Genomic DNA, 57,671 nt, shown 5'->3' with positions numbered 1-57,671 from the left:
GTATCGGCACTGTTTTGTGGATCACTATTTTTGTTGTCTTCGGTCGTTATGTAGAGATTGGATGGGAGAAATACCATCTCCTTCTCCATCAATATTTGGTGCCTATTGTTATTGTCTTAGCCGTAATCATTTTGTACTTTATATCCAAAAGGAAGCGGAATCCGCTTTAATATAATTTTTTCTCTCATATTTTTTTATTTTCCCTATTGAAATTTTGTTTGGATGTTGTTACTCTAGTAGAGTATTAATTTTGGAAAGCGGATATTCAATATATAAGAGTCTTTCCAAGCAGATAATTTTGACCACTCCCCTAAGGAGTTAAGGCCATACGGACAGCCGGGTCAAATGCCGTCTGGCAACTTTAGTTGCCTTATTGATTGAGTTAAAAGCTCAAATTTTATAAGTTGGTTACTTTACAACCAGTGCATAAATGCACACAACTTGTGAAACGGTCAATAAGAGTGCTAAAAGTAATTATTTGCTATATAGACTCTGAGTCCTATCTTGATATATGTTGAATATTAAAGAGCTTTCTACCTGTGATTTGGAATTTTTATGGTAGGACATCTATGACTTTAGTCATAGATAAAATTTATGCTTTTTAATGTTGATAATTATATCTAAAGCAAGTGTCGTGCGCGTTATGCGTTATTACACTTGCTTTTTTGTTTTTTAAAACGCCTCTTGCTTTGAAAATCAATTTAGTTGGGAGTTGGGAAAATTGGCAAAAGCATTGATTATAGGTTGTGGCGGTGTAGCCTCTGTTGCTATTCATAAGTGTGTTCAAAACAGTGAAGTTTTCGAAGAAATTTGCATTGCAAGTCGTACAAAATCAAAGTGTGATGAGTTAAAAGCGAAGCTTGACGGTGGAAAAACTAAAATTTCTACGGCTCAAGTGGACGCCAACAATGTCGATGAGCTGGTTGAGTTAATCCATGAATTTAAACCAGACATCGTAATGAACTTGGCCTTGCCTTATCAAGATCTAACGATTATGGATGCTTGCTTGGCAACAAAAACCCACTACATGGACACAGCGAACTATGAGCCAGAAGATACAGCAAAATTCGAATACAAGTGGCAGTGGGAATACCGCGAGCGCTTTGAAAAAGCTGGGATCACTGCACTTCTTGGCAGCGGATTTGACCCAGGAGTAACGGGCGTATTCTCTGCATATGCGTTGAAGCATCACTTTGATGAAATTGAATATATCGATATTCTTGACTGTAATGGTGGGGATCATGGCTATCCTTTTGCGACCAACTTCAACCCTGAAATCAATATCCGTGAGGTTTCTGCGAACGGAAGATACTGGGAAAAAGGCGAATGGATTGAAACCAAACCAATGGAAATCAAGCGTGTGTACGACTTCCCTGAAGTAGGCGAGAAAGACATGTACTTGTTATACCACGAAGAATTGGAGTCCCTTGCACAAAATATCCCAGGATTGAAGCGGATTCGTTTCTTCATGACTTTCGGACAAAGCTACCTTACTCATTTGAAATGCCTGGAAAATGTTGGTTTGACTTCGATTGAGCCGATTGAATATGAAGGACAGCAAATCGTTCCTCTTCAATTCTTGAAAGCTTTATTGCCTGACCCAGCTTCCCTTGGCCCAAGAACCAAAGGGAAAACCAACATTGGTTGTATTTTTAAAGGGAAAAAGGACGGAAAAGAAAAGACTTACTATGTTTACAATGTTTGTGACCATCAAGAATGCTTTAAAGAAGTGGGATCCCAGGCTATTTCCTATACAACTGGCGTTCCTGCCATGATCGGTGCCATGATGGTTGTAACTGGCAAGTGGAATAAACCAGGTGTATACAATATCGAAGAGTTCGATCCAGATCCATTCATGGAAGCTCTGAACAAATGGGGACTTCCTTGGAAAGAAGACTTTAATCCGGAAATCGTCGATGCCTACCCTGAAGAAAAAGAATCCAAGGACCTAGAAGCGGAGCTAGTTGGCTAAGATGCGGTTTGAAGAATTGCCTACACCGTGTTATGTCATCGATGAAGAACTGGTAGAAAAAAACTTACAGATATTAAATGGGGTTATCAAACGGACCGGATGTAAGATTGTTTTAGCACAAAAGGCATTTTCCATGTATAAAATGTATCCGCTCATTGCGGAATATATCAGCGGTACGACAGCCAGCGGCCTGTTCGAGGCTCGCCTAGGTTATGAGGAGATGGGGAAAGAAAATCATGTCTTTTCCCCAGCCTACCGCGAGGAAGAAATGGATGAGATCACCCGGATATGTGATCACATTATCTTTAATTCCTTCTCCCAATTGGAAAAATACAAAGATAAAGTTCTTGCAGCAGGAAGAAAAGTGGGACTTCGGATCAATCCAGAATGCTCTACACAAGAAGGACATGCTATTTACGATCCTTGTTCTCCAGGATCTCGGTTTGGGGTTACTTTAGAACATTTTCGTCCTGAATTGCTTGAGGGAGTTTCCGGGTTACATTTTCACACTCTTTGTCAGCAGGATTCGGATGATTTGGCAAAAACCCTTGATGTGGTCGAAGAAAAATTCGGACCGTGGTTATCGCAAATGGAATGGATCAACTTTGGCGGTGGACACCATATTACAAGGGAAGATTACAACATCCCCTTGTTAGAAGAATGTATTACTAGGATGCAGGACAAGTACAGTTTGGAGGTTTATCTGGAGCCAGGCGAGGCCGTCGCCTTGAATGCGGGATATCTCATTACGTCCGTTCTTGATACCCACCAAAATGGAATTGAGATCGCCATTCTTGACACCTCCGCCACCTGCCATATGCCAGATGTACTTGAGATGCCTTATCGTCCCCCTCTCTTCGGATCAGGAGAAGCAGGAGAGAAACCATTTACCTATCGGTTGGGTGGAAACACTTGCCTTACCGGTGATCTTATTGGAGATTATTCGTTTGACCAGCCATTGAAAAGTGGCGATCGATTAGTTTTCGGAGATATGGCCATTTATTCCATGGTGAAAAACACTACGTTTAACGGAATGCCTTTGCCAGCCATCGCGGTGAAAGGGAAAGATGGAGATTGCTATATCGCGCGTGAATTTGGTTATGAAGATTTTAAAATGAGATTGGCATAATGATAAAAGGACACACCTCCATTTGGAACTGGGGGTGTGTCCTTTTTATTTCACAAGTCCGGCCCTTAATTGTGTAACCCCAAACTCAAGATAACCCTTCAGACAGGTTAACACGTAAACCCAACCCTCTTTATTATCAATCAATTGATGGATGAACCCCTCATCGCTTTCATCAAACCCTTCTTCGTTCACCTCTACAATCGTGGTCGTCGGATTGGTTTCGGATAAAGAAATGGTAACTGTATTCTCTTTTCCCGGTTCACCCCACAGGAAGACAATTTTTTTGTTTGGGTCGATCTTGGTGATTTTGATATCCCCTTCTGCTTGGTATTCATCGTATTTTAAAGTAATCGTCTTGCCGGATTCCCATCTCTGGGAGCTTGAGGAAAACCAGAAGTTCCCAATTTTTGCAGGATCCATAAAGGCTTCAAATACTTCACTTGCTGACTTGTTTATCTTCATTTTTGTCAGGTTATTCATATTGGATGATCACTCACTTTCTACTAGGTTATATTTTGGTGTAGCCTGTGACAACTTTCCTTTACCTCAGGAAGAGAAGGGACCTTCCGAAAGCCTGTGGATATTATACCCTTCTCTCAGATTTATTTTAAGAATTGGGCTTCAGTCGATAAATCTTGTCGTCACCATCTGCCGGTCGGCCTCGACCGTCTCGGTTATTTGTCATCATAAAGAGAGAGCCATCTGGACCTTCGTATACATTGCGGATGCGGCCCCACTCTTGAAACAGGGGTTCAACATCATCCACTACCCTGCCTTGCTCTCGAAATAAAAGTTTTAATACTTGGTTTCCTCGCAAATTGGCCACCAACAATTGACCTTTCCACGGTCCTTGGGAAACAAAGGTCATGCCAGACGGTGCCCAAGTTTCTTCTCCGCTGTGGATGAGGGGGCTTTTTAAACCAGCTTGTTTCTCGTCTCCTTCGATTAACGGCCAACCATAATTAGCCCCAGGCTCAATTAGGTTAATCTCATCATGGGCTGACTGACCATGTTCGGAAGCGTACAACTGCCCGGTATCCGGATGCCAGGCTAATCCTTGAGGATTGCGATGCCCGTAACTGTATACCGGTGAATCAGGAATCGGATTATCCGCTGGAATGGACCCGTCTAGACCTATCCGCAGAATTTTCCCACCCAAACTCTGTTCCTTCTGAGCCAATTCTGGTTCATAGCGATCCCCCGCTGTGATATAAAGATAGCCATCAGGATCGATTTTCATCCGCCCCCCGTTATGATTTTGCGCCCCAGCCAGACCATCCAGAATCACGTGATCGATAGATGCCTTGTTGTTTCTTTCCTTCAGGCGAAGGACGCGATTTTGAATCTCACCGTTGGTCTCATATGTATGGTAAACATAGATATAATGATTTTCCGCAAATTGAGGGTCCAGAACTAAGCCTAGTAAACCACCTTCCCCACCGCTGCGGAAAGGTTCTTCCATCTCAATTACCGGATCCGGCAACAGCGCCCCATCCACCATCACGCGAACAGTCCCTGGACGTTCCGTAAAGAAGATTCGTCCATCTTCTGCCACATCCATTTCCCAGGGTACATTAAGTCCCTCCGCCAACGTCTCCACGGTGTATGGTATATCTGTTTTTCCTGTTTCCTTACTAGTACAGGCTGTGGTGATGAAGAGCATTCCCAAAACAACCAATAACTTTTGATATGGCAAATTTTCAACCCCTTTGATTGAGAATCGCTTTATACGTACTTATTCGATATTGGCCATTTATTCCCTTTCCCAATTTAATTATGCACCACTGTTACTAATACCTTTTTCATGGTATAATTCTTTTTTATGTTCAAAAATTTAAACGTAAATGTTTCAAAGAAAGTTGCTTGAGATAGGATACTTTCAAATGCTACCATAAGAGTACTAACAAATATAACTTGATGTATTGGGAAAAATTGATTTTAAAGACAAACTACAGTGGTGATTAACATGATTGAGATAAAGACTTCTGAACTTAGCAACGGGGAGTTTAATAGAGGGGTATTTGCAACACGCAATATATCAAAAGGTGAACTGATCCATGAAGCACCGGTTATTGCTTATCCTAATGAAGAGCATGTTTTTATAGAGAAAACATTGCTTGCTGATTACGCTTTTGAATATGGTTCAGACCACACCGCAATCCTTTTAGGATATGGCATGCTGTTTAACCATTCATATCAACCGAATGCCACTTATCAAATTAACTTTAAAAACGATACATTTGATTTCTACGCATACAGGGACATAAAAGAAGGCGAAGAGATACTTATTAACTATAACGGTGATGTTGATAATAAGGATCCTTTATGGTTTGATTAAACATTTCTCGTGAAATTGAAAGGGCGACCATTTTGGACGCCCCCCTTACTTATTTAAGGTTACCCGGTACAGATTTAGTTAGTTTGCTAGTGTTTACCGCATGCGGAGAAGTTGCTGGGCGCAAAATACGCATTGTTTTCACCTCCTTCCCTGGTTATATTGCTTCCAAATTAAATGAAGCACTTTCTTAATTTTTCTTTTTTCATAGGGACATGGTCGTTTTCCTGTTCTCATGCGATATAGAGGGCAATGATTGCCCTGACATGCTGGGCGGTAGAAGCATGATCTGCAGACCTCATCCTGTTCTTCCCCAGACATTACCCAAAGGGCTAATTTGTCGTAATCAATATCCAGCGTGCCATCCGCTAAGAGAGAACCCACATGATTGAACTCTTCTTCGAAAGCGCAGGTACACTTATAGACACTCCCATCCGATCCAATGACGAAGGAATGGGGTTTGGCGGCATAACAAACAGATCCAGTAGGCATTAGCAATGACTCAACCATGGAGCTCATCTCAAGCCCCTTCGACAGCCCTTGCTCTGTAAATTCCCAAATTTTTGATTCGGCAATACGGCTATCGCATATGGGTAGATCCCCATCGTTAGCGCCACCCCATCGCCCTACCGGGCGACAAAAAGTCTGGAATCTAGAATCCCCTTTAAACAATTCGCCAAGGTAATCAAGAAACTTGGGAACCTCACCCAAATTGTCTTCATCAAAATTCACTCGAATAAAGATTTCAAAATCCCCGTCTATAGATTGAATTTCCTTCAGGTTTTGAATAATCGTCTGAAAAGTCCCTCCTCCACCAGCTAGAAAACGCCGGGAATCATGCATATCTTCCAACCCATCTAGTGTGATCATGTAACGGCGAACATTCCAACTAAGTAAAGAACGGAAGCGATCAAGGGTTAATCCAAATCCATTCGTAGACATTTCTGCTGAATAATCAAACCCAAAACGAGTGGCAGATTGAAGAATCGAATGGCTTAATTCCTCAATAACATCAAAGGCAAGTAATGGTTCACCTCCAAACCAACTAATCGTTAGATGCTGTATGTAGCGTGCCTTCTGCTCGATCAATTGTTTTAAACTATCTCGAACTTCCTGCTTCATCGTCCCGCGTGGAAAGGTTTGATAACAGTATGAACAGCGAAAATTACACGCTTCTGTCGGCATCACGACAAGATGCATGAGATCAGTGCGGTGTAGGGATTGGTGTAAAAATTGTGCCCGAGTATCCTCATTCACTGCTGAAGAGACAAGAAAACCTGATTCAACCAATGCTTGATGGGTTGTGGACAACTCCCCTTTTACTCCCCCCCTTCTTAGAGCAGAGAGCACATCCTCTTCTTGAGTAAATGTCGCAATGGCTCCAGTGTAGCTATTATAAAGAATTACTCCTCCATCATCCGTATGAGAAACAGCATTGAATCTAGAGGGAACCCATCCATTCTCTTGCATTTATAAAAACATCCTTTTCATTTAATTACATAAGACTTTGCTGTCAGCAGTAATTGCTATAAAGCATGTAGTCAAAAAACATTATAAAGGAAGAGTTTGGAAGGAACGGTGACTATGGTCACATTTCTCGTTCACTTCGGTTACAAGAGATGAAATCTGCTTACCCCTAAAAGAGTTCTCCGCTTTTCTTGTTGTCATTCCTGAAGAGTTATTTTCTATAGCTGAAGAAGCCGTCTTTTTGACGGCTTCTCCCCCATGTATCATCCAACAGGTGCAGCAATACTCTTTTTCTTCTGTTTCTCCTGTTTCACTTGCTTTCTACTGTTTACCCACAAAGAGAAACTTGCAAACAGGGAATAGAGCACCGGTACCAAAATGAGTGTTATCAGCGTATGGAACGCAAGGCCGAAGATGACCACGGTAGCCAATGGGGCTTCCATACTGCTTCCTTCGGATAAAGCCAAGGCTAGCGGCAACATGCCTAAGATCGCTGTTAACTTCGTCATAATGACTGGCCGGATTCGATTTTTTGTTCCCTCAATGATGGCTTGATTAAGTTCCATTCCTTCCCGTTCTCGGAGAATATTAATCCGGTCAATTAATAAAATAGCATTGGATACTACGATGCCGATTAGCATGATCACGCCAACCAGGGCTAGCTCGTTTAACTCTCTCCCGGTAACCACCATCCCTACTACTACGCCGACCACCGCCATGGGTAAAGTGAGCAAAATTAAAAATGGATGGGACAAGCGGTTAAACTGTCCAACCATGATTACATAGATGAGAGCAAGAACGCCAAGGAAAACCATCACGCCATTGATTAGGTTATCGCTCTGTGTTTTGAGAACTCCAACCATTTCAATCTGATATCCATTCGGAATGGACTGGCCCACGAGGATGTTCTGTATGGCTTTCCCTACTGTTCCCAGGTCGCTACCCACCAGCTCAGCTTGGATTGTTGCCACGCGCTCTCCTTTTTTATGGTGGATCTGTTCCAATGACTTGCTCATTTTCCAATCCACTACGCTCAACAGGGGAACTTGCATCCCACTCGGAGCCGAGATCATCACCTGTTTTAATTCTTCCGGATGGCTCATGAGTTCTTCTGGATAACGTGCAGTTACGTCAAGTTCTAAATCATCAATCGTGATCTTAGTCAAATGCTGTGGGTTCACCCAAGCGGATAATTGGCTCATCACGGATGACTCATCCATCCCTAATTGCTGAAGGGCATCATGCTTTGGAATTAGGATTACCTTTTCCACCGAATCACTAAAGTCACTTCGAGGGTTTTGTACCCCTTCGATCGTCTTCAAAGCCCCGATCATCTGATCAGATAACTTCCGCATCGTATCAAAATCTTTTCCTCTAATCTCCAATTCAATGGGGGTTTGACTGCCATTTCCGAAACCAACGGATACTCTTTCCGTTCCCTTCACCGAACTTAAAGCCTGATTCATCTCATGCAGCATAGGCTCTTTTGACCTGCGGTCTTTTAATTCTGACTTTCCCCATAGCAACATATGAAACGTAAGGTCCGTTTTCTGAGCAATCACAAAAACTTCTTTGACTTCGGGGATCTTTCTCAGTTTTGCTTCTGCTTCCAAGGCCACTTTCGTAGAGACATCAAAGGATGTTCCTTTGAACATTTTAATTTGCCCCCGGACATAATTTTCGTTAATATCGTTGATCGACCCCATCTTTACTTGACTAGCTAAAACAGTCGCTCCAACGAGTAAAAGGAGGGACAATCCAATTGTCTTTAGGCGGTGCCGAATGGCCAAAGATAGAACAGATAAAAAGAAATCTATTAGCTTGGAGTTCTTCGCTTGACGCTGCCTGTTAGCCTCCATCTGTTTATCATGCTTCAAAAACCGCTCGCAAAAGACGGGAACGAAAAACAACGCAGCAATGGTGGAAGAAACAATGGCAACCGACACCGTAAAGGTAATCGTCATCATCACGGGTACAAATGACTTCCCGCCAATATTGGCTAGTGCCAACGGCAAAAACACGACGATAATGGTAAATTGAGAGGTGAGGACGGGTGTCAGCACCTCTTTAACCCCTTTAATAATCGATGCTTTTAACTCTTCTCCCCGCTCCCGAAAATGGTAAATGGACTCCAGCACAACAATTCCAGCATCCACGATTAACCCCATGGATAAACTAAGCGAAATCAGGCTGACCAAATCAATGTTATAGCCGCCAATTTTCATTGCCAGGAAGGTCATCATCACGGACAAGGGCAATGTTGTAGCAATGACCAACGTCACCCGCCAGTTTTTGAGGAATATCATCAGGATTAGAATGGCGAGTACTCCACCGATACACACATCCCGGCCCAAATTATTAATTGCGTTCTTAACAAAGGAGGCGGCCTCAATATAAGTGGTTAACTGATAATGCCCATTGGCTTCTTGATTCATTTGGTTTAAGGCGCTTTGCACTCGATCAACGGTTTGAATGACATCACTGCCATCTGCTTTAAAAATGATCAGATCAATAAAATCCTCACCATTGTAAAAGAAAGCCGCTTCCTGGTTCTTTCCTCGCAAATCCTTGATATCCGCTAATTCCGATAAGGGAATACTCCCCAGCGGTGTCTGGATCAATTGTCGACGAATGTCCTGCACTGTTTTCAACGTGTTATCGACTTCGATGACGGTATCAAAACTATCATTGCTTAAGGTACCTATCGCTTGTTTCCAATTGACCCCCTGAAGCTCCGCCATTACCTGTTGTGGTGTGACTTGGTATCCATCAAGTTTACTTGGATTAAACGTGATCTCTATTTTGCGGGATAGGTTGTCAGCCACGATTTGGACCTCTCTTACCCCTTCAACCTGTTCTACCCGGTCTTTAATGGTAGTCTGGGCAATATTGTACAGGGTGGGTAAATCCTTTCCCGTTAACGCGACTTCCATGAGAAAATCGTCCCCAAAACTGGCTTGTGTGATATTGACTTCTTTTATTTCCTGTGGGAATGAATTTCGCAGCCGATTCACGATACTCTGAACATCGGTTTTCACTTCCGTTCCTTTTCCTTCCGCAGCTTTGATAGAAATGGTGGTTCCTCCCGAAAAAATGGTGGAACTGTAATCCTCCACATTGGAAAGCGTCTTAATCTCCTTTTCGATTGGCTTCGTCACCTTATCCTCGATTTCTTCAGGAGGGATAGCATCTCCGGTAATGGAAACGACGATTTGTGGGAAGTCCGCCTTCGGAAGTAGCTCTCTTTTAAAGGTAAAGACTGATCCTATTTCGGCTAAGAGGATAAATACAGTCAGCAGATAGACAATGACTTTTCTTCGAATCAAAAATTCAATGATGGCGCCCATTACTTTCCACCCCTTATCTCCACTTTTTCCCCTTCAAGAAGGTAAGAGATGCCGCTTGTAATCAGCTTTTTCCCTTCTTTTAATCCGGATGTGATTTCCACTAGATCATCCAACGTTTGACCTAACTCAACTTGTTGTTTCTTCACTGCACCGTCATCCACGACCAACACGTAATTCCCCGATTCGTTGATCCCTACACTTGCCAGCGGTACCACGATCCCCGTAGATAGACTTCGAGGGGTTTGCACCGTCACAACTGTCCCTCCATCCCATGCCATGTTTTTCAAAGGGACTGTAATCTCTACCAGATATTTACCCGAGGTGGGGTCTGCAACAGGAGAAACATAGGATACCGTTCCGGTCCATTTCATTTGATCTTCATTTCGTACAATCACCTGTTTATATAGTTTGAAGTGTTCCAAGTGATCTAATTTCACCTGCAAGTTCACTTTGATCTGCGATAAATCAACTAATGTAAGCACCGGGGTTCCCCCGCTGGCCAAATCCCCTTCCTGCTGATTGACCTCCACCACGATACCGTTGAATGGGGCTTTGAGTACCTTATCTTGCAGTTCCTGATTCACCCGTGCCATTTCTTTTTGCGCTTGGGCAATGGATAGATTGGCGCTCGTGAGTTCTTCTTGATTAGGACCCTTCATTAAGGATGCCAAACTAATTTCTTCTGTTTTCAGGTTGTTTGCCAATAAAGCCACTTCATTTTTCAACACATCGACTTCATTTTTACTGATCGCACCATTGGAAAACAGGCTTTCCATTGTTTGCAAATCCTTCTCTGCCTTCTCCAGCTTTTGCCTTGCACTTTCGATTTTCACCTGTTGCTGGTCGATCGCTTCCTTCGTCGCACCTTGGAGTAATTGATTCCTAGAAGCGTTGGCCTGTTCAGCCATTCTTTGTGCAGTAAGAGCATCCGTGGCGGAAAGATTGGTGTCGAGTTCTCCCAAAACTTGCCCCCGTTTTACATGGGTTCCTTTTTTCACAGGTAGAGATACAATCTTGCCCGTTGAATTAAACGCTAAGGATGCACTTTGATTCGGTTCAACGGTCCCCATGATGGATATTAGCAGCGGTTCTTTTTGCTTCTCAATGGATACCACGTCTACAAATTTTAGCTTTACTTCCTCCGACACCTGGGCTGCTGCCTGTTGAGGATCCTCGCCTCCACAGCCGCTCATGAACAAAAGAAGTGAAGCAGATACAGCCATGATGATTGATTTCTTCATCTAAATATACCTCCTGCTTGGGTGGACTTTTGAACTGTCTGATCTACCCTTGATGGGATAAGAATACAATGTAAAAGTCACATACATTAGTAACTGAGGTCATATCTAGGGTCATATGTTTTAGAACCTCTTGACAGCATAAAATATAGATAGACCCAAAAATAACATCCCTAGGCTCCACCCCAACATTGGCGAGTAAATAAACACCGGTTCTAACGCCATTCCGGTGATGATCGATCCGATTGCTAAAATTAAAAACACAATCAATAGCCGTTGAGGTTCTATCTGTTCACACGACCTCACTTGCTTCTCAGGACACTCTCGATCGTTAAGTACCTCAATAATTTCATCCTCTTCCTTGCCATTGGCTTTGGCAATTTGAAAGAGTTCTTCATATTGTTCCAGCACTTTTTCCCTTGATTCCTTTGGTAAGCCCTTCAGTTGTTCCTTTACTTGCTGTAACCACTCTTCTTTTTTCACAGCGGCCCTCCTCACCATTCAATGTGTTACAAAATACGATAAGGAACCAAAGTCACAAGGCCTAGTCACTTCAGTCATCATTTTGGTCATATAAGTTTTTTGATGGTTTTGGTTACTAGAATCACTATCATTTTGCATGTCTTCCTAGTAAGATGTTTGTAGAGAGGGGAGGAAATATATTCCATGGCAGTTAAAAAGGATTGGATCTGGATTGACTCATTTCTGTTTTTATTACGCTTTATGATCTATTTCTCGGGAATTGTCTATTTCTATGTTCATCCCGAGGTGCTGACATCATCTCTTCCCTTTTGGCTTCTCAGCATATCTTTAATAGCGGCCTGTTTTTTACCAATGGTTTTTTACCGTCCAGGATACTATCATTATTTACTATACACTTTGACAGAGTTTGTCCTAACAGCGTTTTTAAGCATTTATTTAAATATCGTTCTTAAGCTGCATCCCGGGGCAACTTTATTTATCATGCCTGCGATGATGGCTGGTTATTTGGCTACGAAACAGAGCCTCCGCTGGATGTTTCCTGTCTTTGCAATCATTCTCCCTTTGACACAATATTGGTCCATGGAAAATGTCATAGATCTTCTTTTTGTTCTCATAGATCCTCCCTTGTTCTTTGGAATCGGATATAGCTTCAACTATATTCTGCAATCCAATCAGCGAAACCGAAAATTATTGGAGGAAAATCGCAAGCAATATGAATTAATCCACGAACAGAACAAAGCCCTTGAGCAATATGCAAAACAAATTGAACGCCTCACGTTAATTGAGGAAAGAAATCGCCTTGCCCGTGAGTTACACGATACAATTGGACACCGATTCACCTCTGTGATTATGGGAATGGATGCTGTCACCTATTTAATAGATACCGCTCCAGACCTAGCAAAGGAAAAATTAACGATTTTACGCGAAGTCACGAGGAAAGGGCTGGATGAAATACGCGAGAGTATTCACCAAATAGCCCCCTTTGAGCTCGATACACCTCTTCCCAGCGAAATGGGTCGAATTTCCAGTGAGTTTGCGGGGCACACCGGTACCACCATCCATTTCCGCACGGAAGGTGAAGAATATCCAGTGACTCCCCCTATTCGCTTGACTTTTATTCGCTGTTTGCAGGAATCTCTAACAAATGCGAAGCGGCACGGGCAGGCAACAGAGATCAACGTCACCCTTTTATTTAAAGGGGAAGAGTTAATTCTCCAAGTAGAAAACAATGGATCGCGATTGGACGATCACCCCACTGGCTTCGGCCTTCGGGGTATGAATGAAAGAATCGAACAACTAAATGGTTCATTGATTCTGACGAACGGGGAAAAAGATGGGATGACTTTAACTTGCAGAGTGCCGATTAGGAGGGTGACACATGAAGGATATCAAGCTTCTGCTAGTGGATGATCAGGATTTAATTCGCGAAAGCCTGCAAATTATACTGAACATGGATCCAGAAATTGAAGTCGTAGGCATGGCTGACAATGGCCAGATTGCTGTTGAACTGGTGGATCAAGCGAAGCCTAATGTGGTTCTTATGGACATTCATATGCCTAAGATGAATGGGATTGATGCGACTCGATTAATTAAACAGCATTGGCCTGGGGTGCGCGTGATTATTCTTACGACCTTCCAAGAAATAGAGCATGTGGTGGAAGCACTATCACTTGGAGCCGAGGGTTATTTACTAAAAGCGATCCACCCCCACGATCTGATTTCCGGAATCAAGCTGATTCATCGTGGCGGTACACTACTCCCCCAAGAATTAGCTAAACTTTTAATGGAACAGCTGAAAAACCCCACCCCATTTTCAAAGGAAAAAAGCCCAGTTTTTAAATATGGGCTTAGCGAAAGGGAGATTCAAATATTGCAGCTCCTTGCCAAAGGTTTGAGCAATCGAATGATTGCAGAAAGGCTTTTTCTATCGGAAGGGACTGTAAAAAATTATGTATCTACGATATACAGTAAGATGGAGGTCAAAGACCGGCTGCAAGCCGTGCGGAAGGCACAAGAGGATGATTTGGTGTGATATCTTCCGAGTTGAAGACTCAATAACTAGCATAACAGGCTGCCTTTTTCGATGGCAGCCACATGAATTAACTATCGATTTATTTATATCACTTCGCCCTTATTTAACCGAGTTATTTCGTTTTTCCGTTTTAATTGTATATTTGAGGATATTACAACGCCACTTATGACCAAAATTGTGCCCATTACTTGTATCCAAGTAACTTTATCTCCTAATGCAAATGAAATCACCATTGTCACCACAGGAACAAGATTAAAAAAGATAGAAGTTTTACTTGTGCCAATTTCCGAGATTCCCTGATTCCAAAATAGATAGCCTAATACTGTGGTGAATATAGACATAAATCCAATAGCCCACCAAGCCATATGTGGTATTTGATCTAATGGGATAGGGTTTGGATTAAAAGTAGATACAATAATCAGAAATACAGTACCAATAACCATTGTAAATGTGGTAGTTGATAATGTTGAACTATTTTTAATATAACGCCGTCCAAGTACACCATAAAGAGACCAACATATATTACCGCCTAAAATTAATAAGTCACCTATGGAAAAAGACAATTGGCTTATAACCTGCGAAGAACCCTGAGTTATAACTAAGACCACACCTATAAGTGAAAAACCAACTCCAACTCCTTGATGTTTTGTAATAGAGGTATTAAGAATAATCCTTGAAAGAATTGTCGTTACTAAGGGATTTGTTGCCATAATCAACGCACCATTGATAGCTGAAGTGAATTTCATTCCAAAGAAGAACAAAGCATTAAATCCAAATATACCAATGATTCCAAGAATGATGTAAGATAATCCATTTTGCTTTAATAACTCCAGCTTTAGTTTTTTCCTTTCCTTTACGATCAAGATGATGATCATGATGAGGGAAGCCAAACCAAAACGCCAAGCCGCTGCAGAAATTGCAGAGAAATATTCTACCGTATATTTAGCAAGGTTGAAAGTTGCCCCTGTAAAAATCGAGAACAGCAAAAGCATAAGGTATATTTTAACTTTCAATTTCAATCACCCACTTTCCATTCCTTTAAACAAAAGACAATTATTAATTAATCCTATCTGCGAAGAGAAAGTGAGCAACATTTACGCTTCATAATAAATTTCCTATCAATATAGAACGCAATGACTAAGGATAGTAAAGCAGTGGCTAATAGGTTGCCATAGGTATCAAAGGAAAATGGTTTTCCTTGAAGGTCTATATCGTTTACCCGATATTCGAGTCGTTTCACCGCATGCTTGGCGGTTTGAAGATCCTCTTGTTTTGCTAGGTCTTCGAGTTGAACCTCGAAGTAGAATCGTTCAGGAGAATCGCTGTGAACAAACTGGATATCATTTGTGTTGGTTTTTGCGTTCCAGGTTTTGAGATCGTCTGCGGCGAGCGACCGGGCCTCTCTACCAGGGACAATCAATTTATCCAACTGTGGTGTTTTTGCGCTCGAATATCTAGGGACCAAATTTAGTCCGTGTTTGGTCACAATGGGGTCTCCTGATTGTGAAATAGAAAAGATCTTTGTTGTTCCTGTGTCACCGTAAATATCAAAGACTGAAGCCAAAGCCATTTCCTCTACCCCATCATACAACAGCACCCCGGCCTTTTCTTTGTTCCACTGATAAGCATTATTTAAAACATAGGTGGAATAGCGCCAGTCGACCAAGAAGGGATCCATCTCAGGATTTTCCACAAAATGGTAGCTCGGATAATTCATTTCCTTTGCAATCTTGGCTGCAGCCGGCTCCCCTAATTTTTGCGAGATAACATAGAGTACAGCATCAATTCCAGATGAAATCCCGGCCGAGGACACAATGTTTTGAGCAGGCTGGACATAGCGCTGATCTCTGATCCAATCAACCTCCGGATATTTTTTCGAGAGGAAATCAATCGTCTGCCAGTGAGAAGCCATTGTCTTTCCATCCAACAGTCCAGTAGAAGCCAAAACATCTGCCCCTGCACATATACTGACTAAATCGGTATTTTGATGTTTAAGAATCCAATTTTTTACGGGTTCAAATGTCTTGTCTTGATACTCTGACATAAAGGGGATTGCGATAATATCTGGGCTTTTGCCGAGCAGCTGATCCATTTCTTGAAAAGAGTAATGCGGCACAACATCCAACCCTCCAGACAGTGATTTTACATTGGTGTCTGGGGCCACAGCATACACATTATAAGCACCTGTACGGGAAAAGATTTCATAGGGAATCGTAAAATCGGAACCTTCCGTGATGGCACTTCCAAGTAGAACTGCTACCGTTGGTTTGCTTGGGTCATGCTTTGGCTTCTCCAACCCTTGTAAAGAAGGCAGAGCCTCTTCGCGAAACGAGACCCAGAAATCTTTCTGTGAACCCAAAAACCCTAAAAATCCCACGCCGCCTACCAACACAGTAAAAGTGACTACATACACCAAAAACCTCATAAACAGCTTTAACATAACCGTTCATCTCCTTCGTTTGATCCATCTTTAAGATCATCTTACTGTGGAAGGAGACCTTTCAACGCGCAAAGGTTGAAGAGGGAAGCGCAAAAGATTGCGCTGGTCACGCAATGGGCCATAAGGGCAAAAGGCAAAAAAAAGAGCCCCACTGGGCTCCCTTAGTAGAGATCTTCCGCCGGGAGAATCCCTAGACTTTTCGCTTTTTTAATCAGTTCGACGCGAGAACTGACATGCAGCTTCTGGAAAAGTTCAGTCAAACTGTATTCCAGTGAACGCTGGCTGATCATGAGCGTTTTGGAGATTTCCTTGTTGCTCCTCCCTTTTGCCAGCTCCCGCAGCAGCTTAACTTCTTCCTGGGTGATCGTGGTTTGGTCACAGTCCGCCCCACCTTGCACGACGATCTCTTGCCGCCGCAATTGTTTCAACAACGACATAGGGATGATCGCCTCTTTTCGTGCGGCACAGCGAATGGCCCCAATCAGTTGTTCGCGGGTGGAGGTTTTGGAAATGAACCCGGAGACCCCCGATTCCATGAGTAAATTAAAATGGGGAGAAATTTCAAATCCAGAGTAGATCAGGATGATCGCGTCCGGAACATAATCCAGTATTTTTCTGCTCAAATCGGCACCATTCATGTTCGGCATATATAAATCCAATAGCATCACATCAAATTTCTTCAAACGCATCAGGTCGGGTACGCAGTAGACGTCGGTTTCGATGGTCACGTTCATGTCGGGTTCCGATTCGATCAGCATTTTTGTTCCCTCAACGACGGAACGATGATCATCAATTAATAAGATTTCCATCCTTTTCACCTCTAGGAAATTGTATAGTAACATGAAATCCTTGTCCGGGGGCAGTATGGAATTCCACCTTTCCCTCCAAGCTCAACACTCTTTTTTCAATGCCGGCAATTCCCATATGTTGGAAGGAACCCTTAAGCAGAGATTGGTCCATCCCCACTCCATCGTCAGAATAGATGAAATGAACCTCATTGCCACGACTCTCCAATGAAACCGTAATCTTAGAGGCCTGGGAGTGTTTGGACGCATTGTTTAACAACTCCTGCACGATTCGATAGATTCCAATGATTTGTTCCTCCTGCAGTGAGATTTCCAATGATTCGGCCATAAACTGGATTTCATAATTGGCAAACATTCTTGTATATTCAAATAAACTTTTCAGTGATTCGACCAGCCCCATTTTCAAAAGGAACGGAGGCCGCAGTTCGTTGCATGTAATCCGAATCTGATGGATCGCATCTAGTAGACCTTCCTCAATCTTTCTTAGCTCCTGCTCGACTTCCTCCTGGACAACACGAGTAGAACGCAGGGACTCTAGCTTTCGGTACCAAATAATCAAATCCTGCAGCACCGTGTCATGTAAATCGCTAGAAAGGGAGGAACGTTCCTTTTCCGATAACTGAAATAAAAGTCGAAGCATCCACCGGGGCGTTTCATTCTTCGCCAAACTTTCCTCGAGCCGCTTCATCAGGTCTTCAATTAATTGCAGATTGTCATAGAGAATCTTGACATAATGAACTGCCGTATCAAGCCACTCTTCCTCGATCTTGAGCAAAGGATGTCCGAGCGCAAACTGCAAATATACCGGCTGTTGCTTTTCTCCAATTTTGATCCAGGTCTCACCTGGAGCTCTCATGTCCTTCGGAACTTCCTCAATTGCCACATGTGACACTGGGAGCACTGTCCTTACTTCCTCCAGAAGCCGATTCTCCAGCTCTGACACCTTCATCACATTGGCTAAGTCATTTGCAAACCGATGCAAGCTTTGCTGAAGAAATTTGTATCTCTCCTCGCTCTGGATTAATGCCTTCTCCCCTGCTTTTCGCTCAGTAATATCCTTTACAATTCCATGTATCCCGTTTAACTTCCTCGAGAGGAAAATCGGTACAAAGGTAATGCTCACCACTCGCACCCCTTTCCTGGTATGGGCCAAGCGGCACTCAAGGTCACGCGGCTGCCCTTGTTGCATGACCTCAAGTAGGGCTTGATAGACCAACGAGTGATCCTCATCATAAATCAAGCCTAAAAAGCAACGATCCGTTAACTGGGATAATTCCTCCCCTACGATCCTCTCAAAAGCCTGGTTAGCATGGACAAAATAGAGTTTACTGAGTTCAATTGAAAAGACACCATCCAGGTTATTTTCAAATAATGACTTATACCTTTGTTCACTTTCCTCTAAAGCCAGTTCGGCGCGCATTTTCTGTGTAATGTCGAGAATGATGCCGTCCAATCGCTCAATCCTCCCAGTGTGGTCCAACAACGGATGAATAATCAGTCTGCCCCAACGTGTTTCGTTTTCGACGTGAATCCAACGAAAGAATTGTTCAACAGGCAATCCTTGATCCAGTTTTTGTTTCACTTCCCCCATAAGAACCGCGTTATCATCGGGGTGTATATGATCATGCAGACGGATGGGATTGGACATGATCTCCTCTCGTAAGATCCCGGAGATGCTCTCTATACTATCTGAGCAAAAAGTATAACGCGTAAAATCTTGATCCGTGGACCATACAGCAGCATTCACATTTTCGAGGATGTTCTCCAGCAACTGCTCCGTCTTTTTCCGTTCCGTGACATCTCGAACGACTGCAACCACATATTGGACATCTCCTCGCTGATCTATCACCGGTTTCACCCTTGCTTCCACATAAAGGGTATGACCCATCCTATGGAGAACCCGGTACTCGATGTCCTGTGGCAGCTTCGTTTCCAAAGTTCGCACAAAAACAAGCCGAACAAGTTCCTGGTCATCCGGATGAATGATCTCAAAGGCATCCATTCCTTCATATTCGACCCTTTCAAAACCCGTAAGAGATGTTAGCGAGGGAGAAACATAGCGAACATTCCCCTGATTATCAACCAATACGATGATGTCCGTTGTATTCTCAGCAATAATTCGGTAGATTTCCTCTTGCAAATGACCTGAACCCAAACCCATACCTTTCCCCCTTCTTCCGTCGAATAAAGCCTTCCCTTTTCCTTAAGCTCATTATAGTGGAATCTTTCGAAGTAAATCGCGCAAAAAATAGGGGGACTCCCGCAATTTTGTTTAAGGAATTGTTCAAAGATACAAAAGTAATATATAATTAATTTATGATTAAAATAGATTACAAGATGGCTTGTCAAATATGGAACGATCGCTTTCAGCCAAACCGTCGGACAGGTTTGGCTTTAAAACTTTCGGGTCGGATAATTGTAACTAAAGGGAGGCTTTAAAAATGAAAGTTTCGCTGTTTGTCACCTGTTTGGTCGATATGTTCCAAACGAATGTGGGAAAAGCAACGATTGAATTATTGGAGCGGTTAGGATGTGAGGTGGACTTTCCGGAATCTCAAGTGTGCTGCGGGCAGCCAGCCTACAACAGCGGTTATGTTACTGAAGCGAAGGAAGCGGCTAAAAATATGATACGTGCTTTCGAAGGTTCCGAATATGTGGTTGCCCCTTCTGGATCTTGTGCCTTTATGTTTAAAGAATATCCTCATGTCTTTGAGAATGATCCGGAATGGAAGAATCGCGCTCAGGCGCTTGCCGACAAAACGTATGAACTAACTCAGTTCATTGTCGATGTTCTAAAAGTAAACGATGTAGGTGCAAAATTAGAGGGTGTCGCCACCTATCACAAATCCTGTCATATGACTCGCTTGTTGGGTGTGAAAGAAGCCCCATTCACCCTTTTATCCCATGTCCAAGGATTGGATCTTAAACCCCTTCCGCATGCGGAGAACTGTTGTGGCTTCGGTGGAACCTTCTCGGTGAAGATGACACCCATTTCCGAGCAGATGGTCGATGAGAAAGTGGACAGTGTGATGGAAACGGGAGCCCAGTATCTGATCGGTGCTGATTGCGGGTGTCTAATGAATATTGGTGGGCGGATGGAACGTCTAGGCAAACCGGTAAAGGTGCTTCACATTGCAGAAGTCTTAAACAAACGTTAGGGGGGAATCTATATGTCCATGAAAATTAGTGAAGAAAAATTTGCGGAACGTGTGGATACCGGGATTCATAGCCCCGTCATGCGTGGAAACGTTGCCGCTGCACAAGATCGTCTTCAGTCCAGGCGATTGGAAGCGGCTGAGCAATTGGGAGATTGGGAACAGTGGCGCGACCTTGGGGAACAAATTCGTCAACATACGTTAGAAAACTTGGATTTTTATTTAACACAGTTAAGTGACAACGTAGCAAAACGGGGCGGTCATGTTTTCTTTGCCAAGACGAAGGAAGAAGCAGCTCAGTATATTAAAGAAGTGGCCGAGAAAAAGCAGGCCAAAAAAGTGGTGAAATCAAAATCGATGGTCACCGAAGAAATCAACATGAACCAAACGTTGGAGGCCATCGGTTGTGAAGTCGTGGAAAGCGATCTTGGAGAGTACATTCTGCAAGTTGATGATCATGATCCACCCTCACATATCGTAGCGCCTGCCCTACATAAAAATAAAACGGAAATTCGCGACGTTTTTAAGGAAAAGCTTGGGTATGAGCGGTCGGAAGATCCCTATGAAATGACTAAATTTGTGCGGAAGATACTGCGTGAAAAGTTCCTCAACGCGGACATTGGAGTCACCGGCTGTAATTTTGCCGTCGCTAATACGGGGTCTTTATGCTTAGTAACCAATGAAGGAAACGCCGATCTTGCGATGTCTATCCCAAAAACTCAGATCGCCGTCATGGGAATGGAACGATTGGTCCCTACGATGGAAGAATTGGATATCCTGGTCGGCTTATTGTGCCGCAGTGCCGTTGGACAAAAGTTAACGAGCTATATCACCGTAGCAGGACCTGTAGCTGAAGGTGACGGAGACGGTCCTGAGGAATTTCATCTGGTCATTGTTGATAATGGACGTTCTGAAATTTTGAGTTCTGAGTTCCGCTCAGTATTGCAATGTATCCGTTGCGCTGCCTGTGTCAATGTTTGTCCCGTTTATCGCCATGTAGGCGGCCACTCCTACGGATCGATCTACTCGGGACCGATCGGAGCAGTATTATCTCCTTTGTTAGGGGGATATGATGACTATAAAGAACTCCCTTATGCATCTAGCTTGTGTGGAGCCTGTACAGATGCTTGTCCGGTCAAGATCCCGCTGCACGAATTATTGTTAAAACACCGTCAGGTCATTGTGGAAAAAGAGGGACGGGCCCCATTAGCCGAGAAACTAGCAATGAAAATGTTTGGGATGGGTGCCGCATCTGCAGCCATTTATCGATTAGGATCCAAGCTTGCTCCTACGGCAATGAGCCCATTTGTAACAGGGGATCGTGTGTCTAATGGCGTGGGACCTTTGAAAAATTGGACAGATATTCGTGAATTCCCTGCCCCTAGCAAGGAACGGTTCCGTGATTGGTATAAAGAGCATAAGAAAGAGGGGGACAAGTAATGCAAGGCACCATCCAAAATCGTGACTCCTTTATCAATAACCTCGCTTCCAAGCTCGGGCGCGATCCAAAATTGAGCGGTGTTACCCGCCCTAAATATAAGCATACCGTAAATTTGGACGTGATGAAGGACTATTCACAAGATCAGCTCTTTGAGGTGTTTAAGGATCAATGCAATAACATTCACACCGCTGTGATCGAAACAACCAAGGAAAGCTTGACAGAAACCCTGAAACAAATCGTCGCCGAAAACGGTGGAGGCCCTGTCTTAAGAGCGAAGGATCCGCGTTTTTCCGAATACGGATTAACTGAACTGTTGGAAAAGGATTGGCCAGCGACTGGCGTGGAAGTGCATGAGTGGGAATCCGACAATAGAGACCAAAACCTTACTCATGCAGAACAGGCTAATTTCTCTATTGTCTTTAGTGACTATACCTTGGCTGAATCAGGAACCATTGTGGTTGGAACACGTGAAGGTCAGGGACGTTCGCTACACTTTTTACCGACAAACTATTTGGCGATCATCCCACGCTCTACACTTGTCCCCCGGATTACACAAGCGGTCCATGATTTAAATCAGCGCGTGGAACGTGGCGAAGCGCCTTCTTCTTGTATTAACTTTATTTCGGGCCCGAGCAACTCCGCGGATATCGAGATGAATCTGGTTGTCGGAGTCCACGGCCCGTTAAGAGCCTTTTATGTTGTGATTTAAAGCAAAAAGCCTTGTTTGCAATGTTGCAGACAAGGCTTTTCATATCTAAGGGGTCAGACCCCAGTCGAATTTTGTCGAACTTTAGATCATGGCTTAAAAAGGGAGGATCGTTAACCTTTTCTGGTTCGACAAAATCCGACCAGGGTCTGACCCCTAACAACTTCTAATCCTTTAATGATTTAACCGCTCCCCTCTATTAAATGTTTCTGCCAAGTAATGTTTCAACCTTGGAGCCATATATCGGTCAACACCCCAAGCATAAGCAGCGGGTCCAGCAACAAGAAGTAGAATGGCCATGGTATATAAAACTGGGTTTGTGCTCACGGTACCAGCAAGTAAAAAGTTCAAGTTCATAAATGCTCCCGCGTACAAAGCAATAGTTGTCAGGGTACCGAACAGTAAGCCAAGCCCTACCAAAAGTTCACCATACGGCACCAGTACGTTGAATAATTCCACGTTAGGCATCGCAAACCCTTTTAAAAAAGCTGCATACCAACCGGCCACTGCGGGATGATCGCCCGTTGCCTTTTCAATGGCACCTGTTAAAAAGCCCGTTGCATCAAAACCACCTGTTATCTTTCCAAAGCCTGCTGTCACCCACTCATAACCTAACCAAACCCGAATAATTGTCCAAAACGGAATCGTCCAGTTTGCTCTTAATCGTTCTAACATCGCTCATCATCCTTTCATTATCCATATAATATTGGTAGCCCAGTTCTCATAAATTTGAGCTTTTGAGAGGAAACCATGTCATCATCTCCTTTCACTTGTAGTATAAACTACTCATTAAACTTTGTGATCATTTTCACAATTCGTTCACAGCAATGTTCAACTTTCCGACAATCGTTATTCACACCGCGTCCATATTTCTCCAATCAGCTTACTTTTCCGGCCCACTTTATAAGAGTGTCTCTGTTTTATGATTTATGTATTGCTTTTCGAGACAAGAAAGTGGTATTATATAATTAAAAGCGCCGAAAAGCTAATCTTAGATGCCATGTTAGAATTCACATGTTAAAAAGGGTTATCACTTCGTGGATGGTTACTCTTTTTAATATGTGAATTTTTTATTTATCCGTAAATAGAAAAACATATTTAAAACAAAAATTGGAGGTTTTGACATGCAAAAAGGAACAGTTAAATGGTTTAATGCTGAAAAAGGTTTTGGATTTATTGAAACAGAAGAAGGAAATGACGTTTTTGTTCATTTCAGCGCGATTGCTACAGATGGTTTTAAATCTTTAGATGAAGGCCAACGTGTAGAGTTTGAAGTTGTTCAAGGACAAAGAGGCCCTCAAGCTGCTAACGTTACGAAACTATAAATATCAAATGAAAAGAAACACCACCGAATGTAAAAGTCGTTGGTGTTTCTTTTTTATTGTCATATGAACAATCATTATGGGTATTGGATAATTTCACAACCTTCCTTAATAGGTAATTTATTCTGCGGCTTTTTTTTCATCCATTTTAAATGGAATGCAGTGTAAATAAGGTAATTTCTGGGCGGCAGGAAAATCGCAGAGGCAAAATGGTCGTGCCGATCCCTCTATTCACGTATAACAACAGATTTGAATCTTTGATTTGGATAAGACCATCTATGTATTTCTTCGCACCAGGCGGTGTGACAAGGGAACCATAGAAAGGGACGCGGATTTGCCCTCCATGGCTATGTCCTGAGAGTTGTAAAGCAACGGGGTAATTTTTGCATTGGTCTGCATAATCTGGGGTGTGTGACAGTAAGAGAACAAACTCCTCTTTTGTTGTACCCTTGATAGCCTTCGAGATATCCGGATTTCCTTTCAAACTATCATCTACGCCAGCAACCCGAATGGACTGGTCATTCCTCGTAATTTGATTGCTCGTATTGTTAAGCACGTGGAATCCTGCATTTTCTAAAGTCTCAATAACCTGATTTACTTCTTCTCCATAGTAGTCGTGGTTTCCGAGTACTGCCCACTTTCCTAATGGTGCCTGGAGTTCGGTGAGAATGGGGATTGCGGCTTGTAATTCACTCCCGTCTTGATCCACTAGATCACCGGTGAAGCAAATCATGTCCGGATTAAGGTTGTTGATCTTCTCTACAACTTCAAGTAATTCTTGCTGGCCAAAATAATGGCCAAGATGCACATCGCTAAATTGGACCAGGCGAAGTCCGCTAAAAGCAGGGGGAAGGTGCGGAAAGGTAAGGGAAATCTCTTTAACTTCATACCAAAATCGCTCCCCCATATAAGAATAGCCTAAAGGAAGTGCCGTAAGGGCTGCCAGGCCCAATGCTCCTTTTAAAAAGGTTCGACGCGTTATCGACGACTGTGGGTTCATTTCACAAGTTCTCCTTTCCTACTATTAAGGATTTGAAAAAAAGACCCCCTTATCTAGTAAGGCGGTCTTTTTTCTATTTTAATGTGCGCTTTAAGAATTCTCTTGTTCGTTCCTCTTTCGGGTGATTGAAGATCTGCTCTGGAGGCCCCTCTTCCGCAATCACACCCTTGTCCATAAAGACAACACGGTCAGATACTTCTCTTGCGAATTCCATTTCGTGGGTGACGATTAGCATGGTAAGGCCTGATTCGGCCAGTTCTTTCATAACTTTCAATACTTCTCCCACCATTTCCGGATCGAGGGCAGATGTTGGTTCGTCGAACAACATGACATCCGGTTCCATAGCTAGCGCTCTGGCAATCGCAACACGCTGTTTTTGTCCTCCTGATAAGTGCTTAGGTTTGGCGTTCACATACCTGTCCATCCCAACAACTTTCAGGTATTTCATAGCGACCTTTTCCGCTTCTTCCCTTGAGCGTTTTAATACCTTCACCTGTCCCACAACACAATTGTTTAGGACATTGTGATTGTTGAACAAATTAAATTGTTGGAACACCATACCCAACTTTCTGCGGTACAAATAGATATCATGGTTGTCATCTAATATGTTTTCTCCATTATAAATGATTTTCCCGCCGGTTGGTGTTTCCAATAGATTGACGCATCGAAGCAGGGTCGATTTCCCAGATCCGGAGGAACCAATGATACAGACGACTTCCCCCTTATTTACTGAAAAATTAATGTCTTTCAGCACTTCATGGGATCCAAAGGATTTTCTTAAATGTTGAATATCAATGACTTTCTCCATCGTTCCTCCCCCTAGCTCCTGTTTTTCCTGCGCTGGATGTCCTCTGGCGTATCGACCTGCATTTGATTCCCAGCTATTACGTAATTGTCTGGTCCCTCTAGTTTTCTCTCAATATAGCGAAGGATTCTTGTCACAGTAAAGGTCATAATAAAGTAAATCACACACGCGACAAAGAAAGACTCAAAATATCTATAGTTGTTCCCTGCGATGGATTTCGTTTGAAAATATAGTTCTGTTACAGAAATTACATTCAGAACGGAAGTATCCTTGATATTAATGACAAATTCATTTCCTGTTGGCGGTAGAATGTTACGAATAACCTGTGGTAAAACGACATTCCACATCGTTTGCACGTGATTCATTCCAATCGCATGTGCCGCTTCAAATTGTCCCTTATCAATCGAAACAATCCCCCCGCGCACTATTTCAGACATGTAAGCTCCTGTATTAATCGAAACAATTAAGATTGCCGCAAAAATGCGGTCCATATCAATTCCAAAAGCTAAAGCGGAACCATAATAAATAACCATTGCTTGTACAATCATTGGGGTTCCGCGGAAAAACTCAATATAAATAGATAAAATGACATGAATTACTTTAAGTAAGCTTCTTTTTCCCCTACGCTCCGGCATTGGAACAGTACGGATCACCCCTATTCCTAATCCGATGAGCGAACCAATAATCGTCCCCGTGATGGAAATCAAGAGTGTTACACCTGCACCGCGAAGGAACATCGGCCAATATTCAGAAACAATCCTCACGAACCACTCAATGGTCATCTTTTTCCTCCTTAACACAAATAAAACCGACTACATGGACATGCAGCCGGTTCCCCTGTCATCTTTAGTTCGCTGCAGGTTGATTTTTAATAGCCTCATCCATAATGCTCAAGCGCTCATCCTCTGAGATCCCTGCTAAAATTCCATTAATTTTTTCAGTCAACTCACTATTTTTTGCAATCCCAACAGCAATCGCGGTATCATCTTCTGATGTTTCAAATCCATCTTCAAATTCCACCATGGCAAAGTTTGGATTCGCTGCAGAAGCACTAACTCCTTCTGGACGTTCGGAAACATAACCATCAATTACTCCGGACTCAATGGCAACCCTCATCGCTGGGAAGTTGTCCATGGCTGTTTCTTTGACAACTCCATCAATTTGATCGATCACCGTATAGTGAAAGGTATTCAATTGAGCCGTTACTTTTGCTCCTTTGAAATCCTGGATTGATTTAGCTGATTCGTATTTGCTTCCTTTTTTTACAACCATCACTAGATCCGATTTATAGTAGTTATCCGTAAAATCAATGGTTTCTTTTCGTTTAGCTGTTGGAGACATCCCGGCGATGATAGCATCAATTTTACCGGAAATTAATGCTGGAGCAAGTCCATCCCATTCCGTCTTCACGATCACTAATTCTTTCCCTAAACCGTCGGCAATCCGCTTGGCAATTTCTACATCGTATCCACCAGCATATTCTGCATTGCCGTCGATTTTCACTCCACCGTTCGAATCATCCATTTGCGTCCAGTTAAACGGAGCATACCCAGCTTCAAGTCCCACTTTAAAGGTTCCATTATCAGATGCTGCAGGTGCCTCTGAAGATGTATTGGAATCTACCGAACTGGTGCTTGTCCCACAACCTGCCAACAGCATCATAACTGAAAGGGACAAGGATATAAATAATGACATTTTCTTTCTCATGCTTTATTTCCCCCTTGATTTTTATCTATCTCTTATTTTTCTGGTTGTGAACGAATCATAGGTTTACTACCCAAAAAAGACCTGAGATGAACTCAGGTCGCAAATGCAGATTTGCCCCTATTCCCTACATTGATAAGGTCCATTGAACTATATGTTATAGCCTACAATAAACCTAATCTATGTGTCAACTTCAATCAGGGATTTACCTGTAATTTCCGTCAGAAGATTGGAAAACCTATCAACCTCTGTGATCCTCTACCTTTTCTTCCTTATTTTCTTGTAAAAATCACGATATTCGGAGGCCGATTTATTCCAACTAAATCTTCCTTTAACAAAATTTCTCCCCTTTACCCCCAACTTTTTTGCCTTTCTAGGGCTTTTGATTAGTTTTTGTATGGCCTTGGCAAATGCCTTGGCGCTTCGATAATTTTCCACGAGGATCCCTCGCGATCCCGATAGGATCTCCTTTACTCCCCCGCGCCCAGAAGCAATGACAGGAAGTCCACTTGCCATCGCCTCCACATTGACTAAACCAAAAGCCTCCGGCATTTGCGTAGGGCAGACGAAAATTTCTCCCAACCAATAAACTCGATGAATCATTGACGGCTTCTGTGGTCCAATTATTTTCATGTCAAGCTTCGCTTTGCGGGCTTGGCGTAATAAATTTCCGGCATAAGCAGATTTTTTTAAGGGGCCAATGACTAGCAGCCGAATATTTGGGTATTTCTTTCGTACAATCCCAGCTGCCTTAACTAAGACATGAACCCCTTTCCCGGGAATCACCCTGCCAACATTCAGGATATGAAAAGCACTATTTAATCCAAACCTCTCCAATTCCTTCCTTCTCTCCTGTTTTGAAGGGGGATGAAACCTTGAAAGGTCAGTTCCAAGGTAAATCTTGTGGAACTTCTTGGAGTAGCCAGGGAACATCCTTTGATATTGGTTACGAATAAATCCACTATTGCAAATAATAGCTGTAGCCATACGGACAACCTGTTCTTGCTGTTGCCTAGAAAGCCTGCTCATAAATGTAAGTGAGTGGAGATTGAGGACTAGCCGGCTGTTGGGGAGATGTTGACGCAGGAGCGGTATATACCGCGGTCGATTATCCACCTGAATAATGTCCCAATTCTTTCTCTTCGCTGTTTTGATCACCTTATTTAGGTAGTTTGGCCCCGGAGTGAAGCGAATAATCGTAAACCGGCCATTTTTTTGTTTAGAGGGAAGTCCTTTCGCTTTTCGGCTTACAATGGTAACATGATCGTTTTCAGCAACCCGCTTTCCAATTTGATACATTGAAATTTCCACGGAACCACCCGTGTTGGATGATACAGGAAAAGCATCTGGTGCTATCATCAAGATTTTCAATTCCTCGCAAACCCTCCTCAATTCCGCGACATTTGATAGATCATTTTATTCATCGGGAAGAAGGAAAGAAACGGGTTGTTGTCTAGTGGGAAATGAGCGGATAATGGTCCGGTCCGCTATCCCCACCCCCTTACCAGCCAAATTCCGCAAACATCGCTGGAATCTGCTCAGCAGCGAGCGGTCTGCTGAATAAATAGCCTTGTGCCATGTCACAGCCTTCACTTTCCAGGAAGCGAAGCTGATCCTTCTGCTCAACCCCTTCTGCAACCACTTTTAGATCCAGGCTGTGGGCAAGGGAAATAATGGCTTTGATAATCATAGCATCCTCAGCGTTCTCTGATAAATCCTGGACAAAGGATTTATCGATTTTCAAAATATCAATCGGTAACCGCTTTAGATAGCTAAGGGAGGAATAGCCTGTTCCAAAGTCATCGATGGAGAGGTGGATTCCCACCGATTTTAGCTCCTTTAGCATGGATATGATGCTTTCCGGATCATGCATGATTGTGGATTCGGTCAGTTCCAGTTCAATGGACTTAGGGGATACTTCTTCTTCTTGTAAAATTCGATAAATGGTTTGCACCCAGTTTTCCTGCTGAAATTGGCTCATCGACAGATTGATAGACACACGAATCGGTGGAAATCCTTGTTGCTTCCATAGTTTGCAATGTCTGCAAACGGTTCGTAGAACCCATTCCCCAATCGGGCGGATGAGGCCTGTCTTTTCCGCCAAGGGGATGAATTCACTTGGGGATACCCAACCATTCTCCGGCTGTTTCCAACGCAAGAGGGCTTCAAGTCCTTCAAGTGTCCCGGATTCAAGCGATACTTTAGGCTGGTAATACAATTGGAATTCGTTCTGGTCCAACGCTTTTCTCAGGCGGACTTCCAGTTCTACAAGCTTAGAGCTGCTCTCCCCAATCTCAGAGGTGTAAAACTGATAGGTATTTCCCCGTTCTTTGGCAAGATACATGGCGGTGTCCGCATGGTTCATTAACTCATCTATCTCAATTCCATCATTGGGATAGACACTGATCCCTATGCTTGGAGTGACCCGGATCTCCTGCCCTTCAATGTGGAACGGACGAGAGATGCTTTGTGTAATCTTCGCGGCAATTCTTGCGACATGCTCAACCATTTGGATATTATCGAGTAAAACAGTAAATTCATCCCCACCCCACCGACTGACGATATCTTCCCTGCGCAAACAATCCACTAGCCGTTCTCCAGCCAGGCGCAGCAGGCGATCTCCAATCGCGTGACCAAGTGTATCGTTTACTGTTTTGAAACGGTCGAGATCAATAAAAAGCAAGGCTACATAATGTTTATAGCGACGTGCGTGAAAAAGGGCTGATTTTAGTTTCTCATTAAATAAAAATCGATTGGGAAGTCCTGTCAGAAGATCATAATGAGCCAATTGCTCAAGACGCTCCTCTGCCCGCTTTCGCTCACTAATATCGGAGAAAACGCCGACATAATTTGTGACTTGACCGCTCCCATTTTTCACTGCACTGATACTTAGCCATTCTGGATAGATATCCCCGTTTTTTCGTCGGTTCCAAATCTCCCCCTGCCATCCGCCTTTTTGATAAATAGTTATCCACATGTTCCGATAAAAATCTAGATTTTGTCTTCCTGATTGGAGAAAACGCGGGTTTTGGCCAATTGCCTCTTCCGCACTGTAGCCGGTAACCTTCATAAAGGCAGGATTGACAGAGATAATCTTTTTTTGGCCATCTGTAATCATGACACCTTCAAATGTATTTTCAATTACCTTATGAGCCAACAGAAGACTTTCTTCCTGTTTTTTTTGTTCTGTCATATCCGACAAGATTGCTATGTAATGGAGTGGCTGCTCATTCTCATTTCGGATAGAGATCAAGTTTAACCATTGCAGATATTCCTCTCCGGTTTTACGTTTATTCCAAACTTCACCCTGCCAACTGCCATTTTCACCAACTTCTTTCCACATCTGTTGGTAAAAAGAAAGACTTTGCCTACCCGATTGCAGGATTCGCGGGTTTTTTCCTATAATCTCCTCAGGGAGATAGCCTGTAACTCTCGTTACAGCCTGATTGACAGATAAAATGGTCCCTTGTTCGTCCGTCAACATAATCCCCTGGGTTGTATGTTGGAATATTTGACTGATTTGCGGAATATCCAGTATATTCACGATTATCATGCCCCTAACTTTCCCGTTAAACTTTCTTTAAGTCTACTAAAATTTCACCTTGGAATATAGAGGTTTTCGCGATCGTCATTTAAGTGTCAATTTTAACGAGACTGTACCCTCTGTTGATTCATCCCTCTGACAACTATCCCTCTCTTTCAGGGAGTCTAGGCGGGAATTCAGGCACCCTTGAGGGGGGGCTTTATGTTCTTTGCTGCTCTTTGATCACTATCCCTTGCTCTCAGGGTTGCTTTCTGGTGTCTCTTGGTTCTTGAAATCTCACTGTCGACATACTTATTCACGCTTTCTTTTGGCCACTGTCCCTCTCTTTCAGGGGCTGTCTCTTAAACCTTTGTCGAAAACTTCCTCTTTACACAGGAACACCTGTTTGTTATTCTATAAACAGAATATACGTTCGCAAAAGGAGGAGTTATTCATGGATACGATCACTCTCGATCAATTTAAGGACCGTTTTCACTCCGAGGACATCTGCGCGGACTATCTGTTTCAAATGAAGTGGCCTCATGGGTTTGTTTGCCCCAAATGCAGCCATCGGCATTTCTATCGGATCACGACCCGCCGGCTTCCCCTCTACGAGTGTGCCCAGTGCAGCCATCAAACGTCTTTAACCGTTGGAACCGTTATGGAAGGAAGCCCGACCTCCTTGCAAAAATGGTTTACAGCCATCTTTTTGGCCTCTCGTCCCTCTCCTGGGATCAATGCGGTGCAACTGAAAGAGATCATCCAAGTCACCTACAAAACCTCCTGGTTAATCCTTCAGAAGATCCGTCGGGCCATGAGTACGTCCGATGCCACCCATCTATTGTCCGGCATGGTCCAAGTGCATGATGCCTGCTACGGCCACCCCTACAACATAACCCACCAGACCCATTCCAAAGAGCATTTTCTCCTTGTGGGTACATCTCTGAATGAACAAAAACAACCTACCTATATCAAAATGAAGCTTCTCTTGGAATCTCCGAGAGAGAAGTTTATTTCGACTCCACAAAAAAAGTCATTTGCGGAGAGGTATATTGAGGCAGAGGATTCTGAAGTGGAATATATCACGCAGCGACTCAAGCCCCGCAGACTGAAGATAGGATATCCTTATTTCAAAAAGGCTTCCCAGTGGTTGAACGAAACCTTTCATGGGATCGGCGTTCGCCATTTACAAGCTTATTTGGACGAGTTTTGCTATCGGGTCAATCAGGCACTGGATCAAGCTCCCCTTTTCCAGAGTCTTATTCAGCTATGTGCCACAACAAAGAAGGCGGACTACTGGCAGGTGACAAGGAGAAAAAGAAAAAATAAAAGGTCTAGCCGAGGACAGGTGGCTAATTCATTCTATCCTTTATAAATGGGGACCAAGGAAGGCTTTTGAATCGTCTCCTTTTTTGGTTTCTTACTAAATATACTGCCCTCGGAAACTCTAAATAACAGAGGGATCTGGAATGGGATCAACCTGAGAGAATGGAATAGCGGGCATAAGGAACAGAAATAAACTAACAACCTCCAACTCTCAAAATACGTCTAATATCAAAAGAGGGGAACTTTGCAACAATGATTTTCCCTGTCCCAATGGGATAGTGGCCAGAAGGAACGACATGGTATATCGTTCCTCCTCTTATTCATTCACCGAAAAAGGGGTCAGGGTCTGAAGTCGGGGGTAAAGGTCTGGCAATTCCTTCAACCGATGCCTGGAGAGCAGCTTCATACATTCTGCAACAACTTCAGCCCCATTCTTAGGAATTTGCTGGAAAATTGCTTGGATCTGTGATGATAATGCCGCAACCCAATCAATTTGTCGGGAAAGCTCTTTCGCCGTGGCCTGGTGCGGAACAAGACAAAGATCACTGCCAATCAAATCGCGGAGCATCATGTTTTTCACCTGTCTTTCTTTCGTATCCGCTGGAAGGGCAAGTAAAGGGGTCCCCGTGGCAATACAATCAATCATGATGCCCATCCCTGGTTTACTAATCACAAGGTCTGCCGCATAAATCAAGTCACTTCCGTTACCAAACAGAGGGGCTTGAATAATCTGCTTGGGAAATTTCCCTATTACCTCCCCGAATTGACTGGCGACAACAATTTTATAGTTCGTTTTTAACTCTTTGATTTTCTCAAACCATTCTTCCATATATTTATAGCGAAAGGGTCCCATTCCTCCTCCCATGTGAATAAGAACAAAAGGCTCATCAACAGCCATGCCCAGCATTTCTTTTACTTTGCGAGGAGAAAGAGTTAATTCACGAGAAATAATCGGAATTGGAAGATAAAAGGTTGATAGTTTGGGGATCCGCTCCGGTTGGGTCAAATTCATATGAAAGAATACATCCGTCGTTTTTTCTGAGATTTCGTGAACCTCCTCTTTAAATCTTGCGGTCCAGTCCGAATCATCTCCATTGACAAATAAATCACTATGATAAACCCCACCGATGATCGGCCCTTGTTTTCCACGGGCGTTTTTTAACATCGCCACTTCTTTTCGCCAATCATGCATAATCAAATCGGCTTTAAGAAATAACTTGCTGTACTTTTGAAATGCTTCCTTATTAAAGGCTTTAATTTTTGTTTCAGGAAGATTTTTTCGCAACCATTGATGGGCATGTTTGAAAGCGTGAACTTCAACAGGTACTTTCTTATTATTTTTTTCTTGCCATTTTTGAACGTTGGCTACACTTCGACAGAGATGGCCCAGGTTTCGACCTACGATATACCGAATCAATTTTGTCACCCCCCTTACCTATGGTATGAGAAAGAACCATGGCAAGTGAGACCACAGGTTATTCGTCTATTTTGCAGGCTAATGGGTATATGAGGATTCAATAGGCAAAGAAGCAGCATACATATACCATAAAGTCCCAAGCTTTAGACTGGGGTGGAATACTTGAAAAATATTGCAATGTTTAGACATAGATTTCTCCCGATCACGGAAACTTTTATCTATGAAGAGTTAATTAAATTAAATAAGTATAAACCATATGTTTTCACAAGAGTACGGATGAATAAGCATCAATTTCCTTTTCCTCGGGTTTTTGTGGAGAAGAAAAATAGACAGCTCCTTCAGCTTTTTCGGAGAAAAAAAATTCGCCTCATCCACGCCCGATTTGGAATGGGCGGAATTGATCTTTTGCCCTTGAAAATAAAGGCACGTTTGCCAATGATCACTTCTTTTCACGGCCATGATAGTCCTGATAACAAGAGGAATCACTTCAGGTATAAAAATTTACATCAGCTCTTTCGATTCGGAGAAGCCTTCACAGTAACCAACGATCAAATGAAACAAATCTTGATTAAGCACGGTTGTCCGGAACGAAAAGTTCATATCCTCCACAGTGGAATCAATGTATCCATATTTCCTTATCAAGAACGAATCCCCCCTGTAGATGAGGCAATCAGGATATTGTTTGTTGGCAGGCTTGTTGAAAAAAAAGGAGCGGAATTTCTCATCCGGGCATTTGCCCAAGTCCATGAAAATTTTCCAACAGCTGAATTATACATGGTCGGAGAAGGTCACCTTCGCTCGCAGCTGAAAGAACTAATTTGGCAGCTTGATCTGCATAAGCACGTTCATTTACTTGGCGATCTTCCTCATAAAGAAGTGGTTAAGCAAATGAAAAAAGCACATCTCTTTTGTTTACCAAGCGTAACCGGGCAAAATGGGGATCAAGAAGGCATACCCAACGTATTAAAAGAAGCCATGTGCTGTGGATTGCCCGTAGTCTCTACCTTTCATTCTGGAATACCTGAGCTGATCACGCATGGGGTGAATGGTTTTCTGGTGCCTGAGAAGAATTCCGACGCTTTGGCATGGCAGATCACGGAGCTGATTACCCACCCAGAGCTGTGGGGCATTATCGGCTTCAACGCCCACCAGAAAGTACAAGAGGATTTTAACAGCAAAAATCAAGTTCAATTATTGGAAAACCTTTACCAACAAACCATTCATAACTTTTACAAGAAAAGTCATGGTTTATATAAAAAAAGAAAGGGATAATGACCTCACTGTTTGTATAACAGACTCATAGATTCATTTCCATGATTCAGATAGAGGAGTCAAATCATCATGAACATTGCCTTAATCTGTTCTGACCGCGGTCCGTGTCCACCGATTAAAGGGGGGGCTATCCAACTCTATATTGCCAAGGTAGTACCCCTTCTCGCTACTAAACACGATGTTACCGTAATTTCAATTTCCGATCCTCAGCTTCCAGAAATCGAAAGGCAGGAAAACGTCCAATATATTCGCTTTAATCAAGAAACGTTCTGGCAAGACGTCCTTCATTTATTACAAAATACCTTCTTCGATATCCTTCATATCTTTAATCGTCCACAACAGATTTCATCTATAAAAAAAGCTTCACCACGAAGCAAAGTTCTGCTTAGTTTGCATAACATCATTTTTGGTAGGGAATGGTTCTCTGACCAACAAGCCCATGATTGCTTAAAACATGTCGATTATATTACCACAGTCAGCCAGTTTTTGAAGACTCATCTCCTAAGCCGGTATTCCTTCCCCAATCATTTGATTCGCCCTTTGTATTCAGGCGTTGATATCAGAGATTATCCCCGGAGAGATGATCCACTCTACAAGGAGCAGAGAAAGACGGTTCGAAAAAGATGGGGGATTCCCAAAAAGGCAAAGGTTATTTTATTTGCCGGACGACTCGTGGCTAACAAGGGCTGCCACGTGGTCATTGACAGTCTGCGAAAGGTTTTAAAAAAGCATAAAGATACTTATCTACTCGTTGTGGGTAGCAAATGGTATGCAAGTGAAGAAGAAACATCCTATATCAAGCGCCTTCACAGAAAATCAAAAGCGATAAAAAGTCATATTCTCTTTACTTCCTATGTACCGATTGAAGAAATGCCCCTGTATTATGCTGCTTCAGATTTGTTCGTTTGTGCTTCCCAATGGAAAGAACCGTTGGCGCGCGTCCATTATGAAGCGATGGCCTCATCACTGCCGATTATTACCACACAGCGTGGAGGAAATACGGAGGTGATTCGACAGGGAATCAACGGCTTAATCCTTCGTGATTATGAAAATTCAACTGCACTCGCTTTTTTAATTAATCATCTTTTTTCCAATCCTCGACAGTCCCGCAAATTAGGGGACAACGGCCGCATACTGGCAGAGAGGTATTATCACTTTCACCGAGTGGCTCACGATCTTCTAGGAATTTATGAGGAGGTAATGAATCATCGTGTCTGAGCTATGGAATAGACCCTTCCTATCCGAGGAAGAAGTGCTTGCAATCATAAAAACACACATTCAAGAGAAAAAGCCTTTCTCCCTCATTCGGATAGGTGATGGTGAAAATATTTGTCTCGCACAAGAAGCCGTTTGGCCGATTCAAACTGTAATGGAAACGAAATGGGCGAAAAACTCAAGAAGATCCAATCAAAAAGGAGTTCGACTTCCCAACTTGCGCCTTCGCGATAAAATGATTCGCGCCATTCGCAGGGCAACCATTGTAGGAATCCCGCGAGAGAATGATCAGGAAATTCTCAACAGCCAACAATATCTTCGCCCGTTAACAGAGCAATGTTTTTTAAAATATCAGTTATTTCCAAATGCGGTTTGCCATACCTTCGTCAATCGCCATCTACCTGAAAAAAAGGATTTCTGGATGATGTTAAAAGGAAAAAAGGTCATTTTGATTTCGAAATGGGCTCACCCATTCAAAAAATTTATCAAAAAGAACTATCCCAAATTCAACATTTCTATTACCCCGATTAAATTTAACAATTATCACCAAATTAAGCCTGTACTAAAAAAGGTTAAACCTCTCAAGGCAGATTTGGTATTGGTTTCAGCTGGGGTCAATGCATTAGTTTTGGTTGATAAGCTGGCACACACCCAAAACCGGGTAGCCATTGACTTTGGTAAAACGCCAATGCTGATTCTGAAAAAAAATAGCAGGGTGACTCCTTGGCTGCCTGAAAGAAAAAGGCGCAAGAAAAGATAAAACTCCGTTCCCCAGTCGGAGTTTTTATTCCTTTTTCAGAGCTTTCTTACGCTTATTCCACTCCGAATTCTGAATCACCCTGTACTCTTTTTCCCGTAAAATTTTATCGTAAAGCTGCAAAAATTGATCGGTCATCACTTGATCGGTAAAATACTTCTCTACATATTCCCGGCATTCTTCAGGGCTGTAAAGTTTCTTTTTTGTTTTGATTTTCGTAACCATTTCTTGTGTATTTTGGCAGAGGAGCTTAGGCAACCCTTTAAGAACCTCCGGAACAGCCCCATATTTTAAAGTCAGCACCGGTGTCCCACAGGCAAGAGCCTCAATGGGCACCAGTCCAAATGGCTCATTCCACATTGAAGGAAACAAAACACAATAGGCTTTTGATAAAAGCTGCTGCTTCCTCTCACCACCTACACTTCCTATATAGACAATCTGATCGTTTAGCTTGGGTGCAACTTTATCCTGAAAATATTTAGATTCCCTTTTTTTACGAATAGGCCCGGCAATGATCAGTTTTCGTCCAGTTTTTTTCGCAACCTTAATCGCCAAGTGGACCCCTTTGTTCTCTTCCATTCTTCCAAGGAATAACAGATAGTCCTCCTTTGCTTTTGAAAAAGAATAATCCCTCAAACCAATCCCGTTGTGTACAAAATACCCTTTATTACCGCCAATGGTTTTGAGCATTGTTTTGCTTACATAAACACAAATTTGTCCGATGACCTTTTGATACCCGTGGGCATTTCGAATCGTTGGGATCGGCGGATTTGCTTCCGCCACAATGCCATAATGATCGTGGATGATATCAACATCCTCAGGCATCGTTTTAATTATAAAATCCAGTTGTTGCTTCGGATCATCACTAGGATATTCAAAGGTTTGTGCACTGCTTCTAGAGCCCTTCATCGCATAAAGAATCACCTCATGTCCCCGGCGAATCAAATCCTCTGTTAAATAGTAAATATCCCGCTGTTTACCACCATAATCAATCGGCGGGACTGGGACCGTATTGGTGGAGATCTGAACAATTTTCAAGAATGCCCCCTCCTCAACCTCATCGCTCTATTTTATGAAACCACTAACAAGAAGGGTACATTCGCCTTTTCCGTTAAGGCCTCGTATCTCTTTTGGCTTTAGGTTCATACAATGAAAAAAGGGCTGTAGTCAGGGGGCAGACCCCCTAATAGATAGGATAAATCTAGGTGATGGGATGTGTTAGGCACATGAAGAAAATCGGTATTCTATTGGATCATCGAACGTGGAAAGGAATCCCTTCCAGACGAACCGGTCACGAAAAAATTCAATTCTATAATAAAGCAGCACAAAAACATCGTCTTACGCCCTTTTACTTTTCCCTTCAACAGCTTTTCCCCGCGAAACGAAAAATCAAAGGCTATCTCTATCGTAACGGATCCTACCGATTGGTCACTCGGTCCATTCCCCCCGTTATTCACAATCGATCCATGCCTTTTACTAGAGGATTGAGAAACAAGTTGGGTCAATTGTCCAAACAGAGTATTGTGTATAACGCCCATACCCGTTATACCAAACTTAAGATCCATAAACTGTTATCAAAAAAGGGCAATCTAGAGCCCCACTTGCCAAAAACCAAGCGTTTTGCAAAAGATTCCCTTCGGCGTATGATGGAACAGTTTAAGGAACTCTATGTCAAACCTTCAAGCGGCAGCATTGGAAAAGGCATTTTTAAACTAGAGCAGGTTGGCAAAGGGGAGTGGAAAATCCAGACCTCTGGAAAAACAAGATTTAAGCCTTCAAACAAGGTTTATCGATACCTTCGGGGAAAGGTGGGCCAGCGCTCTTTCCTGGTCCAAGAAGCTATTCCTTTGGCCAAGTATAAAGGTCGGCCTTATGATATTCGTGTATCCGTACAAAAAAGCAGCAATGGAAAATGGCAGGTAACGGGCATGGTCGGGAAAGTGGCAGGAAAAGGAAAACACGTCACGAATGTAGCAAGAGGTGGAAAGGTAAAAACGTGTGATGTGTTGTTTGCTCACTGTGGCTGGGACGTGAAAAAAACAACGGAGATCATCGAGGACTTTTCCCTTCGTGTGGCCAAGCATTTGGGAAAAAAGCTGAATCGACTTGCCGACGTAGGCTTTGATATCGGATTGGACCAGGGAGGAAAACCCTATTTTATCGAGATGAACGGAAGAGACTTGCGCTACAGCTTCCGCGATGGCGGTCTTCCTAAAAGGTGGTTCAAGACATATGAGAACCCCATTAAGTATGGGAAGTATTTGTTAAAAAAGGGGAGGTAGAGGGATACTGGAATCTTTAACTAAATAGGGTCACCTCTGTCCGATCACAAATTTAAGCGGACCTCAGAGCCGCTAATTCCTACCAAATACCGAATTTTATGGGGTATGCGGACCCAAAAGCCTCTATTTAGCTGATAAGTATCAATTATCCAAAGGTTTTAAGAAAATAAGGTCTTTGGGGTCCCCCTCACCCCTAGAAAAACGGAATTTTACCAATATAAGGTCCCCTCTGTCCGATCACAGTGTCAAGCGAACCACAAAGCCTCTAATTCTTACCAAGCAAGGTAATCATCCGATCCGGATGATTCGTGGCGATCTGCAGCTCCGGATGAAGCACCATCACTCGTTCGATTTCCGAGGGCCGATCCACTGTCCAAGCAACCATGGACACGCCACTATCAATCATATCGGAAACAAAATCCTTCGTTAAATAAGCATAGGACATGGATAAAATGGAGGCACCGGCTTCTTTTAATTGTTCGTGAATCAACAGGGGTCTCCCCTCTACAATGAGTCCGGTGCGAATGTCGTCTGAGAAGGATCGCACGTTTTTAATCAATTGGTGATGAAAAGAAGTAACAAAAACGGAGGATTCCAACCCATACTGGTGTATCAGCTGAACTACCCTTTTCTCCAATCCCGGTTGACCAGCAGATCCTCTTTTAAGTTCTACATTCATCATTCGCCGATCCCCTACAAGCTGAAATACGGATTCCAATGTAGGAATTTTTTCGTTAACGAATGATGAATCAAACCAACTGCCCGCATCTAAACGGAGCAGCTTGTCATAATCCTGGTCCACTAATCTCCCTGTTCCATTCGTTGTGCGGTCAAGATAAAAATCATGAAAGAGGACGGGGACTCCGTCCTTTGTCAGTTGGACATCCATTTCTATGGCTTGGATCCCCGGATGGCTTAGGGCTAAACGGATTGCTGCTAGCGTATTTTCAGGTGCTTTTCCAGACCAGCCCCGATGTGCCATACATATGTTCATACCTTTTTCATCTCGCTTTCAAAATGCGGATAAGTAAAATAATAGCAGAATCGCCCCAAAGAAAGGGGTAAAAAACAACAATCCTCCTTTTAGTCCTGCAGCACTAAAGCCTGCAAAAAACAGACCTACACTGATATCCAACAGATATAAGAAGCCTGTGTATAGCACGGGTTCCAATTTCACATAACAAAGCAGATAGATAAAGATCAAGACGCTGAGAACACATCCTGAATAACCGATATCCTCTTTACTCAAATAGCTTTTCAAAAGGATCTCTCCTTTTAGTATGTCATAAGCCCAAAGCTATTTTACACACGATTCAGTCATATGGTGACCTATTTCCTCATTATACCAGGGATAAGATTGGCCATATTTTTTAACAATATATATACAAGGTGGCACCCCCACCTTAATAATCTTCACTAGGAGGTACCAAACATGGCTAACAACAACAGTAATCAAAAGTTAGTATCCAGCGCTTCTCAGGCTCTTGACCAAATGAAATACGAAATTGCTCAAGAATTTGGAGTTCAGCTTGGTGCAGACCAGACTTCTCGTGCCAACGGTTCTGTAGGTGGAGAAATCACAAAGCGGTTGGTTCAATTTGCTGAACAAGCATTATCTGGTCGCGCTCAATAATTAAATAAATGGATGACAGAGCGCCCTCGGGTGCTCTGTTTTTATGTACTTTCGCTTCTCCACAAAATGTGTTTCCTTCCACACTTCCCCGTGAGTAATAACCCCCCCGAGGTCAAACAATAGCTTCAGGAGGTGTTAAAATGAAAAAATTAATAAGCCAAACAGTAAAGATGTTCATGATCCCTGCTTTAGTCATTGGTGGTCTTTCCGCTTGCGGATATGGTACAAGTGACAACGCCACAAATCGTGGATATGGAACAACCAGTGTAAATAATTATGACGGATTTGGAACCTACAATAATAATTACCGGACCGTAACCCCATACAATAATGGGTACTATAACGGATACGGTTATAATGGAATGAATAACGGATATAACGGAACCAATAATTATGGTTATGGTACAAGTAACTACAATAATGGTTACGGTACAAATAATTATGGTTATGGTACAAATAATTATGGTTTTGGGGCCAACACTTATGGATGGCATGGAAACAACACCATGCGTAACAATACCTTTAGTACCAATAAGTTAGTAGCAACACGCGTGGTTAACCTTGCCAATGACGTTCCAGGGGTTACAAGAGCAGTGGCCGTAGTTCAAGGAAACGACATTGTTGTTGGTATTGAAGGAAAAGGCCATAAGAATCTAAAGACGCTTGAAAAAGATGTTAAGGGTAAGATCTTGAGACATGAAAAAGGATTTAAAGTTCATGTGACTTCGGACAAAAACTTAACAAGCCGAATTAACACGATTCACCGTAATTTAACAACCAATAATACGGGCCATCCTATCCGTGCGATGGGTGAAGACGTCGCTAGTCTCATCCGCGATATGGGGCGAACTGTAACAGCTCCGTTTAGGTAACATCCTCAATAAAAGAGTGGGTCCTCCCACTCTTTCTTTAGCTTAACCCTTATCGGAGCGATAGGAAAAACTAAGCTCATTCTTATTCTTTTTAGAGGGGTAAAATAATTGTCCATAATAATCATTTTCTTCATTTAGGTTTTTTAGGTATTTAGCTAAATATCTTTTATATTTACTTTGATCAACATTTTTAAACTTTTCCATTTTCCTTTTATATATTTCGGTCTTGTCATGGATTTGAAAGTATTTTAGCAAGTCATCGTCGTGCTTCACCGTTCTGATAGGCCTCCTACCGTTTATTTAAGATTTCCTGGCGGCAACCACAAAAAAAGGTGTCAGCGATATAAAAATCAAGCTAACAGCCATAAGGAGAAACAAATCAGTCAGCACCTCCCTTCACCTGTATGGCAACACAGCAACACTTCCCTTATTATGTTATTTCGACAAGTTTCCTTTTGACACTAACAAGTAGATTGAATTTTCTGCACCAATATCAAAAAAGAAAAAGGAGGTTAGTCCTCCTTATCCTTCAACGTGATTTTCATTTCTTTTTTAGTTTCTTCCACACTTTCAACATAACAACCATATATAAATTCCACGAAATCTTCGACGGTTCTGTACTGCTCTTTCAAATCTTGCAGCTTAAACTTGACATGTGCTTGGTGTTCGGGAAATTTCAGAACGACCAAAAATTGATCTTCACCAAAAAGGACAGCCGTAGGTAATCCCATCTTTTGTTCGAGCCCCTGCTGAATTGCTTCACCTATTTCTTGGACACTCTTATACATCATCCAAGGCTTTTTGATTGTAATCATGTCATTCCTCCTGCCCTTTTTGTGCTTAACCTAACTATAGCATGTTTTAACCAAGGATTAAATATTTAAAGAATTGTTTTAAGGTAGATTTCAATAAAAACTATATCCAAGTGGTTAACAGTGATATTCATCACATTCCATTTTTTGTTTCTGGAGTATACTAGTTGTACAGGTATGGAAATGGAGTGAAAAATATGACCTATTCTCGAGAGGCAACAACGGATATTTATCAGCAAATTGGCGGAGCTCCAACACTGCAGAAATTAGTCGATGTCTTCTATCCAAAAGTTTATGCACACCCAGACCTTGCACCTTTGTTCCCGGATGGAGTGGAGGAAATAAAGAAAAAGCAGTTCTCCTTTCTTTCTCAGCTTTCTGGAGGACCACCTCTCTATACACAAAATTATGGATTTGGAAATATGCGGCAGAAGCATGTCCAATTTGAAATTACAGAAAAGCGAGCCAAAGCTTGGCTTAGCTGTATGCATGAGGCAATGGATGAAATTGGCTTATCCGGCCCAGCACGCGATGATTTATACAGCTTTTTGTATCAGGCTGCACACCGTTTTGTGAATACTGCAGAAACAGAAAACAGGTGATTCCCACAGGAACCACCTGTTTTTTTCTTTTATCCAAAAATCACACTTGCCATGACTTGCCCCAAACGAAGCAAAATCTCTCTGAAAATATCCATGTCCTTCTCCTTTATTAAGTTCCTGTATTTCCATTAGTTATGTAGTATGGGCATCTTCAAAGTTGGTTAAACCCGGTTTTTCCCCAAAAAACAAGAGCCTCTAAGAGACTCTTGTGGAAGGATTTTTTTAAAACCCTTTATACTCTGGCTCTTCTTTTTCTATTTGCTGCACTCGTGGTTCAAGGGAGCTGATTACATTCATCGTTTGCTGAGCAGCTTGCGTATACATCTGTTTGGCCTGTTTATCTTGGGTTTGTAAAGCAAATGTTTCAAGGCTGGCTTGTGCCCCTTTTAAACCTGCAACTACCTGTTTTACCTGTTGTGAAACAGTCATCTGTATCCCCCCTACTCATGTACTGTCCCCAAAGGAACAATAATAGGTTACTCTTCTTTTTGCCTTTTTAATCATGTATTTTACCCCTTCGGTCTGAACACCAAAGAGGCTAAAAACCCAAAAATAATCGCTGCAGATATACCCGCACTCGTCACCTCAAAAATTCCTGTAATGATACCCACTAACCCATACCTTTCTGCATCAGCCATAGCTCCATGCACAAGTGCATTGCCAAAACTGGTAATTGGCACAGTAGCTCCTGCTCCAGCAAAATCAATTAATGGCTCATACAAACCAAAACCATCGAGGATGGCTCCCGCAACCACCAAAGTGCTCATCGTATGTGCAGGGGTCAGCTTGGCTACATCAAACAATAATTGACCAATTACACATATCAATCCACCAACGACAAAAGCCCAAAAATAGATCTGCATATCCCTTGCTCCTTCTAGATGTTCTCTATAACCACGCCATGTGCAATACACGGGATGCTTTCTTTTTGCTGAAACGACAAAGGGGATAGAAGTGCACCAGTAGCAACGATCAAAACCCTTTTTAATTCACCGCGGCGGAGACGGTTAAGGATATGGCCATACGTCACTGCTGCAGAGCATCCCGCTCCACTAGCTCCGGCGATAACGGGTTGATCTTCACCATAAATCATCATCCCGCAATCGACAAAGTGATCAGGGACTTTAATTCCGTGCTTTTTCATCAGATCCTTTGCTATTGGATGTCCTACCTTGGCGAGGTCCCCTGTGGCGACCAAATCATAATCATCAAAAGTACGTCCCAAGTCGCGAAAATGAGCTTCAATGGTATCTACCGCTGCCGGTGCCATCGCAGCCCCCATATTAAATGGGTCAGATAACCCCATATCAACTACTCTGCCAATCGTCGCCGCGGTCACCCTTGGACCGGTTCCTGTTTTCCCGAGTACAGCTACACCGGCTGCTGTTGCTGTCCATTGAGCGGTGGGAGGTTTCTGCCCGCCATATTCTGTGGGATAGCGAAACTGTTTTTCAACCGAGGAATTATGACTGACAGCTCCACAAAGGACATATTCTGCAGAATGACTGTTGACAATTAATGAAGCCAATGCCAGTCCTTCCATCGAAGTGGAGCAAGCCCCAAATAAGCCAAGATACGGGGCGGCTAGCGTCCGAGCTGTAAAGCTACTAGAAATAATCTGATTAAGCAGGTCGCCTGCAAGAAAGAACTGAATGTCCTCCTTTTTCAGGCCTGCTTTCTCAATTGCTTTTTCGCAAGCCTGTTCAAACAGTTTTTTCTCTGCCTTTTCAAAGCTGTCTTGCCCTAACCAAGTATCTCCATGGAGGATATCAAAGTCATTTGCCAATGGCCCTTCCCCTTCGAAAGGGCCGCCAACGGCAGCACTCGATAGAATATAGGGCTTATTTTGAAACTCCCAGGTTTGATGCCCATGCAGCACATTAAGCGCCTCCTAACATGATGACAATCGTTTTTACTAATGCAACGACAAATGCAGCAAAGACACCAAATACAATGACGGAGCCTGCTAGTTTGAACATATTTCCCCCTACGCCAAGCACGTAACCTTCACTTCGGTGTTCAATGGCTGCAGAAGCAATAGAATTAGCAAATCCTGTCACAGGTACAGCGGAGCCGGCGCCCGCAAACTGTGCCAAGTGATCATATACACCGAATCCTGTCAGTAAAACGGAAATAAAAATCAGCGTTGCGACAGTCGGATTTCCTGCGGTTCGTTCATTAAAATCAAAAAAAGTCGTATAAAATTCGGAGATGCCTTGTCCAATCAAACAAATGAATCCTCCCACCCAAAACGCCCGAATACAATTTTTCCATACCGGACGCGCAGGCTCCCTTGCTTTAGCAAAGGCTTGATATTCTTGTTGCGTAGGAGTAAGCTTTTTCTTCTTTTTATCTGACATCGGTTGCCCTCCACTATCTTTTCAAAATAGGTCTCAATTCCTCCAATAATTGCAGAAGTTGATCTGCCGCTTCCTGATAATTCTTTCGGGCTATCTGATCCTTTGTGGCTAGCGCGTAGCTTTCAAGATCTGCTTCACATTTCTTTAAAGTTGCATAAAGCAATGCTTTCGTTGTAGGTTTCGGAAGCTGTATCGCATCATCGAACAGGTCAAGATAGAGATCCCCGGAAGCATCTACCTGCCCAATAAAGACATTTTCTACCGTAACTCCTGCCTTCTCCAGCTCAGTCGAGAGCCAATTTCTTGTTAGCCCCTGGTTTCGCAAGGATTCGTCGATGATATTGCCATCCAAAATAACCGTTTGCGGGTTGGCTGCCTGAGCAACTTGCCACTCCATTTGTTTTGGAGTAATCGGCGTTTTTTCCGGTTTGAGCAGAACACTGACGTCCCCACTCGCCTCCATCAAAGCAAACTCCACATCAGCAATATTAAAGACGTTTTTGCGCCTAAGTTGGGCCAACAATTCCTCTCCGGTCATCTTCATTTGTTTTACATTGTCTTCCATCACTTTCCCCTGTTGGATCAATACTGTTTGCCTACCGTAAAGCAGGTCATGAAAAGCCTTGCTTTTTAAGGCAAGGTAATTTGTTAAAACGGGAAACAAAAGCCAGACCGCTAATCCAATTAATCCATAGGCTAAGTTATCTATAATACCCAACGAGATAAGCGCCACAATTGCCCCAATTGCGATCCCGACAACGAAATCGCTAAAGGTCATCTGAGAAGTTTGTTTACGTCCTACCACTCGCAAAAGGAAAACCACAATACAATACATTAAGAGGGAACGAACAATAATAGTGATCCAGTCTGGCACAAGGCAGCTCCTTTCTTAGAACCCTTTATACTGTGGTTCCTCAAATTCCATGGCCGAAATCCGTTTTTCCAACATGACTATGATCCCGGATATCTTTTCTAAACTATTGGCGAAAGCCATCTGTTCCTGTTCAATGACTGTTTGCTGAGCGTATAGCTCCAATGTTGCCTGAGCTCCTTTTAAACTGGCTAACGTTTGTTTTACCTGGGATGCAACCGTCATAGGTAATTCCTTCTTTCACAAGGGAATTGGATTTTATTTACAAGGGTTATTGTTCCACACATAGAATTTGAATATGCAAAGGGCATAGCTAATCCAAGATAAACATAGACTTTCTTAAACACGTTTTTGGACAGGGGTCTTGTTATGAGTGGAGAAATGTTACTCGTTTTATTAATCATTACCGGATTACTTGGGAAATCCAGTATTATTACCACGGCTGCCAGTTTGCTTTTAATCTTCAAATTAACCTCACTTGAACGATTCTTCCCTACAATTGAAAGAAGGGGCTTAGAGCTTGGACTGCTTTTTCTCACCGTCAGTGTCCTTGTCCCTTTTGCCGCAGAGGAAATTGGTTGGGAAAAGATCTCCCCGGTCTTTGTCACCTATAACGGTTGGTTAGCATTAGCCGGCGGCGCCATTGCTGTTTATATGAATCGCTTTGGTCTCAATATGATGCGGACACAGCCACAAACCATCATTGGACTCGTTATTGGATCGATTATTGGGATTATCTTTCTCAAAGGAATCCCCGTTGGCCCCCTGACTGCAGCCGGAATTACAGCGATTTTTGCACAATTCTACAAATTGACCAAAAACTCTTAACTCCGCTTCTTCCCTTTATAAAAAATTCCTGCTTATGCCGCTACCCGAATTTCTGATTAACGGTATAATATTAAAGATGGGGTTTTTTAGGAGGGGCAAAATGAAAAACAGCTATGAATTTTATGCAGTCATACGTTTAGTTGAACGTTATGACTATGATGGAGCAGTTGAAGTCTTAGAACTTCTTTCCTTACAAGACCATCCAATCTATTACCTGGTCTCGAGTTGTCACCGCAGTCTTAACTTTAACTTTTATGGGGCTAAGGAACTTTTGCAGGAGATCAAAACTCCCTTTTCTCATCAATATACAGGAATTACGCGTTACATTCAGGAAATCCCCCCCTTAATTAAAGGTAATCCAGGATATATCTTTAATGAATTGTTTGATAACATTGTGATCCAGCTTGAGCGTGATGAATATACAGAATTCCTCGGGCGCATCTTCCAATTACGGGAGTTGCTTCTTAAGTATGCCGTTATACAGTTTAAGGAAAGAAAAGATTATACACTGCGCGACCGGATCTACCAAAAAAAGGCTTTTCTCACCCATTTTAAAATTAGACATGGACTTATGAACGGGATGAAAGAGATCTTGCGGACTGGTGGGGGTAGATGGCAGAAAATAATTAATATCCTTACGGGAAAACCGATGAATGAATTGATGGATTTACGTCACCAAACGATTGTGGCACACGGTATAGAGACTGCTACCTTGAAGGATATCTCGCGAATTTATCAATCCCCAGAGCATATTCTGAATGATTTACGTGAGGTTTTTCAGTATTTGAATATTTATATCCGCCCCCACAAATATACTGAGCTCAATCAGAATATTATTGAGATCCTCAGTTCAGATCTACATGTAAAAGAAGACCTGCAAGATTAGGAAGGCATAAGAACTACCTAAACTGTTGAAGATAAGTAAAGCTTATATGGAAGCCCGTTTAAGAAAGCTTATACATTCCTATGCAGTAAAAAAAATCATATTGCCGTTTTTATTTAATGACGGAATATGTCGAAGTATGGTAGATTTAACAATTGGGGGCATAAATTTAAAAAACTTAGGAGTGAGAACATGGTTTTCAAGAAAAAGGATGCGTTTTTAGAAACACTATATGATATTGCATCTAATGTTTACGAAGCTTCGAAATTCTTCAACAAGTTCAAAATTGAATCGCTAGATAGTGTACATAAGTTTGCGGATGAAATGAAGACGTTTGAGCATAAGGGAGATGACTATATCCACGATCTTATTCGTGCCTTAAACAAAGCCTTCATTACTTCGATTGAAAGGGAAGATATTCTCAACCTTGCGGTGAAATTGGACGATGTCCTTGACGGAATGGAAGCATGTGCATCACGATTTTTTATGTATGACATTACAAAGGCTGATCACTTCATGGTAAAGTTTGCAGAAAATATAGAAGCCTCCTCTTTCCAAATGTTAAAAGCCCTTGAATTGCTTCGTGAACGAAAATTGCTGCCTATTAGGGAATACTCCATAAAGATAAATGAACTTGAATCGATTGGTGATGAATTATTGCGGGATAGTATCCGCACTTTATTCCAAACCAATGATGATGCGATTAAAATTATCAAGTATAAAGAGATATACGAAATCATGGAATCGATTTCGGACAGTTGTGAAGATGTAGCAGATACATTAGAAACGATTATCATGAGAAATTCATAAAAAGCTGGGAGTAAAAGATGGACGTAACTCTAATACCAATATTCACCATTGTCTTTCTGGCATTATCCTTTGATTTTATCAACGGATTTCACGATACGGCAAACTCAATTGCAACCTCCGTTTCAACGAGAGCACTCGCACCCCGAACGGCGATCATTTTAGCTTCCACGATGAATTTTATTGGGGCGATCACGTTTACCGGTGTAGCCAAGACGATTGGCGGTAGCATTGCAGACCCTACCACCCTAGAACATGGAACTTTAATTGTTATAGCGGCTTTGATTTCCGCTATTATCTGGAACCTAATCACTTGGTGGTATGGAATTCCCAGCAGTTCATCCCATGCTTTGATTGGTTCCTTGGTAGGAGCTGTCGTGGCAGCTGCTGGATTAAGCAGCGTTCATTGGAAGGGGTTCACAGGGATCCTCGAAGGTCTGATTGCTTCGCCTATCATTGCTTTAATCATCGGTTTTTTGATGATGAGTTTATTTCGTTTCCTTTTGGGTCTAATGCCTGCATCACCACATAAGGTAAACTCCGGCTTCAGAGGTTTTCAAGTATTCACTGCAGCTCTCCAATCCTTTACACATGGTACAAACGACGCACAGAAGGCGATGGGGATTATTACCTTCGCTTTGGTAGCTGGAGGTTTTCAAGAATCTGTTGACCATGTTCCAATGTGGGTGCGGATTTCCTGTGCTACGGCTATGGGTTTGGGGACCGCTATCGGTGGCTGGAAAATAATCAAAACGGTCGGCGGGAAAATTATGAAAATAGAACCAGTCAATGGCGCAGCAGCAGACCTTTCATCCGCTTTGATTATTTTTACCTTTACAAAGCTTGGACTACCTGTCAGTACAACACACGTTATTTCTTCCGCGATTATGGGTGTTGGTGCAGCGAAAAGGGTAAAAGGGGTAAAATGGGGCGTAGCCCAGCGTATTGTTCTAACCTGGATCATCACCTTGCCAATTTGCGCTGTTATGGCAGCGATTATTTATTGGATTATCCATTTTATATAAAGAAAAGAAGGCCGTCTCATATATGAGAACGGCCTATTTCTTTGCTGCCTGCCAAATTCGGTTGGCCACTTCAATAACCATCGCCTCAGATGCTGGTTCGTCAAGGTGCCCACGATGGTCGCTCTGCAGAATCCTAGCCTTCATTAACTCATCATTAGCTAGAGCTGCCCAATGTTCATTAGGAGAGTTATTAGGTGGAGCTGGGGTTGTTTGTGCTTGTTGAATATTCAAAGCTTCCCGGAGACGGTTAAACAGGGTGATGACCATCCCCTCACTAGCTGGTTGATCCAAATTGGCCGTATGATCGGATAATAGAAAACCAGCAGCCCGCAGAGCATCATGTGCAGGCTTTGCCCAGTGTGGAGAACTTGGAGGTGCGGTTGGGGGTGCGGCTGGTGCTGTAGGGGCTACGGGGATTGGCTGTTGAGATGGGCGAGGGATCAGCTGAATGGCTAATGCCACTCCGTTTACAACAGATTGAGCAAGACCTTGTAAAAAACTCTGTTGTTTTAATAAAGAAGCATCGTGGGCATTATCCACAAATAAATTCTCCAATAGGATAGCCGGCATGCGGGTTTCTCGAACCACTGCAAAATTAGCCTGCTTTTTCCCACGGTCCTTTACCCCGTAATTTTTCATATAAGACATCATGGTGTCATGAAGTTTATTTTGAATTTCTTCGACTTTAGTCCCACGTGCGGAGGGATATATATAGGATTCAAAACCTTCCCCACCTGAGGCATTATGGTGGAAGGCAATAAATAAATCAGCTTTCCACTGATTAGCCAAATTGGCCCGTTCTGAAAGGGGAATAAAAACATCGGTTTCCCTGGTCATTCTCACATCCACTACGTATTGCTCCTTGAACAACCTCTGCACAAGAGATGCTATGACTAAAGCAAGGTCCTTTTCAACAAGACCAAATCCCGTAGCACCAGAATCTTTTCCCCCGTGTCCCGGATCAAGTACAATTAAAGTCATATCAGTTTCTCCTTTCCTGTGGTAGGGTGGCCTCTAATTATGTTATGTAAGGAACCGCAGGAAGGTATAGGTGGATGAATAATTAAAGAGAAAAAGGGGGATTGGCCCCCCTATTTATTCAACTTCATATCCTCTAAAGTGACATCATAATTTCCCCATAGGTCACGCTTGTCAATGATGGCGGAATCCCTTTTCATCGCTTCAGATAAAGAATGGACAATAACATACAGAATGGCAAAGCTAGCTATAAGCAACTCAAAAAAATGTATCACTGATTCCAGCCCCTTCACTTCAGGATAATACATGTATATGTGAAGGTTTTGTGAACATTTCACTTTCACTAAAAAAGGGCTGGAAACAAGAAAGGACTATCTCTCGATAGTCCAATCCATCTCCCCCGTTCTTTCGTGGCGTTGACAACTCTTCTTCTAGGGGGGAGATGTACTAATTAATGTTCCACTTCTTTTCCGTTCAATTCCTAGCAGATTCAGGTAAATACCCGATCAATGGTTTCTTGCAGTTCTTTTTCCGATGGTTTTGTATACCGTCTGGTCAAATTAATATCCTGATGTCCTGCAAGGTCGGCTACGGTTGTCAAATCTACTCCAGCAGCAACCAACTCCCGACAAAAGGTATGTCGCAGCTGGTGCGGATGTACCCCATACTGGCTCAGCATATGTTGAACAGAACGAATGGAAATCCGTTTGCTGAAGTTTGAAAGAAACAGTGGGGCTTCCTGATCTAATCGCGATTCCAGGTAGCGTCTTAAATGGAATCTGGCCTCTGAAGAAAGCGGAACGCGTCGTTCCGTATTTCCTTTCCCCTTGCGGATCAGTACAAATCCTTTCCGCTCTCCTAATTGAATATCCTCGCGGTTTAGCTGGACCAGTTCGGATACCCGCATCCCTGTCAATAACAATAAATAGGTAATGGCAATGTTGCGCAGCTTTTGATCCCGCTCAACTTCCCGGAGCAGCCGATTTTTCTCGTTACGCTCTAAGCTTTGCGGAGAAATGTAATGTGCCTGATGAAATTTCGGAAGCGCAATATTCTGCATAACATCAGACCTTCCTATAAACCCGGCAAATGACGAAAGCGCTGCAAAAATCTTATGGATTGTTGTGGCACTCTTTCCTTCTAATTGAAGTAATTCCATATAAGACTTGATTTCATACCGGGTTAGCTGCTTTAAGTCCCCTTCATTTTTCATAAGCCAGCCATTGAACTTTTGCAGTTCATAAAGGTACGTATGAATCGTTGTGGTAGATTTGTTTTGACTTAATAATTCCTGATGGTAATCCTGGAGAAGTTGTTCTTGTTCCAATGGGCCCACCTACTTGTCTAAGCCAAGCAGAAGGTCATTTAACAACCGAATACGGCGGTTCACTGACTGGAGTAGATAATCAGCTTCCCACTTCTCCTCCTCTGATAAGGATGCGCTCGACAGCATGTTTTTCAGCCTGTTTCTTTGGTTGATTAATTCCCCGATATTATATGTCTCCTGAATACTCTCCATTGTCATGACCATCACCACTCCTAAGTATTGTTTTTATACCTTTAAGGTTGGTTCCATGTTGTTTATTTATCTATTATATAAAGAGATTCAATAGGATGAAAGTATTTTATTCCTGGAGACGTTTTTTCAACATCTCAGCAAGCGGCATGATTTGACGGTCTTGAATGGTACGAAAGTCAAGAAGATACTCATCCTTGGTGACTCGTCCAATGATTGATGGTGTCCCCTTCCGGAGCCTTCTTTCAATCTCATGCGCTGGGAAAGTAGGGTGCTGAATTACCGCAACATAAGTGGGCAAAAAAATGCCTGGCAGGCTTCCCCCGCCTACCTCCGATTGCTCTGATTTAATTTCAATGGGAAACTCATTAACCAATTTTTGTAGCGAATGGGCTTTTTTCTTTATCTCATCTATTGGCAAAAGCATATCGTGAAGGGTAGGAATTCGCTGCGCTGCCTTCTGAGGATCCAGGTATAAACGAAAAGTAGCTTCCAAAGCGGCCAGGGTCACTTTATCCACACGCAAAACCCGAGCCAATTGGTTTTTTTTCAAACGATCGATCCATTTCTTTTTACCGGCAATCACCCCGACTTGTGGTCCTCCTAACAGTTTGTCACCGCTAAAACTGACCAAATCCACTCCTTGTTCAATACTCTCCTGGATCACGGGCTCTGAGCCGATGCCATGTTTACGCAAATCATATAAAACGCCACTTCCCAAGTCCTCATAAACGGGAATATCGTTTAACTGCCCTAGTTCAACCAATTCTTTCAAGGATACGCTGTGCGTAAATCCAGTTATAGCAAAATTGCTCGTATGAACTTTCAAAAGCAATGCTGTTTGCTCGTTTATTGCCTGTTCATAATCCCGGAGATGGGTTTTATTTGTCGTCCCCACTTCTTGCAGGATTGCACCGCTTTCTTTCATAATCTCTGAAACCCGGAATGACCCACCGATCTCTACGAGCTGCCCCCGTGAAACAATAACCTCCTGCCCTTTGGCCATTTCCCTAAGAATGAGATACACAGCGGCTGCGTTATTATTCACTACCATCGCTGCCTCCGCCCCGGTCAGCCGGCGAACCAAAGCTTCTACAAGATCGTGACGTGATCCCCTTTTTCCCTCTTCCAACCGATATTCCAGGTTACTGTAGCCCATGGCAACCTCGGTCATTTGCTCAATCGCTTCTTGGGCCAACACAGCCCTTCCCAAATTCGTATGCAAAATGACACCTGTCCCATTAATTACGGGTTGAAGATTATTTTTCTGGCTGTGGATTAACCTTTCCTGGATAGTTTTCCATACTTCCTCGTGGGAGAGATCCGTTAGTGTTCCCGCTAAAATTTGCTGCCTTGTCTCCTGAATAACTTCCTTTACTACATCAGCAAAAAAGGGTTCTGCAATTTCTTTTTCCTTAACCCATTCCAAAATTTGCGGATTATGAGTAAAATGATGGACAGCAGGTAATTCTCTTAATAATTGTTTTGTTATCAGATTCACTAAAATACCCCCCTTTCCATAGGTGATTGTATGCATATATTACTTTTTACTCCCTATTTTAACCAACCAAGAGGCAATGCGACAACCTCTAGACGAATTATTCATTTTCTTCAAGAAGCAGGTATTCAAACTTCGGTGTTTCCTTATGGGGAAAAAGATCTGTGGTATCTTCCTCAAACGGATGTGGTCCATATTCTTCATGCCACACGCTTTGTCCAATGGCTTGGAGAAACAGGCTACCAGTTAAAAAAGCCCTATCTAGTGACGATGGGCGGTACAGATATTAATGTTGACTTGCAAACCAAACGTGGCGCAGATGTGATTTCACTTCTAGAAGGCGCAGAATTTCTCACGGTTTTTACCGACGACGCCTTTCAAAAGATTAGTGAACTGGATTTGAATTGGGCAAAAAAGACGGTAAAGATCCCTCAGGCTGTCTGGACACCCTGGAAAGTAGAGGAATCCCCCGATTACTCCATACCAACTATTCTGCTGCCTGCTGGGCTTCGTCCAGTGAAAGATGTTCTACACCCCCTACCTGCCCTTGATCAGCTAGTCGAAAAGTTTCCAAGGTTAGCTTTTACCATTTTGGGGGCAAGTCTTGATCAGCAGGTTTACCAACAGGTTAAACAAGCCTGTGCAAGCCGACCATGGATGCATTATGCAGGTGTCGTTCCTTTTGATGTGATGACACAATGGTATAATACCAGCAATATTGTCCTTAATACCTCCATTTCAGAGGGACAATCCCTCGCGATCATGGAGGCGATGTCCATAGGTCGTCCCGTCGTAGCGAGAAAAAATCCGGCCAATGAAAGCTTAATTATCCATCGTGAAACGGGTTGGCTATATGAGAAGCAAGATGAATTCATTAAAGCCATCACAGAGATCATGACCGATCCGACCTTGCGGCAAAGAGTGATTCATCAAGCGAAGGTATGGGCAGGTGAGCATGCATCACCTGCTCTGGAGGTACAGCGGTATATCGAGCTCTATCATCAGATGTCCAGATAGAAAAAAAGCACCCACTGAAGAATGGGTGCTTTTCCCCTTATGGCTTAAATGATAGTAATACAGCCAGGGTTTTCTGCCGTTATTTTACCAATCACCTGAGCCTGGTCTACACCAGCGGAATGTAAATCTGCTAGACAAGCTGCAGCCTCTGATGCTGGAATACTCACGAGTAATCCTCCAGAGGTTACTGCATCACAAAGCAAAAACTGCTCAGTCTCTGGCAAATCTCCGTAATTCACGCAACCCGAAATCCACTTATGGTTTGCCATTGTTCCCCCTGGAACGATCCCTTGCTCTGCAAGCTCAGAGGCCCGCGGTAGAACCGGGACAGATGACCTTTCCAACTGTAGACCAACCTTGCTCCCTTCTGCCATTTCCTTAGCATGGCCAAGCAGCCCAAACCCTGTAACATCTGTACAGGCATGGACCGTATAACGGGAAAATACCTCTGCTGCTTTTTTATTCAGTTCAGCCATCACGGCCGTTACGCGCTCGGTTTCTTCTTCGTTCAGAAGATCGCGCTTAATGGCAGTCGTAAGTATTCCGACCCCAATCGGCTTGGTTAAAATTAATGCATCGCCGGGTTTTGCCCCGTGGTTTGTCCATACTTGATCCGGTGTAACAAGTCCTGTTACAGCCATCCCAAACTTTGGTTCCTGGTCATCGATGGAATGACCTCCAACAATGATCGCCCCAGCCTCAAGTACTTTCTCCCCAGCACCCCTTAGAATATCTGCCAGGATGGAGGGATCCAATTTTTTAATGGGGAATCCTACAATATTAAGGACAGTAAGTGGTTTACCGCCCATTGCATAGACATCACTCAATGCGTTGGCAGCCGCAATTTGGCCAAACATCCGAGGGTCATCAACAATAGGTGTAAAATAATCTACGGTTTGCACCAAGGCAATTTCATCCGTTAATTTATAGACTGCAGCATCGTCGGGAACATCCAATCCGACCAAAAGGTTTGGATCAACTTCAGCAGAAGATGGTAAATGACGCAGAACCTGCGTCAGGTCTTCAGGACCTATTTTGCAGCCTCAGCCAGCTTTACTGGACAAAGACGTTAATTTAACTCGTGTTTGATCCGACATAATATCACCCTTCCGCATTTTTCCGCATAGGAATTTTTTAGTATACTAAAATAGTTAAAGTGAACAAAAATTCCTATCGGCATAACAACCTCTATTTCCATCTGAACTACGTCGAATTTGCTTCCTGCTCAGATGGGATTGTAGTCCCCGTAGGGGGAAAACTTCCTCTAAAAGCGGTCCATCTACTTTGAAAATACTTCGATGGAAGTTTTTTTTACTCCTTATTATCATACATGATACACTTATAATCAATCAAATGAGGGAGTGCTCTTACCATGAAAGAAATTGAAATAGAGAAAGCAATGGATCTGGAAAACAAAATATTTATCGATGTGCGTTCGCCATCTGAATATAAAGAAAACCATATCCCAGGTGCCATCAATGTCCCCATTTTTTCCGACGAGGAACGTGCCGTTGTTGGAACAACCTATAAGGTAGAAGGGCAAAATTCCGCCAAGTGGCAAGCGATGAATGTTGTTTCTTCAAAAATCCCAGAACTGATGAAGACCATCCGTCAGGAGATTGAGGCAGGAAAACAGCCCATCATCTATTGCTGGCGTGGGGGAATGCGAAGCAAATCAGTCTGTACCTTTGCCGAATTTTCTGGGCTTAATGTTACCAGGCTAAGTGGCGGGATTCGCTCTTACCGCCAATGGATCACCCAGCACTTAACAGAGGAACTGCTGCCCCAACGCTTTGTTGTTTTACACGGAATGACGGGTGTGGGGAAAACCATTATTCTGCATATGCTAAAGGACAGAGGCTTTCCCATCCTTGATCTGGAGGCCTTGGCTGGTCATCGGGGTTCCGTTTTTGGAGGCATTGGACTCGGTGTTCACAACCAAAAAACGTTCGAATCCTTACTTTATCATGACTTGAAGAAAGTACAAGGACTTCCCTATGTTTGCATGGAAGCGGAGAGCCGAAGAATTGGGAAAGCCACCCAGCCTGACTGGCTTCTTCAAGCCAAAACCAAGGGGATTCACATTATCTTAGAAACCACGGTGGAAATTCGTGCACAAAGAATTTATGAGGAATATGTAGATCCATACGGGAAGGAACCTGACTTTAGGGAACGGGTCGGTGAGGCAATCGCTCCTATTCTAAAGAGGATGACTCCTGCCACAAGAGACGATATTCTGGGGGCTTTGGAAGCAGGCGATTTTTATCGATTTATATCAACCTTACTAACCGACTATTACGATCCAAGATACCAGCATAAATTAGATGAGTATCCAGGACCCTTTTACTTTGTAAATGTTGATGATCTAGAGAGATGTGTTGAGGAGATTATCCAAATTTTAAGTAAATCAAACAAATATAATGAGGAACTGCCCCAGTCTAGATCCCATTAAAGTGAGAAATAAACCGGACCGTATTGCCGCTATTTGTTGCCAAATAGCCAAATCCGAGGAGTTCCGGACCCAAAAGACGCTATTCTACTAATAAGCATAAAATATCCTATGATTTAATGTAAATAAGGTCTTCTGTGTCCTCCAGACCTGAGAAAAAGGGAAATTCTAACCAAATAAGGTCTCCTGAGTCCACTATAATGATACCCCTTGCTCGAGGGCGTGAAGTAGTGATCATTTTTAAAAAGGTATTTCCAAAGAGAGTAGGGGTGGTCATTACTGACCCACCCCTCTCAATAAACCGTGCATGCGGACCTACGCACACGGCTTTGACACTACATATTTC

59 protein-coding genes (1 of these 59 running past the window's edge) are annotated in these 57,671 nt (G+C 42.9%); 24 read left to right on the top strand and 35 right to left on the bottom strand.

What is annotated here, in order from left to right; all coding sequences use genetic code 11:
* From J2Z37_RS14690 to nspC, 3 genes are all read left to right on the top strand, one after another.
* On the top strand, positions 1-170 hold the final stretch of the coding sequence (locus J2Z37_RS14690) for a DedA family protein (RefSeq protein ID WP_209811039.1). It extends 421 nt beyond the left edge of the window; only the last 170 of its 591 coding nucleotides appear in the window; its start codon lies off the left edge, out of view; it ends in the stop codon at positions 168-170.
* A 551-nt stretch (positions 171-721) separates the two neighbouring features.
* Positions 722-1,972, top strand: a complete 1,251-nt coding sequence (locus J2Z37_RS14685; protein ID WP_209811038.1) for a saccharopine dehydrogenase family protein — start codon at positions 722-724, stop codon at positions 1,970-1,972.
* A gap of 1 nt (position 1,973) precedes the next feature.
* On the top strand, positions 1,974-3,101 hold the full coding sequence (nspC, locus tag J2Z37_RS14680) for a carboxynorspermidine decarboxylase (protein ID WP_209811191.1): 1,128 nt from the start codon (positions 1,974-1,976) through the stop codon (positions 3,099-3,101).
* 45 nt (positions 3,102-3,146) lie between these two features.
* Here nspC and J2Z37_RS14675 read toward each other — a convergent pair whose 3' ends face one another.
* Together J2Z37_RS14675 and J2Z37_RS14670 are read right to left on the bottom strand one after the other, a co-directional pair.
* Positions 3,147-3,581: an SRPBCC family protein gene (locus tag J2Z37_RS14675; RefSeq protein WP_209811037.1), complete on the bottom strand. Its 435-nt coding sequence runs from the start codon at positions 3,579-3,581 to the stop codon at positions 3,147-3,149.
* A gap of 127 nt (positions 3,582-3,708) precedes the next feature.
* Positions 3,709-4,764 (bottom strand): PQQ-dependent sugar dehydrogenase, encoded by a 1,056-nt coding sequence (locus J2Z37_RS14670; RefSeq protein ID WP_209811190.1) that lies wholly within the window; start codon positions 4,762-4,764, stop codon positions 3,709-3,711.
* Between the two features lie 303 nt (positions 4,765-5,067).
* Between J2Z37_RS14670 and J2Z37_RS14665 the strand changes: the two genes are divergently transcribed.
* A complete protein-coding gene (locus J2Z37_RS14665) occupies positions 5,068-5,439 on the top strand; it encodes an SET domain-containing protein (protein ID WP_209811036.1) in 372 nt (123 codons plus the stop codon).
* A gap of 138 nt (positions 5,440-5,577) precedes the next feature.
* Here J2Z37_RS14665 and J2Z37_RS14660 read toward each other — a convergent pair whose 3' ends face one another.
* The 4 genes from J2Z37_RS14660 to J2Z37_RS14645 all read right to left on the bottom strand — a co-directional run bounded on the left by J2Z37_RS14660 (position 5,578) and on the right by J2Z37_RS14645 (position 11,971).
* Positions 5,578-6,906: a radical SAM/SPASM domain-containing protein gene (locus J2Z37_RS14660; RefSeq protein ID WP_209811035.1), complete on the bottom strand. Its 1,329-nt coding sequence runs from the start codon at positions 6,904-6,906 to the stop codon at positions 5,578-5,580.
* Between the two features lie 260 nt (positions 6,907-7,166).
* The gene (locus tag J2Z37_RS14655; protein ID WP_209811034.1) at positions 7,167-10,250 is read right to left on the bottom strand and encodes an efflux RND transporter permease subunit; all 3,084 of its coding nucleotides are present in this window, start codon (positions 10,248-10,250) and stop codon (positions 7,167-7,169) included.
* Positions 10,250-11,491 (bottom strand): efflux RND transporter periplasmic adaptor subunit, encoded by a 1,242-nt coding sequence (locus tag J2Z37_RS14650; protein ID WP_209811033.1) that lies wholly within the window; start codon positions 11,489-11,491, stop codon positions 10,250-10,252. Before J2Z37_RS14650 ends, J2Z37_RS14655 begins: the two co-directional genes overlap by 1 nt.
* Positions 11,492-11,611: 120 nt before the next feature.
* Positions 11,612-11,971: a DUF1700 domain-containing protein gene (locus J2Z37_RS14645; protein WP_209811032.1), complete on the bottom strand. Its 360-nt coding sequence runs from the start codon at positions 11,969-11,971 to the stop codon at positions 11,612-11,614.
* A 183-nt stretch (positions 11,972-12,154) separates the two neighbouring features.
* Between J2Z37_RS14645 and J2Z37_RS14640 the strand changes: the two genes are divergently transcribed.
* Positions 12,155-13,381 carry a sensor histidine kinase gene (locus J2Z37_RS14640; protein ID WP_209811031.1) on the top strand — a complete coding sequence of 409 codons (1,227 nt, stop codon included), beginning with the start codon at positions 12,155-12,157 and terminating at the stop codon, positions 13,379-13,381.
* Positions 13,350-14,003, top strand: a complete 654-nt coding sequence (locus J2Z37_RS14635; protein WP_209811030.1) for a response regulator — start codon at positions 13,350-13,352, stop codon at positions 14,001-14,003. Before J2Z37_RS14640 ends, J2Z37_RS14635 begins: the two co-directional genes overlap by 32 nt.
* Before the next feature lie 83 nt (positions 14,004-14,086).
* Here J2Z37_RS14635 and J2Z37_RS14630 read toward each other — a convergent pair whose 3' ends face one another.
* From J2Z37_RS14630 to J2Z37_RS14615, 4 genes are all read right to left on the bottom strand, one after another.
* Positions 14,087-14,995 (bottom strand): DMT family transporter, encoded by a 909-nt coding sequence (locus J2Z37_RS14630; RefSeq protein WP_209811189.1) that lies wholly within the window; start codon positions 14,993-14,995, stop codon positions 14,087-14,089.
* 74 nt (positions 14,996-15,069) lie between these two features.
* Positions 15,070-16,443 (bottom strand): DJ-1/PfpI family protein, encoded by a 1,374-nt coding sequence (locus J2Z37_RS14625; RefSeq protein ID WP_209811029.1) that lies wholly within the window; start codon positions 16,441-16,443, stop codon positions 15,070-15,072.
* A gap of 161 nt (positions 16,444-16,604) precedes the next feature.
* Positions 16,605-17,252: a response regulator transcription factor gene (locus J2Z37_RS14620; RefSeq protein WP_209811188.1), complete on the bottom strand. Its 648-nt coding sequence runs from the start codon at positions 17,250-17,252 to the stop codon at positions 16,605-16,607.
* A complete protein-coding gene (locus J2Z37_RS14615; RefSeq protein WP_209811028.1) occupies positions 17,233-19,410 on the bottom strand; it encodes a sensor histidine kinase in 2,178 nt (725 codons plus the stop codon). The genes J2Z37_RS14620 and J2Z37_RS14615 overlap by 20 nt, the downstream gene beginning before the upstream one ends.
* Positions 19,411-19,690: 280 nt before the next feature.
* Between J2Z37_RS14615 and J2Z37_RS14610 the strand changes: the two genes are divergently transcribed.
* Genes J2Z37_RS14610 through J2Z37_RS14600 form a run of 3 tightly spaced genes read left to right on the top strand, consistent with a single transcriptional unit; the run spans position 19,691 to position 22,554 of the window.
* Positions 19,691-20,407 carry a (Fe-S)-binding protein gene (locus J2Z37_RS14610; RefSeq protein ID WP_209811027.1) on the top strand — a complete coding sequence of 239 codons (717 nt, stop codon included), beginning with the start codon at positions 19,691-19,693 and terminating at the stop codon, positions 20,405-20,407.
* 12 nt (positions 20,408-20,419) lie between these two features.
* Entirely contained in the window at positions 20,420-21,844 is a 1,425-nt protein-coding gene (locus tag J2Z37_RS14605) for a LutB/LldF family L-lactate oxidation iron-sulfur protein (RefSeq protein ID WP_209811026.1), read from the top strand.
* Complete coding sequence (locus tag J2Z37_RS14600) at positions 21,844-22,554, top strand: LutC/YkgG family protein (protein WP_209811025.1); 711 nt, start codon at positions 21,844-21,846, stop codon at positions 22,552-22,554. The genes J2Z37_RS14605 and J2Z37_RS14600 overlap by 1 nt, the downstream gene beginning before the upstream one ends.
* A gap of 171 nt (positions 22,555-22,725) precedes the next feature.
* On the opposite strand, the gene J2Z37_RS14595 is transcribed toward J2Z37_RS14600, so the two are convergent.
* Entirely contained in the window at positions 22,726-23,226 is a 501-nt protein-coding gene (locus J2Z37_RS14595) for a DoxX family membrane protein (protein WP_209811024.1), read from the bottom strand.
* 449 nt (positions 23,227-23,675) lie between these two features.
* On the opposite strand from J2Z37_RS14595, the gene J2Z37_RS14590 reads away from it, so the two are divergent.
* Entirely contained in the window at positions 23,676-23,876 is a 201-nt protein-coding gene (locus J2Z37_RS14590; RefSeq protein ID WP_209811023.1) for a cold-shock protein, read from the top strand.
* A 145-nt stretch (positions 23,877-24,021) separates the two neighbouring features.
* Here J2Z37_RS14590 and J2Z37_RS14585 read toward each other — a convergent pair whose 3' ends face one another.
* The 6 genes from J2Z37_RS14585 to J2Z37_RS14560 form a co-directional block, all read right to left on the bottom strand.
* The gene (locus J2Z37_RS14585; protein ID WP_209811022.1) at positions 24,022-24,873 is read right to left on the bottom strand and encodes a metallophosphoesterase; all 852 of its coding nucleotides are present in this window, start codon (positions 24,871-24,873) and stop codon (positions 24,022-24,024) included.
* A gap of 73 nt (positions 24,874-24,946) precedes the next feature.
* The gene (locus J2Z37_RS14580; RefSeq protein ID WP_209811021.1) at positions 24,947-25,681 is read right to left on the bottom strand and encodes an amino acid ABC transporter ATP-binding protein; all 735 of its coding nucleotides are present in this window, start codon (positions 25,679-25,681) and stop codon (positions 24,947-24,949) included.
* An 11-nt stretch (positions 25,682-25,692) separates the two neighbouring features.
* Positions 25,693-26,460 carry an amino acid ABC transporter permease gene (locus tag J2Z37_RS14575; protein ID WP_209811020.1) on the bottom strand — a complete coding sequence of 256 codons (768 nt, stop codon included), beginning with the start codon at positions 26,458-26,460 and terminating at the stop codon, positions 25,693-25,695.
* A 64-nt stretch (positions 26,461-26,524) separates the two neighbouring features.
* Positions 26,525-27,385 (bottom strand): transporter substrate-binding domain-containing protein, encoded by an 861-nt coding sequence (locus J2Z37_RS14570; RefSeq protein ID WP_209811019.1) that lies wholly within the window; start codon positions 27,383-27,385, stop codon positions 26,525-26,527.
* A gap of 255 nt (positions 27,386-27,640) precedes the next feature.
* Complete coding sequence (locus J2Z37_RS14565; RefSeq protein ID WP_209811018.1) at positions 27,641-28,753, bottom strand: glycosyltransferase family 4 protein; 1,113 nt, start codon at positions 28,751-28,753, stop codon at positions 27,641-27,643.
* Between the two features lie 130 nt (positions 28,754-28,883).
* Complete coding sequence (locus J2Z37_RS14560; RefSeq protein ID WP_209811017.1) at positions 28,884-30,926, bottom strand: sensor domain-containing protein; 2,043 nt, start codon at positions 30,924-30,926, stop codon at positions 28,884-28,886.
* A gap of 433 nt (positions 30,927-31,359) precedes the next feature.
* Between J2Z37_RS14560 and J2Z37_RS14555 the strand changes: the two genes are divergently transcribed.
* On the top strand, positions 31,360-32,280 hold the full coding sequence (locus J2Z37_RS14555; RefSeq protein ID WP_209811016.1) for a transposase: 921 nt from the start codon (positions 31,360-31,362) through the stop codon (positions 32,278-32,280).
* A 267-nt stretch (positions 32,281-32,547) separates the two neighbouring features.
* Here J2Z37_RS14555 and J2Z37_RS14550 read toward each other — a convergent pair whose 3' ends face one another.
* Complete coding sequence (locus J2Z37_RS14550; RefSeq protein WP_209811015.1) at positions 32,548-33,648, bottom strand: glycosyltransferase; 1,101 nt, start codon at positions 33,646-33,648, stop codon at positions 32,548-32,550.
* A gap of 162 nt (positions 33,649-33,810) precedes the next feature.
* On the opposite strand from J2Z37_RS14550, the gene J2Z37_RS14545 reads away from it, so the two are divergent.
* From J2Z37_RS14545 to J2Z37_RS14535, 3 genes are all read left to right on the top strand, one after another.
* Positions 33,811-34,920, top strand: coding sequence for a glycosyltransferase (locus J2Z37_RS14545; protein ID WP_209811014.1), 1,110 nt, complete (start codon positions 33,811-33,813; stop codon positions 34,918-34,920).
* 69 nt (positions 34,921-34,989) lie between these two features.
* The gene (locus J2Z37_RS14540; RefSeq protein ID WP_209811013.1) at positions 34,990-36,138 is read left to right on the top strand and encodes a glycosyltransferase family 4 protein; all 1,149 of its coding nucleotides are present in this window, start codon (positions 34,990-34,992) and stop codon (positions 36,136-36,138) included.
* On the top strand, positions 36,131-36,895 hold the full coding sequence (locus tag J2Z37_RS14535; protein WP_209811012.1) for a GT-D fold domain-containing protein: 765 nt from the start codon (positions 36,131-36,133) through the stop codon (positions 36,893-36,895). The genes J2Z37_RS14540 and J2Z37_RS14535 overlap by 8 nt, the downstream gene beginning before the upstream one ends.
* 24 nt (positions 36,896-36,919) lie before the next feature.
* Here the strand turns inward: J2Z37_RS14535 and J2Z37_RS14530 are convergent, their stop codons facing one another.
* On the bottom strand, positions 36,920-37,930 hold the full coding sequence (locus J2Z37_RS14530) for a glycosyltransferase family 4 protein (protein ID WP_209811011.1): 1,011 nt from the start codon (positions 37,928-37,930) through the stop codon (positions 36,920-36,922).
* Between the two features lie 188 nt (positions 37,931-38,118).
* Here J2Z37_RS14530 and J2Z37_RS14525 point away from each other — a divergent pair, with 188 nt between their 5' ends.
* A complete protein-coding gene (locus tag J2Z37_RS14525; protein ID WP_209811010.1) occupies positions 38,119-39,174 on the top strand; it encodes a YheC/YheD family endospore coat-associated protein in 1,056 nt (351 codons plus the stop codon).
* A gap of 265 nt (positions 39,175-39,439) precedes the next feature.
* Here J2Z37_RS14525 and J2Z37_RS14520 read toward each other — a convergent pair whose 3' ends face one another.
* Both J2Z37_RS14520 and J2Z37_RS14515 read right to left on the bottom strand, forming a co-directional pair.
* Positions 39,440-40,156 carry a glycerophosphodiester phosphodiesterase gene (locus J2Z37_RS14520; protein WP_342453835.1) on the bottom strand — a complete coding sequence of 239 codons (717 nt, stop codon included), beginning with the start codon at positions 40,154-40,156 and terminating at the stop codon, positions 39,440-39,442.
* 30 nt (positions 40,157-40,186) lie between these two features.
* The gene (locus J2Z37_RS14515; RefSeq protein ID WP_209811008.1) at positions 40,187-40,435 is read right to left on the bottom strand and encodes a hypothetical protein; all 249 of its coding nucleotides are present in this window, start codon (positions 40,433-40,435) and stop codon (positions 40,187-40,189) included.
* Positions 40,436-40,606: 171 nt separating this feature from the next.
* Here J2Z37_RS14515 and J2Z37_RS14510 point away from each other — a divergent pair, with 171 nt between their 5' ends.
* Positions 40,607-40,807: an alpha/beta-type small acid-soluble spore protein gene (locus J2Z37_RS14510; RefSeq protein ID WP_209811007.1), complete on the top strand. Its 201-nt coding sequence runs from the start codon at positions 40,607-40,609 to the stop codon at positions 40,805-40,807.
* 140 nt (positions 40,808-40,947) lie between these two features.
* On the top strand, positions 40,948-41,679 hold the full coding sequence (locus J2Z37_RS14505; RefSeq protein WP_209811006.1) for a YhcN/YlaJ family sporulation lipoprotein: 732 nt from the start codon (positions 40,948-40,950) through the stop codon (positions 41,677-41,679).
* Between the two features lie 42 nt (positions 41,680-41,721).
* Here the strand turns inward: J2Z37_RS14505 and J2Z37_RS14500 are convergent, their stop codons facing one another.
* On the bottom strand, positions 41,722-41,952 hold the full coding sequence (locus J2Z37_RS14500) for a hypothetical protein (protein WP_209811005.1): 231 nt from the start codon (positions 41,950-41,952) through the stop codon (positions 41,722-41,724).
* A gap of 239 nt (positions 41,953-42,191) precedes the next feature.
* Positions 42,192-42,494 (bottom strand): hypothetical protein, encoded by a 303-nt coding sequence (locus tag J2Z37_RS14495; protein WP_209811004.1) that lies wholly within the window; start codon positions 42,492-42,494, stop codon positions 42,192-42,194.
* Between the two features lie 194 nt (positions 42,495-42,688).
* On the opposite strand from J2Z37_RS14495, the gene J2Z37_RS14490 reads away from it, so the two are divergent.
* Entirely contained in the window at positions 42,689-43,093 is a 405-nt protein-coding gene (locus tag J2Z37_RS14490; protein ID WP_209811187.1) for a globin domain-containing protein, read from the top strand.
* Positions 43,094-43,315: 222 nt separating this feature from the next.
* Here the strand turns inward: J2Z37_RS14490 and J2Z37_RS14485 are convergent, their stop codons facing one another.
* The 6 genes from J2Z37_RS14485 to J2Z37_RS14460 all read right to left on the bottom strand — a co-directional run bounded on the left by J2Z37_RS14485 (position 43,316) and on the right by J2Z37_RS14460 (position 46,549).
* Complete coding sequence (locus tag J2Z37_RS14485) at positions 43,316-43,522, bottom strand: DUF1657 domain-containing protein (RefSeq protein ID WP_209811003.1); 207 nt, start codon at positions 43,520-43,522, stop codon at positions 43,316-43,318.
* 80 nt (positions 43,523-43,602) lie between these two features.
* The gene (gene spoVAE, locus J2Z37_RS14480) at positions 43,603-43,956 is read right to left on the bottom strand and encodes a stage V sporulation protein AE (RefSeq protein WP_209811002.1); all 354 of its coding nucleotides are present in this window, start codon (positions 43,954-43,956) and stop codon (positions 43,603-43,605) included.
* Positions 43,957-43,970: 14 nt separating this feature from the next.
* Complete coding sequence (gene spoVAD / locus J2Z37_RS14475; protein ID WP_209811001.1) at positions 43,971-44,972, bottom strand: stage V sporulation protein AD; 1,002 nt, start codon at positions 44,970-44,972, stop codon at positions 43,971-43,973.
* Position 44,973: 1 nt separating this feature from the next.
* Positions 44,974-45,453: a stage V sporulation protein AC gene (spoVAC, locus tag J2Z37_RS14470; RefSeq protein WP_209811000.1), complete on the bottom strand. Its 480-nt coding sequence runs from the start codon at positions 45,451-45,453 to the stop codon at positions 44,974-44,976.
* A gap of 13 nt (positions 45,454-45,466) precedes the next feature.
* Complete coding sequence (locus J2Z37_RS14465) at positions 45,467-46,327, bottom strand: DUF421 domain-containing protein (protein ID WP_209810999.1); 861 nt, start codon at positions 46,325-46,327, stop codon at positions 45,467-45,469.
* 15 nt (positions 46,328-46,342) lie between these two features.
* Positions 46,343-46,549, bottom strand: a complete 207-nt coding sequence (locus J2Z37_RS14460; RefSeq protein ID WP_209810998.1) for a DUF1657 domain-containing protein — start codon at positions 46,547-46,549, stop codon at positions 46,343-46,345.
* 144 nt (positions 46,550-46,693) lie between these two features.
* On the opposite strand from J2Z37_RS14460, the gene J2Z37_RS14455 reads away from it, so the two are divergent.
* From J2Z37_RS14455 to J2Z37_RS14440, 4 genes are all read left to right on the top strand, one after another.
* Positions 46,694-47,152, top strand: a complete 459-nt coding sequence (locus tag J2Z37_RS14455; RefSeq protein ID WP_209810997.1) for a DUF441 domain-containing protein — start codon at positions 46,694-46,696, stop codon at positions 47,150-47,152.
* 100 nt (positions 47,153-47,252) lie between these two features.
* On the top strand, positions 47,253-48,038 hold the full coding sequence (locus tag J2Z37_RS14450; RefSeq protein ID WP_209810996.1) for a hypothetical protein: 786 nt from the start codon (positions 47,253-47,255) through the stop codon (positions 48,036-48,038).
* Between the two features lie 189 nt (positions 48,039-48,227).
* Complete coding sequence (locus J2Z37_RS14445; protein ID WP_209810995.1) at positions 48,228-48,845, top strand: DUF47 domain-containing protein; 618 nt, start codon at positions 48,228-48,230, stop codon at positions 48,843-48,845.
* A 17-nt stretch (positions 48,846-48,862) separates the two neighbouring features.
* A complete protein-coding gene (locus J2Z37_RS14440; RefSeq protein WP_209810994.1) occupies positions 48,863-49,867 on the top strand; it encodes an inorganic phosphate transporter in 1,005 nt (334 codons plus the stop codon).
* A gap of 33 nt (positions 49,868-49,900) precedes the next feature.
* Here J2Z37_RS14440 and J2Z37_RS14435 read toward each other — a convergent pair whose 3' ends face one another.
* The 5 genes from J2Z37_RS14435 to selA form a co-directional block, all read right to left on the bottom strand.
* Positions 49,901-50,848 carry an N-acetylmuramoyl-L-alanine amidase gene (locus J2Z37_RS14435; protein WP_209810993.1) on the bottom strand — a complete coding sequence of 316 codons (948 nt, stop codon included), beginning with the start codon at positions 50,846-50,848 and terminating at the stop codon, positions 49,901-49,903.
* A 110-nt stretch (positions 50,849-50,958) separates the two neighbouring features.
* Positions 50,959-51,120, bottom strand: a complete 162-nt coding sequence (locus J2Z37_RS14430; protein ID WP_209810992.1) for a hypothetical protein — start codon at positions 51,118-51,120, stop codon at positions 50,959-50,961.
* A 215-nt stretch (positions 51,121-51,335) separates the two neighbouring features.
* Positions 51,336-52,172 (bottom strand): tyrosine-type recombinase/integrase, encoded by an 837-nt coding sequence (locus J2Z37_RS14425; protein WP_209810991.1) that lies wholly within the window; start codon positions 52,170-52,172, stop codon positions 51,336-51,338.
* A 9-nt stretch (positions 52,173-52,181) separates the two neighbouring features.
* The gene (locus J2Z37_RS14420; protein WP_209810990.1) at positions 52,182-52,370 is read right to left on the bottom strand and encodes a hypothetical protein; all 189 of its coding nucleotides are present in this window, start codon (positions 52,368-52,370) and stop codon (positions 52,182-52,184) included.
* Between the two features lie 100 nt (positions 52,371-52,470).
* Positions 52,471-53,862 (bottom strand): L-seryl-tRNA(Sec) selenium transferase, encoded by a 1,392-nt coding sequence (gene selA / locus J2Z37_RS14415; protein ID WP_342453833.1) that lies wholly within the window; start codon positions 53,860-53,862, stop codon positions 52,471-52,473.
* A 30-nt stretch (positions 53,863-53,892) separates the two neighbouring features.
* Between selA and J2Z37_RS14410 the strand changes: the two genes are divergently transcribed.
* Positions 53,893-54,876, top strand: a complete 984-nt coding sequence (locus J2Z37_RS14410; protein WP_209810988.1) for a glycosyltransferase — start codon at positions 53,893-53,895, stop codon at positions 54,874-54,876.
* A 44-nt stretch (positions 54,877-54,920) separates the two neighbouring features.
* Here J2Z37_RS14410 and selD read toward each other — a convergent pair whose 3' ends face one another.
* Complete coding sequence (gene selD, locus J2Z37_RS14405; protein WP_209810987.1) at positions 54,921-55,973, bottom strand: selenide, water dikinase SelD; 1,053 nt, start codon at positions 55,971-55,973, stop codon at positions 54,921-54,923.
* Positions 55,974-56,248: 275 nt separating this feature from the next.
* On the opposite strand from selD, the gene mnmH reads away from it, so the two are divergent.
* On the top strand, positions 56,249-57,328 hold the full coding sequence (mnmH, locus tag J2Z37_RS14400) for a tRNA 2-selenouridine(34) synthase MnmH (RefSeq protein ID WP_209810986.1): 1,080 nt from the start codon (positions 56,249-56,251) through the stop codon (positions 57,326-57,328).
* The last annotated feature ends 343 nt before the right edge of the window (positions 57,329-57,671 follow it).

The organism is Ammoniphilus resinae, from assembly GCF_017873965.1.
In the GTDB taxonomy this organism is placed as follows: Bacteria; Bacillota; Bacilli; order Aneurinibacillales; family RAOX-1; genus Ammoniphilus_A; species Ammoniphilus_A resinae.
This window is presented reverse-complemented; position numbering and strand designations above follow the sequence as displayed.

What these genes read in the sequence shown, in the direction of transcription:
- J2Z37_RS14445 (WP_209810995.1), top strand. Translation starts at nt 48,228, where the DNA reads ATGGTTTTCAAGAAAAAGGATGCGTTTTTAGAAACACTATATGATATT.
- J2Z37_RS14635 (WP_209811030.1), top strand. Translation starts at nt 13,350, where the DNA reads ATGAAGGATATCAAGCTTCTGCTAGTGGATGATCAGGATTTAATTCGC.
- J2Z37_RS14450 (WP_209810996.1), top strand. Translation starts at nt 47,253, where the DNA reads ATGAAAAACAGCTATGAATTTTATGCAGTCATACGTTTAGTTGAACGT.
- J2Z37_RS14625 (WP_209811029.1), bottom strand. Translation starts at nt 16,443, where the DNA reads ATGTTAAAGCTGTTTATGAGGTTTTTGGTGTATGTAGTCACTTTTACT.
- J2Z37_RS14460 (WP_209810998.1), bottom strand. Translation starts at nt 46,549, where the DNA reads ATGACGGTTGCATCCCAGGTAAAACAAACGTTAGCCAGTTTAAAAGGA.
- J2Z37_RS14665 (WP_209811036.1), top strand. Translation starts at nt 5,068, where the DNA reads ATGATTGAGATAAAGACTTCTGAACTTAGCAACGGGGAGTTTAATAGA.
- J2Z37_RS14510 (WP_209811007.1), top strand. Translation starts at nt 40,607, where the DNA reads ATGGCTAACAACAACAGTAATCAAAAGTTAGTATCCAGCGCTTCTCAG.
- J2Z37_RS14580 (WP_209811021.1), bottom strand. Translation starts at nt 25,681, where the DNA reads ATGGAGAAAGTCATTGATATTCAACATTTAAGAAAATCCTTTGGATCC.
- J2Z37_RS14620 (WP_209811188.1), bottom strand. Translation starts at nt 17,252, where the DNA reads ATGGAAATCTTATTAATTGATGATCATCGTTCCGTCGTTGAGGGAACA.
- J2Z37_RS14420 (WP_209810990.1), bottom strand. Translation starts at nt 52,370, where the DNA reads ATGACAATGGAGAGTATTCAGGAGACATATAATATCGGGGAATTAATC.
- J2Z37_RS14540 (WP_209811013.1), top strand. Translation starts at nt 34,990, where the DNA reads ATGAACATTGCCTTAATCTGTTCTGACCGCGGTCCGTGTCCACCGATT.
- J2Z37_RS14650 (WP_209811033.1), bottom strand. Translation starts at nt 11,491, where the DNA reads ATGAAGAAATCAATCATCATGGCTGTATCTGCTTCACTTCTTTTGTTC.
- mnmH (WP_209810986.1), top strand. Translation starts at nt 56,249, where the DNA reads ATGAAAGAAATTGAAATAGAGAAAGCAATGGATCTGGAAAACAAAATA.
- J2Z37_RS14615 (WP_209811028.1), bottom strand. Translation starts at nt 19,410, where the DNA reads ATGGGTTTGGGTTCAGGTCATTTGCAAGAGGAAATCTACCGAATTATT.
- J2Z37_RS14585 (WP_209811022.1), bottom strand. Translation starts at nt 24,873, where the DNA reads ATGAACCCACAGTCGTCGATAACGCGTCGAACCTTTTTAAAAGGAGCA.
- spoVAE (WP_209811002.1), bottom strand. Translation starts at nt 43,956, where the DNA reads ATGCAGATCTATTTTTGGGCTTTTGTCGTTGGTGGATTGATATGTGTA.
- J2Z37_RS14440 (WP_209810994.1), top strand. Translation starts at nt 48,863, where the DNA reads ATGGACGTAACTCTAATACCAATATTCACCATTGTCTTTCTGGCATTA.
- J2Z37_RS14435 (WP_209810993.1), bottom strand. Translation starts at nt 50,848, where the DNA reads ATGACTTTAATTGTACTTGATCCGGGACACGGGGGAAAAGATTCTGGT.
- J2Z37_RS14525 (WP_209811010.1), top strand. Translation starts at nt 38,119, where the DNA reads ATGAAGAAAATCGGTATTCTATTGGATCATCGAACGTGGAAAGGAATC.
- J2Z37_RS14455 (WP_209810997.1), top strand. Translation starts at nt 46,694, where the DNA reads ATGAGTGGAGAAATGTTACTCGTTTTATTAATCATTACCGGATTACTT.
- J2Z37_RS14605 (WP_209811026.1), top strand. Translation starts at nt 20,420, where the DNA reads ATGTCCATGAAAATTAGTGAAGAAAAATTTGCGGAACGTGTGGATACC.
- J2Z37_RS14490 (WP_209811187.1), top strand. Translation starts at nt 42,689, where the DNA reads ATGACCTATTCTCGAGAGGCAACAACGGATATTTATCAGCAAATTGGC.
- J2Z37_RS14655 (WP_209811034.1), bottom strand. Translation starts at nt 10,250, where the DNA reads ATGGGCGCCATCATTGAATTTTTGATTCGAAGAAAAGTCATTGTCTAT.
- J2Z37_RS14600 (WP_209811025.1), top strand. Translation starts at nt 21,844, where the DNA reads ATGCAAGGCACCATCCAAAATCGTGACTCCTTTATCAATAACCTCGCT.
- J2Z37_RS14555 (WP_209811016.1), top strand. Translation starts at nt 31,360, where the DNA reads ATGGATACGATCACTCTCGATCAATTTAAGGACCGTTTTCACTCCGAG.
- nspC (WP_209811191.1), top strand. Translation starts at nt 1,974, where the DNA reads ATGCGGTTTGAAGAATTGCCTACACCGTGTTATGTCATCGATGAAGAA.
- J2Z37_RS14575 (WP_209811020.1), bottom strand. Translation starts at nt 26,460, where the DNA reads ATGACCATTGAGTGGTTCGTGAGGATTGTTTCTGAATATTGGCCGATG.
- J2Z37_RS14520 (WP_342453835.1), bottom strand. Translation starts at nt 40,156, where the DNA reads ATGGCACATCGGGGCTGGTCTGGAAAAGCACCTGAAAATACGCTAGCA.
- J2Z37_RS14410 (WP_209810988.1), top strand. Translation starts at nt 53,893, where the DNA reads ATGCATATATTACTTTTTACTCCCTATTTTAACCAACCAAGAGGCAAT.
- spoVAC (WP_209811000.1), bottom strand. Translation starts at nt 45,453, where the DNA reads ATGTCAGATAAAAAGAAGAAAAAGCTTACTCCTACGCAACAAGAATAT.
- J2Z37_RS14610 (WP_209811027.1), top strand. Translation starts at nt 19,691, where the DNA reads ATGAAAGTTTCGCTGTTTGTCACCTGTTTGGTCGATATGTTCCAAACG.
- J2Z37_RS14590 (WP_209811023.1), top strand. Translation starts at nt 23,676, where the DNA reads ATGCAAAAAGGAACAGTTAAATGGTTTAATGCTGAAAAAGGTTTTGGA.
- J2Z37_RS14485 (WP_209811003.1), bottom strand. Translation starts at nt 43,522, where the DNA reads ATGACTGTTTCACAACAGGTAAAACAGGTAGTTGCAGGTTTAAAAGGG.
- J2Z37_RS14505 (WP_209811006.1), top strand. Translation starts at nt 40,948, where the DNA reads ATGAAAAAATTAATAAGCCAAACAGTAAAGATGTTCATGATCCCTGCT.
- J2Z37_RS14495 (WP_209811004.1), bottom strand. Translation starts at nt 42,494, where the DNA reads ATGATTACAATCAAAAAGCCTTGGATGATGTATAAGAGTGTCCAAGAA.
- J2Z37_RS14570 (WP_209811019.1), bottom strand. Translation starts at nt 27,385, where the DNA reads ATGAGAAAGAAAATGTCATTATTTATATCCTTGTCCCTTTCAGTTATG.
- J2Z37_RS14630 (WP_209811189.1), bottom strand. Translation starts at nt 14,995, where the DNA reads ATGCTTTTGCTGTTCTCGATTTTTACAGGGGCAACTTTCAACCTTGCT.
- J2Z37_RS14595 (WP_209811024.1), bottom strand. Translation starts at nt 23,226, where the DNA reads ATGTTAGAACGATTAAGAGCAAACTGGACGATTCCGTTTTGGACAATT.
- J2Z37_RS14675 (WP_209811037.1), bottom strand. Translation starts at nt 3,581, where the DNA reads ATGAATAACCTGACAAAAATGAAGATAAACAAGTCAGCAAGTGAAGTA.
- J2Z37_RS14660 (WP_209811035.1), bottom strand. Translation starts at nt 6,906, where the DNA reads ATGCAAGAGAATGGATGGGTTCCCTCTAGATTCAATGCTGTTTCTCAT.
- J2Z37_RS14670 (WP_209811190.1), bottom strand. Translation starts at nt 4,764, where the DNA reads ATGCTCTTCATCACCACAGCCTGTACTAGTAAGGAAACAGGAAAAACA.
- J2Z37_RS14640 (WP_209811031.1), top strand. Translation starts at nt 12,155, where the DNA reads ATGGCAGTTAAAAAGGATTGGATCTGGATTGACTCATTTCTGTTTTTA.